The sequence below is a fragment of the Geomonas sp. Red32 genome (assembly GCF_023652955.1).
Classification (GTDB): domain Bacteria; phylum Desulfobacterota; class Desulfuromonadia; order Geobacterales; family Geobacteraceae; genus Geomonas.
Map to the genome: position 1 here is coordinate 1,546,504 of NZ_JAKLOY010000001.1, position 56,932 is coordinate 1,603,435.

A 56,932-nucleotide genomic window follows, 5' to 3' on the forward strand; every position below is an offset into this window, starting at 1 on the left:
TCTTCCCGGTGGTACATATCGACATCCATTACAAGGCGCCGGCGCGGCTGGACGATCTGCTCGAGGTGGAGACCAGGATCGTCAACGTCAGGAACAGCTCCTTTGTGGCGGGGCAGCGGATCTACAAGAAGGACGAGGGGAAGCTGCTGGTCGATGCGCGGGTGACGCTCGCGTGTGTGGGGGAGGGGATGAAGGCGAAGAGGATACCGGCAGAGCTTAGGGAATTCCTCACCTCGATCAAGGCGGAATAAAATCAAAGGCATTAGAACGCGGATGACGCGGATTGAGCGGATTGAGCGGATTGAGCGGATCTACGCGGATTAAACCTTAAAGGCAATTTTTATTTACTAAACCTGAAACAAAAAGCCGGATCAAAAAAAGAAAGGCGGATCTCCCGAGGGGGGGACCCGCCTTTTCTTTTTAAGGTGTAACTCTAAAGCTTTATCCGTGTAAATCCGTTCAATCAGATTTGATCCGTGTTCAACGGTTTTCGGTTTTGCAGTATCCGCGTTCTATTCGCTTTTCGCCTTGTTCCTCTTCTCCTCCAGCAGCATGTCCAACGCCAGCAGGAATACCCCCACGCAGATGGCGGAGTCGGCGACGTTGAAGGCGGGCCAGTGGTGGTGGTACCAGTGGGCATCGAGGAAGTCGATCACCTCGCCCAGCCGCACCCGGTCGATCAGGTTCCCAAGCGCTCCCGAGAAGATGAGCGACAGGGAGATGGCCGCGAATTTCTGTTCTTCCCTCAGCTTCCCGAGCGCCACCACGATGACGATGACTGCCACCACGGAGATCAGGATGAAGAAGGGGAGCCTGAACGCGGAGTTGGCAAGGATACCGAAGGCGGCGCCCTTGTTGCGAAGGTAGGTGATGCTGAAGAAGTTCTGTATCACCGGGATTGAGCTGTGCAGAGCCATGCTCTTATCGATGTACAGCTTGGTCACCTGGTCGATGATCAGTACCAGGGCAGACACCACCAGCAGGATGATGTATCTAGCTTTCATAGGTTCCCAATAAGTGAGTCAAAGGCATTGGAACGCGGATGACGCGGATGTAACGGATTTGCGCGGATAAAGCTTAAGTACATAAAATGCTTTTAGCTTGATCCGCGTAAATCCGCCTAATCCGCGTCATCCGCGTTCTATGGTTTGGGTTTAAGGCTTTACTTTACCGCCGCCAAGCACTTCGGGCAGACGGTCGGATGCCCGGCGTCCTTGCCGGTCTCCTCGCTGTAGCACCAGCAACGCTCGCACTTCTCGCCGGGTGCCGCGCTCACCGCGATCTCCATCTCGCCGCCTTCGGCCTGGTAGATCTCACCTTCCAGCGTATCGGCGAGGTAGGCCTTGGAGACGATGAAGATCTCGGCCAGGTCGGACTCGAAGCTCTTCAGGAATACGGCGGTCTCGCCGCTCGCCTTGATCGCCACCGCGGCGTCCAGCGAGTGGCCGATCACCTTCTTCACGCGGGCCAGCTCCAGCGCCTTGGAAACCTCGGAGCGGACCTTCATGACCTTTTCCCAGCGCTGGGCCAGGGCCTCGTCCTTGTTGCCGGGGTTCATCTCCGGGAACAGCGCCACGTGAACGCTCTCCTCGCGGCTGCCCGGCATCTCCGCCCAGACTTCCTCAGCGGTGAAGGAGAGAACCGGGGCCACCATGCGCAGCAGGGAGTCCAGCACGGTGTACATGACGGTCTGCGCGCTTCTCCTGGCGACCGAGTCGGTCTTGGAGGTGTAGACGCGGTCCTTCAGGATGTCGAGGTAGAAGGAGCTCATTTCCACGGTGCAGAAGCCGTTCACGGCGTGGTAGAGGATGTGGAATTCGCATTCGTTGTAGGCGTTGACGACCTTCTCTTTCAAAAGCTCGAGCTGGTGCATGGCCCAGCGGTCGATCTCGGGCATCTGTGCGTACGGTACGCTGTCGGTCTCGGGGTTGAAGTCGTGGATGTTCCCGAGGATGTAGCGGCAGGTGTTCCTGATGCGGCGGTAGGCCTCGGAAAGCCTGGTCAGGATCTCCTGGGAGATCCTCAGGTCGTCGCGGTAATCCTGGGCGGCAACCCACAGGCGGAGCACGTCGCCACCGAACTTCTTGATGACGTCTTCGGGCGCCACGACGTTGCCGACCGACTTGCTCATCTTGCGGCCGGAGCCGTCTACGACGAAGCCGTGGGTAAGCACGTTCTTGTACGGTGCGTGGCCGCGGGTGCCGACGCTCGCCAAAAGCGAGGAGTGGAACCAGCCGCGGTGCTGGTCGCTTCCTTCCAGGTACATGTCGGCCGGGGCGTGCAGGTTGTCGCGCAGTTCGCAGACGGCGGCGAAGGAGACGCCGGAGTCGAACCAGACGTCGAGGATGTCGGTTTCCTTGTCGAACTCGTGCTTGCCGCACGAGGGGCAGACGGTCCCTTCCGGGAGGAACTTGGATGCATCCCAGTCGTACCAGACGTCGGAAGAGTGCTCGGCGAAGATCTCGGCCACGTGGTACATGACCTTGGCGTCGGCCATCACCTCGCCGCAGCTCTTGCAGTAGAAGGCGGTGATGGGAACGCCCCAGGAACGCTGACGGGAGACGCACCAGTCGGGACGGTTCTCGATCATCCCGTAGATCCGCTCGCGGCCCCACTTCGGGATCCAGTTGACGTTGTTGATCTCGGCCAGCGACTTCTGGCGGAGATCGTTCCTCTCCATGGAGATAAACCACTGCTCGGTAGCGCGGAAGATGATCGGCTTTTTGCAGCGCCAGCAGTGCGGGTAGGAGTGGGTGATCTCCTTGGAGGCCAGGAGCGCCCCGACCTCGATCAGCTTCTCGATCACGTTCTTGTTGGCGTCGAAGACGAACTGGCCGCCGAAGAACTCGATGTTGTCGAAGAAACGGCCGCGGTTATCGACCGGGTTGTAGATGTCGAGCCCTTCCCTCAAGCCCACCTCGTAGTCTTCCTGACCGTGGCCGGGAGCGGTGTGGACGGCGCCGGTGCCGGCTTCGAGGGTGACGTGCTCGCCGAGCACGATGAGGGACTCGCGGCTGTAGAACGGATGCTGGGCCTTCTTGCCGGCCAGACCGGTCGCCTTAAAGGTTGCGACGACCTTGCCTTCGGCGCCGATCTCCTTCAAGAAGCTTTCTTTCAGGCCGTCGGCCACGATAAGCAGGTCACCGTTAACGTCGAGCGCCACGTAGTCGAGCTCGGGGTGGAGCGCCACCGCCAGGTTCGCGGGGAGCGTCCAGGGAGTGGTGGTCCATATCACGATGGACGATTTCTTCCCGGCCAGCTCGGGAACGACGGAGCCGAGATCGTCCTTGACGGCGAACTTCACGAAGACGGAGGGAGACTTGTGGTCGGCGTACTCGACCTCGGCCTCGGCCAGCGCGGTGCCGCAGGAGGAGCACCAGTGGACAGGCTTCTTCCCTTTGTACAGGCCGCCGTTCTCGGCGAAGCGGGCAAGCTCGCGGGCGATGGCCCCCTCGTAGCTGTTGTGCATGGTGAGGTAGGGATGCTCCCAGTCACCGATGACGCCGAGGCGCTCGAATTCGGCACGCTGGATGGAGACGAACTTCTGGGCGTACTCGCGGCAGAGTTTGCGCATCTCCAGCTTGGAGATCTCGTGCTTCTTCGAGCCGAGGTTCTTCTCCACCTGCAGCTCGATGGGCAGGCCGTGGCAGTCCCACCCCGGAATGTAGGGGGCGTCGAAACCGCTCATGCGCTTGCTCTTTAGTACGATGTCCTTGAGTATCTTGTTCAGCGCATGGCCGATGTGGATGTGACCGTTGGCGTAGGGGGGGCCGTCGTGCAGGATGTAGCGCGGTTTTCCTTTACCGGCCTCTTCAACTTTTTGGTCCAGTTTGGCCTGTTCCCACTGCTTGAGCATCTCGGGCTCGCGCTGGGGAAGATTCCCCTTCATCGGGAACGCGGTCTGGGGGAGGTTGAGGGTGTCCTTGTAGTCCATGGTAAAACGGCCTCCGCTATTAATTAAGCCATCAGAGAAACAAGTTAAGCTACAAGGAATACCGAGGTATGTCAAGCCTAAACGGGGATTTCTGTTGTAATGAAAACCTCCAAGTGCTATAAGAGCGCAGCCGATCCCATCCCCGTTTTCAATGGGGCAGACGGGGGAGGGGACCCGGCTCAAGCAGCGCCGCTGCGATACCAGAGCAAAGGACACAAAACCACAGATGCAGAAGCACGCGCAATCGTACTGGGGCGGGATTGTCAAATCCATGGGCCTCGTCTTTGGCGACATCGGTACCAGCCCCATATATACGCTGACCGTCATCTTCGCCATCACCAAACCGACCCTCGACAACATCCTCGGCATCCTTTCCCTCATCGTCTGGACCCTTATCCTGCTGGTCACCGTCGAATACGCCTGGCTCGCCATGAGCCTCGGCCGCAAAGGGGAGGGGGGGACCATCGTCCTGAAGGAGATCCTGGTCCGCCTGCTCAAGGGGGGGCGCTACCTCGGCCTGGTGAGTTTCCTTTCCTTCGTCGGCGTCTCGCTCCTATTGGGCGACGGCGTCATCACCCCGGCCATCAGTATCCTTTCCGCTGTGGAAGGTCTCGTGCTGATTCCCGCCTGTGCGAGCCTCACCCAGGGGACCCTGATCGGGATCGCCGCCGCCATCGCCGTCACCCTTTTCATCTTCCAGTTCAAGGGAACCGACAAGGTGGCCGGGCTCTTCGGGCCCCTGATGGTCATCTGGTTCCTGTCGCTCACCGTCTCCGGGCTGATCTCCATCACCGCCTATCCCTCCATCGTGAGGGCGGTCTCGCCGTGGTACGCGATCAAGTTCTTCATGCAGAACGGGCTCTCCGGGTTCTTCGTCCTCTCCGAGGTCATCCTCTGCGCGACCGGCGGCGAGGCGCTCTACGCCGACATGGGACACCTCGGGAGAAGGCCGATCGTCCGGGCCTGGTACTTCGTCTTCGTCGCGCTGGTCATCAACTACCTCGGCCAGGGGGCATACCTCCTCAACCACCCCGACACCAAGAACACCCTGTTCGGCATGGTGCAGGGGGAATCCCAGTTCCTTTACATCCCCTTCCTGATCCTGACCGTGATGGCCACCGTCATCGCCTCGCAGGCCTTGATCAGCGGCGTCTTCTCCATCGTCTACCAGGGGATCACCACCAGGATCATGCCGCTCATGAAGGTCGACTACACCTCGAGCCATCTCAAGTCGCAGATCTACATCGGGTCGGTTAACTGGTTCCTCATGGTGCTGGTCCTCTTCATCATGCTGGTCTTCCAGAAGTCCGAGAACCTGGCCGCGGCTTACGGCCTGGCGGTCACCGGGACCATGGCCATCACCGGGATCATGATGACCATCATCTTCGGTCACACCCAGAAGAAGTGGAAAGTTCCCGTCGCCATCCTGGTGACCATCATCGATTTCGTCTTCCTGATCGCCAACCTGAACAAGCTTCCCCATGGCGGTTACTGGTCGCTGATCCTGGCCGGGGTTCCCTTCACCACCATCCTCGTCTGGACCAAGGGGCAACGCGCACTCTACCGGGCCCTTAAGCCGCTCGACCTCGAGACCTTCATGCTCTCCTACGAGCAGATCTACAAGAAGGGGCGCACCATCCCCGGCACCGGTCTCTTCTTCACCCGCGAGTGGAACGTTGTCCCGCCCTACGTGGTCCATTGCATCATCCGCAGCAACATCATCTACGAGCGCAACGTCTTCATCTCCATCATGAGGACCGACGAGCCGTTCGGGGTCTCCTCCAAGCTGACCACCGACCGCGGCCCCGGGCTGGAATCTTTCGAGATCTTTGCGGGGTACATGGAAGTGATCGACATCGAGGGGCTTTTGAAGAAACACGGCATCATGGAGAAGGTCATCTTCTACGGCGTCGAGGATATCGCGACCGGCAACCCGGTCTGGAAGGTCTTCTCCATGATCAAGAAGCTCACCCCGAACTTCGTGCAGTTCAACAAGCTTCCCGCCAGCAAGCTGCAAGGCGTCCTGACCCGCGTCGAGATGTAGGGCGTAGCGAAGGGAACGAATATGCAAAAAGAAGAGGCCGCCTCCATCCCGGAAGCGGCCTCTTCTTTTGTCGTACTATTTTCAATTCCCTAGCGATTCCAACCAAGAACCTGGAACGCAGAACCTGGAACCTGTTTCACTCCGTATCCAACTGGCTCCCCCAGTCGTCTTTCATCCTTATGCGATAGAGGGCGTTGATACCGTTCACCTCGTACATGATTTTCTCCGCCTCTTCCTGGCTCAGCCCCACCTTGGGGCGTACCCCCATCCAGTGGGTGGCCTGCCCGGTGGGAGCCTCAAGCGGGCGCGGCATGGGGGGGCCGGGCTTGTACTTCTTGTCGAAGAAGAGGGCCGCCTCGTATTGGGCGCCGTGCTTCACCACGCAGACCTCAAGCAGTGCCCCGGTGCTTTGCAGCACCCGTTCAAAAATCACCTCATGAAATTCCATGTCCTTGGGCATATCCATATATTCGCTCATTATTCACTCCCTTGCCCGGCCGTGGGCGGAATTCTTATTTGATCCCTATCGGAAGGAACGAAACAAACTTTAGCAGGTTGTTCAGGCAGAGCAAGAGGGGATACCTGCCGGGTGAGGGTGTAAGGTGCCGATATCATTAGGTCCGTAGTTTTGCGACCAGGGGAAGATGGTCGGAGGCGACTTTGGTCAGCGTGGTCTGCGGGATCTGCACACTTTCCACCGTCAGGTTGGGGGAGGCGAAGAGGTGATCGAACCTGACGACCGGGTAGTGGCTGGGGAAGGTCCACTCGGTGTGCCCGAAGGTGAGGTTCTCCTGCTTGTCGTTGAGAACGTCCTTCAGCCGCCGGTGGAGAGGAGAGCTGGGGAGCAGGTTGAAGTCGCCGCAGAGGATGACCGGCGGGCGGCAGTCGGGGTGCCCCAGCCATTCGTGGCCGGTCAGCACCTTGGTCTGGGAGACCCGCTCCGGCGGCGTGAGGCCGAGGTGGGTGTTGACCACTTGCAACAGCGTGCAGCCGAGATCGATCTCCACCCAGAGGACCCCGCGCGGCACGATCGAGCGCCGCTTGGTCGCCGGATGCAATCCCCCCGCCCGGACGAGCCGCATCGGGTACCGGCTGAAGGTCACGTTGCCGTTCCGTTCCCGCTCGACGAACCGCAAGGTCTTGGAATGCTCCAAGAGGGAGAGCTCGTGGGCGAGATCCTGGGCGCTCCCGGCCTCTTCAGGGCGAAAGCGTGCCCCCGGCAACTCCTGGAGGGCGACGATGTCCGGGTGGTAGGTCTCGATCACCTCGGCGATGCGGGCGGCCGAGGTATGCCGGTCGTTGCCGATCAGCCGGTGGACGTTGTAGGTCATGATGGTGAAAAGGCAGCGCTCCCTGCTCGTCTTGCTCATGGTGCACCCGCTTCGATTTCGCATGTGGAATGGCTGGACACCCTCCATTATACACCACCCCTCCCCCCGCTCGCCGGACCTCCAACCGGCCTCCGCCGGAACCGGGTCCCCTGATCGACCTCCACCGGCCCTCCCCTCGACCTTCGCCGGAACCAGGTTCCCCCCTTTGCAAGAGGGGGGGGAGAGTGTGTGGGACTGATGCTCTGATATAGGGGGATGGAAAAAGAAGGGGGTGGGGCGGGGATTACTGCCGGTCGACGTGGAAGCGGTCGATCTCGTTTTGCAGCACGTCTATCTGGGCCGAAAGAGCGTCGATCGTTTCTCCCAGCACCTTGACCGCGCCGAGGTTGCTGGAGGTGGCCGCCTCGATGTTCCTGACGGCGGGGACGATCTGGTCGCTCCCCTTGGTCTGCTCGTCGCAGGCCATTTTGATCCTCCGGATCATGTCGGTGATGTTCTCGGTCGAGCGGGCGATGAAGCCGCCGGTATCGCTTTGCTCCCGGGTGGAGCTCTTGACCTGGTCGGTCAGGCTGCGGATTTTCTCCACCGAGGTGAGCACCATGCTACTCCCACCGGTCTGCTCGCGGGTCGAGGCGGCAATCTGCTTCACCATGTCGGAGACCTGCTCGGTCGCCTCCCGGATCATCTTGCTCCCGTTGGACTGCTCCGTGGTGGCGCGGGCAATGCTGTTGACCTGAGAGGTGGCGATCTCGGCGCTGTTAACGATCTTCTCCAGGGCTTCCCCGGATTTCCTTCCCAGTGCCTCCCCTTCGGCGATTTTGGCCTCGGCGTGGTTGATGGCCGCCACTGCCCGTTCAGTCTCCTCGAGAACCGCGTTGATGACCTTGGAGATCTCCTTGGTTGAACTGGTGGTGTTGTCGGCGAGTTGCTTGATTTCTCCGGCCACGACGGCGAAACCCTTACCGTGCTCGCCTGCCTGCGCGGCGATGATGGCGGCATTGAGCGCCAGCAGGTTGGTGCGGGCCGCCACCTCGTCGATCACGGAGAGGATGACCCGGATGTCGCCCGCGCGCTTGGAGAGGTTGGCGATGGCTTCCGAGGTGATGCGGGACGACTTCTTGATCGCCAGCATCCCTGCGATAGTCGATTCCACCGCCTGCTTGCCGATCTCGGCGTCGTGGCGCATGGCCTCGGAGATGGCCACCGTGTCGATGGCGTGCTTCTCGACTTCCTTGATGGAAGAGTCCATCTCGACGATGGAGGTGGTGTTGACGGTGGCGGATTCCATCAGGATGTCGGCATGCTCCCCGACCTGCCTGATGGAGGCCGCCATCTCGGTGATTGCCGATCCGACCTCGTTGAGGGAATTGGCTACCGTCGCGGTGCTCAAGGCGACCTCTTCTACGCTGGCGGCCATTTCCAGTACCGAGGAGGAGGTCTCCGAAGCGGAGGTGGCGAGACTCTCCACCCCTTGTGCGACCCCCTTGATGGAGCCGTTGATCTGGGTCATCGCCGAAGAGGCCTCGGCTACCGAGATCGACTGCTGCTCGGCGGCCAAGAGAACGGTGGTGGAGACGTCCTTGAGGTTGCCGGTGACGCGGGCCAATTCCTTGCTGGAGGTGTTGACCTGGCGCACCATCTCGGCCAGTTTGTCGGTCATGGCGTTGAACTCCGCCGCCATCTCCCCCATCTCGTCGTTGGTGTCCACCGTGAGCCTGCGGGTGAGGTCCCAGGTGGAGGTTACCGTCACGATGTGCTCTTTCAGCTTCTCGAACAGGAGCAGGCTCTTTCTGAGAGAGAGATAGAGCAGGGCCAGTGAGCCGGTCATGATGAGGATGAAGATGCCGACGATGACGGCCACGTCCTTCCAGAGACCGGCGAAGAGGCTGCTCACCTCCTTCTGCGAGAAAAGGATGCCGACGGTAGCGCCGGTGGCGTCGCGAGTGGGGCCCATGCCGACCACGTACCTGGCAGTCCCCAGCGAGACGATCTTCACCACGGGAGTTTTCAGCGCCTCGTTCATCTCCGGGACCAGTTTGGCGGCCAGCCGAAGGGTGACCTCCTTCTTGGTGGGGTACAGGATGCTGAAATCGCCCACCTTTTCACCCTTGACCTCGGCGTTCTGGCTCTTGAGGAACTGGCCGGACAAAAAGAGGCTTTCGTCGTTGCCGGTAATAGACTTCATCTGCTGGAAAACGTGGTCGATCTCCTCGGCGACCTCCATGTACCCGATGGCTTTCCCCTGGTAGAAGACCGGGCGCACGCAGCGAAGCGAGAAGAAGTTCTTTCCCATCTCGAGTCCGCTCGAGACCTGGCCGCTGGCCTGGGCCTGCAGGAAGGTGGTCCGCTTCAGGACGTCCCCCGCCTGTTCGGGCTTGTGGACCCGGAGCAGCACCTTGCCGTCGGGCTGGATGAAGTACATGTGGGTGATGTTGTTGTGTTTCTTGATGTCCTCGAAGATCGGCGTGGCGTTGGCCAATATCTGGTCGCGGTTGCCCGCTGCGAACGGGGCGAGGAGGGAGTCGAGCCGGTCCAGGCCGGTATGGGCGCGGGCCAGCCCTTCCGAGTCCGCCACCAGAATCGACTGGAACAAGCGCCCCTCGTTCTTGGCGAGGTCCTGCAGGCTTTCCCGTAACTGGTGCATCTGGTTCTGGTAGGCAAGGAGCGCGATGGCAGCAATGCTGGCAAGACAGAGCAAAAGGATGGTGGTGTTGACTCTTTTCTTGATGGACCAAGATGCGAACATGCCGGCTCCTGAAGCGGTGACAGACACCGCGAGTGTTTAAAATGGTTTTATAGTACATTTTTATGAAATACAAAAGGCCCAATTGTTAAAGAGGTGGCGGCAGATAAGTATCATCTTGTAAACAAAATCGTTAATGACAGATGAGGGCGTTGCTCATTGTATTGTGATTACTGCCAGTTTCCCATCTGGACAAGTTTCATCCAGTCGCGCGAAAGGGAGGAATCAGCAGATTCTTCTTGCTGAGATTGTGGAAACCTCGCGGAAGGTGACCGCGGCTCCGGGCCGGTTGCGGAAGCGGCGGTTGTTGGCCGATGCCCTGCGCCCAGCAGCAACGGAACCTCTCCGGATCTGACTCGATGACCCCGTCGTCCCAAAAGTTTGCACTCATGTTTACTATCTGCTAACATTGTGGCATGTACTCCATCCAATACTCGAAGGAAGCGAGGAAGGCACTAAAAGCGATGCCGCGGAACACGGCACAGCTGATCCTGGATAAAATAGCCATCTTGGCGGCTGACCCGTTTGCGTCGAATAACAACGTGAAGAAGCTGACCAGCCATCCGGGCTTCCGGTTAAGGGTGGGGGAATGGCGGGTGGCTTACACAGTCGCAAATTACGTCCTTGTGATCACGGTCATTCGCATCGCAGCAAGAGGTGAGGTGTACAGATGAAGGCGCAAATAATTGAAAAAGATGGCCGTCCCGAATACGCGGTGATTCCTTTCGAGGATTACCAGCACTATCTTGAATTGCTCGACGACGAGGCCGATGCCAAGGCTATCGCGGCTTTTTCGCAAGAGTATGCTGCCGGCAAGGCCTTCGTTGTTCCCGATGAAATAATGCGGCGGGAGCTAGCAGGCGAATCCCCGATTAAGCTGTGGCGGGAATACCGCGGGATGACCCAGCAGGAACTTGCCGATCGCACGGGAATCAGCAAGCCGTACGTGTCCCAGATCGAAAATGGGAAACGCCAGGGGACCATCGAAAAGCTTTCGGCCATTTCCCGTTCGCTTGGGGTTCCTCTCGACGCGTTGACGGACTAGAAAAAAGGGTCCCACCGCCTTGACACCCCACCGGGGGGTCCCTATCTTTTCCGGTAGGAGGAACACCCATGATCAGACCGGAGAGAATGACCGTCAAGACGCAGGAGGCGCTGGCATCGGCCCAGGAGAAGGCATCCGCCATGTCGGCGGCGACCATCGAGCCCGAACACTTGATGCTCGCCCTCGTCGACCAGGAGGGGGGCTTCGTTCCCGACCTGCTCAAGAAGATCGGAACTTCGCTGCCGCAGCTTCGTTCCGGCATCGAGAGCGCCCTCAACCGGCTTCCCAAGGTGACCGGCGGCCAGTTGAGCCTTTCCTCGGCGCTCAACCGCATCGTCGATCAGGCTCAGAAGGAAGCGGACCAGATGAAGGATGCCTTCGTCTCCACCGAGCATCTCCTTTTGGCCCTGGCCGGTGCCCGCGACACCAATTCCGGAAGGCTCCTCTACCAGAGCGGCGTCACCCGCGAGAATGTGCTGGCGGCCCTCAAGGAGCTCCGCGGCGGCGAGGCGGTGACGGATCAGGATCCGGAACAGAAATACCAGGCGCTTGCCAAGTACTGCCGTGACCTTACCCAGCTCGCCCGCCAGAACAAGCTCGACCCGGTCATCGGGCGCGACGACGAGATCCGGCGCGTCCTCCAGGTGCTCTCCCGCCGGACCAAGAACAATCCGGTGCTGATCGGCGAGCCGGGGGTCGGCAAAACCGCCATCGTCGAAGGGCTCGCGCAGCGGATCGTTTCGGGTGACATCCCGGAAACCCTGAAAGACAAGATGGTGCTCGCTCTCGACATGGGGGCGCTCATCGCCGGTGCCAAGTACCGCGGCGAATTCGAAGACCGCCTCAAGGCCGTCATCAAGGAGGTCGCCCGTTCGGAAGGGAAGGTTATCCTCTTCATCGACGAGATGCACACCCTGGTGGGCGCCGGTGCCGCCGAGGGGGCCTTGGACGCCTCCAACATGCTCAAACCAGCGCTGGCCCGCGGCGAGCTCCACTGCATCGGCGCCACCACCTTGAACGAGTACCGCAAGTACATCGAGAAGGATGCGGCGCTGGAGCGGCGCTTCCAGCAGGTGTACGCGGGCGAGCCGAGCGTCGAGGAGACCATCTCCATCCTGCGCGGCCTCAAGGAGCGCTACGAGGTCTACCACGGGACCCGGATCAAGGACAGCGCCATCATCGCGGCGGCCACCCTTTCCGACCGCTACATCACCGACCGTTTCTTGCCGGACAAGGCCATCGACCTGATCGACGAGGCCGCCTCCCGCCTGAGGATCGAGATCGACTCCATGCCGACCGAGATCGACGAGGTCGAGCGGCGCATCATCCAGCTGGAGATCGAGAAGCAGGCGCTCCTCAGGGAACAGCACGACCCGCAGGGGGAGGCGAGGCTCAGGAAGCTTGGCGACGAGCTCACCACCCTGAAGGCCCAGTCGGCCGAGCTCAAGGAGCACTGGCAGCGCGAGCGCTCGATCATCGCCAATATCCGCACGGTGAAGGAGCGGCTGGAGGCGAAGAAGGAGGAGGCCAAGCGCTTCGAGCGCGAGGGGAACTTAAGCCGCACCGCGGAGATCCGCTACGGCGAGATCCCGGCGCTGGAAAAGGAGATGGAGGAGAAGCGGCAGACCCTCGAGGCGATCCAGAAGGAAGGAAAGATGCTCCCCGAGGAAGTCGACGCCGAGATGATCGCCGAGGTGGTCGCCAAGTGGACCGGCATCCCGGTCAACCGGATGCTGGAAAGCGAATCCGAGAAGCTCCTCAGCATGGAGGAGCGGTTAAGAAGCCGGGTGGTGGGGCAGGACGACGCCCTCACCCTGGTCTCCAACGCCATCCGGCGGGCCAGGAGCGGGCTCTCCGATCCCAACCGCCCCATCGGCTCGTTCCTCTTCCTAGGCCCCACCGGGGTCGGCAAGACCGAAACCGCGCGGGCCCTGGCCTCCTTCCTCTTCGACGACGATCAGGCCATCGTCCGCATCGACATGAGCGAGTACCAGGAGCGGCACACCGTCGCCCGGCTCATCGGGGCGCCCCCCGGCTACGTCGGCTACGAGGAGGGGGGGCAGCTCACCGAGGCGGTCCGCCGGCGCCCTTACTGCATCGTCCTCTTCGACGAGATCGAGAAGGCGCACCCGGAGGTCTTCAACGTCTTCCTGCAGATCCTCGACGACGGCAGGCTCACCGACGGCCAGGGGCGCACGGTCGACTTCAAGAATGCGGTCATCATCATGACCAGCAACCTCGGCTCCCACTTCATCCAGCAGTACGGCGCCACCGATTACCAGAAGATGCAGGCCGAGGTGATGGAGACCCTGAGGGCGAGCTTCAAGCCCGAGTTCCTGAACCGCATCGACGAGATCGTGATCTACCACGCCCTGCCGCTCGAAAGGATCAAGGAGATCGTGCTCATTCAGCTCAAGTCGCTGGTGGCGCGGCTCGCCGAGCGCGGAATCGGCCTGGAGGTCACCGGGCGGGCCCAGGACGTGCTGGCCCGGGAAGGTTTCGACCCGGCCTACGGAGCCCGGCCGCTCAAGCGGGCGCTGCAGAGAAAGATCCAGGACCCGCTTGCCCTCTTGCTGCTGGAAGGGAAATTCGTCCCCGGGGACACCGTTCTCGTCGACAGCGCCGCAGGCTCCGATCAGCTGGAGATCGCTAAGAAGTAGATGATGTCCGCCTCCACATTAAGAAGTTTGCCTTTCCGCAGGGACGCTGGTATGCTGGGCGGCGCTTGGCCAACAGGGTCTCGCCGCCCAGCATAAAATCACTCCCGCGGAGGTCATTTAATGAAGATTTCGCCCGTAGTCGTTTCCAGTTTGCTGGCTCTTGCCATTCCCGTCGCCGCCCTTTGTGCCGACGCCCCTGCAGCATCTGCCCCCGCCCCCGCGGCCTCTGCTCCCACGGCCGCCTCTGCTCCCGCCGCCCCGGGTGTTCCTACCGCCGCCGACAAGAAAGAGAAAAAGAAGCACACCATGATGGACATGATGAAGAGCGGTGCCTCTTCGTCCAGTAGCGGGGCCAGCATCAGCCCGGTCGGCACGGTCACTCAGACCATGGATGCCGGCGGGTACACCTATGCCGAGCTCGACAACGAGGGGAAAAAGAGCTGGGTCGCTTTCCCGGCGGAAGAGACCAAGGTGGGGGACAAGCTCTCCTTCGCCGGTTGCGCCGAGATGAATTCTTTCGAGAGCAAGTCGCTGAACCGGACCTTCGAGACCATCATGTTCTGCGGCCCCCCTACCGTCGCCAAGGAGAAGAAGAAAGCGGCCAAGGTCGGCGGGGCCATCAAGGTCGAGAAGGTTGAAAAGGCCAAAGGGGCCAACGCCTACACCGTGGCGGAGATTTTCGGCAAGCGTGCCGCGCTGGCCGGCAAGACGGTCGTCGTCAGGGGAACTGCGGTCAAGGTCTCCGAAGGCATCATGGGCAAAAACTGGGTCCATTTGCAGGACGGCACCGGCAACGCCAAGGCCAAGACCAACGACCTCGTGGTGACCACCAAGGCGAAAGTCGAGGACGGCGAGATCGTTACCCTCTCCGGCAAACTGGCCAAGGACAAGGACTTCGGCGCCGGGTACAAGTTCAAGGCCATCGTCGAGGATGCCGTTCTCAAGTAGCCACTCCCTCATCTGCCTAACCGCCGAATCACTAGCGTGATCCCCATCCTCGGCGGCGGTCACGAAATCAGCAAAAGGGTCTCCCGCTCGCGGGGGACCCTTTTGCATGTAGACCGGCGGCGCGGTATCCTTTGGCCGTGGAGTTCCCATGAAAGAGATCCTTATCGCGTTATTCCTGGTGCGGTTCGCGGCGGTGACGCTGCTGCGGTTTGTCAACGTGCGTCATCTTCAGCAGCACGGTGCCGAGGTGCCGGAGGCGTTCGCCGGCGCTGTCGATGCCGCGACGCTGGCGAAGTCGGCCGACTACACGGTCGCCCAGAGCCGGGTTTCCCTCCTGCACTCGATATACGACGGGGTGCTGCTGCTCGGGTTCCTGTTCACCCCGCTTTTCCCGCGCTTCGACGCCTGGATCAACACCCTGAGCGGCTCTTTTTATGTCCGCAGCCTGCTGTTCATGCTGATTCTCACCCTGGTGGAAACCGTCCTCGATCTCCCCTTCTCCTATTACTCGACCTTCGATCTCGAAAAGCGCTACGGGTTCAACACCACCACCATGAAGCTGTGGCTCTCGGATCTCGCCAAGTCGGCCCTGATCTCGGTGATCCTGCTCCTGGTGGTCGGATGGTCGGCGCTGGCGCTGGTGACGCATTCCCCCGAGCACTGGTGGCTTTGGGTCTGGGCCTTCTTCGCCATCTTCTCCATCACCCTTATGTACCTCTCTCCGTACCTCATCGAGCCGCTCTTCTCGAAGTTCGAACCGGTCAGCGACCAGGAACTTGAAGAGGAGATCCGGCTATTGCTCGACAAATGCGGGCTGAAGATAAAGGCGGTCCAGCAGGTCGACGCTTCGCGTCGCAGCCTCCACTCAAACGCCTATTTCACCGGGATCGGGAAGGTCAAGAGGATCGTCCTGTACGACACCCTTTTGAAGCAGATGGACCGTAGTGAGGTGCTGGCCATCCTTGCTCACGAAGCGGGGCATTGGAAAAAGGGGCACATTCTGAAGATGCTGGTGGGGACCGAGCTGGTGGCGCTCGCGGTCTGCTACGTGGTTTTCAGGCTGATTGGGTGGGGGGCTGTCCCGGCCATGTTCGGGATCAACGGCGTTTCGTTCGCCGGACAGCTCGTGCTGATCAGTTTCATCCTTTCGCTGGTATCCTTCCTCTTCACCCCGCTCCGTTCCTGGCTCTCGCGGAGAAACGAGTGGCAGGCCGACCGCTTCGCCACCGAGTTGACCGGCGCCCCGCAGGCCTTGGCCCGTGCGCTCGTCAAGCTCTCCCGCGAGAACCTGGCCAACCTCCATCCGCACCCCTTGTACGCAGCCTTCTACTACAGCCATCCCCCCGTCGTCGAGCGCGTCGCCAAGCTGAATGCGCCGGAAGTAGCCAAGAAGTAGGTTGTCCGCGGGGCACGTCGGTTGCCTTGAACGGCTTCACCGTGAAACGCAACAATTCCGGCGGCTGCAATGCGTCGCGTTTCGTACCTCAACGCGACCTACTCGTGCCACTTTGGTGGAGGGAACGATTCCCGCGGCAGCAAGACGTTTGCGAGCGGCAGGGCGATCCGGGTGAATCGGTGGGAAACGGGAACCGAAGGGGCAGGGGTTAAAACTCGAAGAGAAGCCCACCGAGGCAGCTGGTGCCACCGAGGTTGACCGAGCCGCCGGAGGTGGTGTCGGCCATGGCGCGGGTGTATCTCGCCTCGGTGAAGAAATAGGTATGGGCAATCCCGAAGTCGCGGCAGAGGTTCCGGGCCGGCTCCGGCTCCACGCGGTCCATGAGAAACTGCAGCCCCCCGCGGGCATGGAAGCCGTTGACCGATCCCTCGGTCCGCCCCTGTCCCTCGACATTGGCGCGATAGAACATCCTGGTGTAGCCACCCCCCAGGTACGGGACCAGCCACTGCTGTTCGTCGAACACCCCGCGCGCCAGCACGAAGACGTTTACCGGCACCTGCTGCCAGGTGAGGTTCCCTCCCGGCAGGGCGTGCTGGACCATCTGCCCCCTCCCCTTGGCCCGCCCGTAAGTCGACTCCACCCCCATCTCGATGTTCCTGGTCACCTTGTAGGCCACCGCGCCGCCGTATTCCCCGAAGTAGCTGCTGCCGTAGAAGCGGGACCAGTCCCCCGCGTCGGGAAAGAGGACTCCACCCTTCAGTTCGAGGGACCAGTGCGGGCGCTCGGGTCCCTGCTGGGCGGGCGCCAGCGCCGGGAGCAGGAGAAGGAGCAGGAGGGAGGCAAGGATCAGCTTTTTCATGCCGTCGTCCTCCTGGCAATCCGCTTTCTCCGCTCTTCCCGGTAGGCGTGGTCCGCGACGACCCCCGCCGTCATGATCATGGCAATCTTCATCAGGGGCGGGATGTAAACCATGAACAGGGCCAAGATGACGAACGGGAAGAGAATCGCCCGCACCGGCCCCTTCAACCAGGGATGGGCCCTCAGGTAAGCGGCTCCCTTCGGACCATGCTTGTAGTACCAGGCGACGAAGGCCCGGCCGGTGGCGTTGGTCATCAGGTACCGGTCCCTGAACTGGCGGAGCGCCTGGACCTGCGGCGCGGAGTAGAAGCCGTAAGCCGCGGTGGCGATGAAGCAGCCCTGGCTCTTCACGTCGGGGAAGGGGGATGACTGCTCGGGGAACTCGCGGGCGACGGATGATACCGCCCCCAGTACGGGGTCGCCGACGATCTGCCGTATCTCGGCCGAAAGGTCGCTCTCGTTGGCGCTTCCGGGATTCGATGCTACGGTCCGGTCGATGACGGCAGTCACACGGAAGTACAGGGCGGCCTGGGCTCTCGGCTGAACCGCGACGTAATACCTGGTCCCGTTGGTGAGCCCGGTGATCTGGTAGGAGGTCGCCGTGGTCAGCGGCAGGGTCGCTGCCGGGAGGGACGTGGAGTCGAAGCTCGTGGTGCTGTAGTAGATCTGGTAGTCCGTGGCCCCGGGGACCGCGGGCCAGGAGAGATTCAAGACGCGGTCGCCCGGAGTGATGGTCACCACTGGCGGGTTGGCAGGAGCCGAGGGCGCCGGCGGGTAGGTGTTGAAGGTGAGGCTTGCGTTGTTGGTGGTGAGTACCACGGCCCCGGAAGCCCCTTCGGCGGCCTGGATCCCTGCTCCGGCGGAGTCGCGGTAGTAGACCCGGTAACCGGTGACCTGGGAATCGGTGCTGGCGTTCCAGCCGAGGGAAACGGTACCCGGGGCAGTTTTCGATGTTATCGAAGAGGCGAGTCCGGTCACAACCGGTGGTCCATAAGTGACGATGTCGCTGAAGAGCCCCCCGTAGGCACCGATGTCCGAGGTCGTGGGATCGAAGGAGTTCGGGTACTGTGCCACGTTCCCGGTGCCCCGGCAGGGAGAGCCGCTTTGCAGGTGCAGGTTGTCGGGCGGGTTCGCGAAGAGGGGATCGAGCTGCGGGTGATCGGTGTTGGGGAGGTTATGGTCGCTCGTGGTGACGGTGATCCCGTTGCTCCCGTTACCGTAAAAGGCATTGTAGGTAGGCTGGGTGATACTGACCTGGGAGTCGATCGCCCTGCTGTTAAGGTCGAAGAGGTCGTTGATGATGGTGAGATCGGAGTTGGTGGCGATCCCGATGGAGTTGTTGTAGAAGGTGTTGTTGACCACGGCGGTTGAGCTGGAGCCGGTGTTCTGGATGGCGGTCCCCACCTGCTTGAAGATGCAGTTCTGGATGTTGGTCGCTTGGCTGCCGTTGAGGGAGATGGCTACCGAGCCGCCGGTGAAGGTGAACTTCCTGATGGAGACGTTTTTCATCCCGCCGCTGATGTTGAACACCGTGCCGCTGCCGTTAATGAACGTGTTGGCGGTGCCGGCCCCCACGATGGATATGCCGTTGAGATTGGTGTTGTTGAGGGTGACGGTGCCGGTGTAGGTCCCGGGCTGGACGGAGATGATGAAACTCAGGGAATTGTCGGCGGCGTAGGCACTGATGGCGTGCTGTATGGCGGTCTGGATGGTGGGGTAATCCCCCGTCGCCCCCACGGTAAGCGTCTGGGTGGTAGCGGCCACACCGGGTGAAACCATTGCTGCTACAAGCGAGCCTGCCCAAAGCAGGCGTTTCCACCAGGCGGCTTTCATGAACGAGTCCCTCTATAGGCAGGTGCGGGTGTCGAGACGTGAGGCAAAGTCGGTCCCCTTTCATTTAGCGGGCGATTATGACAAAGAAAGAAAAAAATTCAATCTTTTTAACGGCTGCTCCGGCTAAAAATGCGGCCAGGCCGGTTTCCGGTCTCTCCCTGGCCTCTCTCTGACTAAAATACCGGCCCTCGGTCTCACCCTGCCGCTGGTTAGTGAGCGGAGATCGGGCAAAAAAAGGGGCAGCCCGAAATGGGGCTGCCCGCTGGATCAAGAGAGCTATTCATCGCTGTGCTTCTTTTTCTTCTTGGACTTCTTGCTCTTTTTGCTCTTCTTCCCTTCGCCGGCGCTTGCCTGCTCCCGTCTCCCCTTCTTCCCTTTCTTTACTTTATGGGAGGACTTGGACTTCTTGGAGGCGTAGTGCTTGCGGTGGCTGCGCGGCTCGGGGGTGAGCTCGTCCTTGATGTTGCTCAGAAGGACCGTCGGCTCCTCGAGCTCGGGGTCTGCCTTGCGGGCCGCCTCCAGGGACGCCTTGGCCTCGGCGATGCGGCCGTTCTTCATCTGGACCCGTCCCATGGCGTTCAAGGCCTTGGCGTGGTCCGGCTTCAGCTTCACCGCCTCCTGGTACTCGGTGGTGGCGTTGTCGTAATCCTTCTTGAACTCGTAGACGAGCCCGAGCTTGTAGTGGGCGTTGGGATCGCTGGGAGCCAGCTCGACCCCCTCCTTCAAGAGGGCGGCCAGCTGGTCGTAGTTCTTGTTCTTGACGTAGATGGCGGTCAGGGCGGTGCGGGCCTCGTTGTCGTCCTTCTTGAGGCGGAGCACTTCCTGGTACTCCTTGGCGGCCTCCTCGGGGAGGTTCCGCTTCTTCTGGAGGTTGGCCAGCTCGCGATGGGCCTCGAGCGCGTCCTTGTCCAGCTTGATGGCCGCCTCGTATGCATCGGCCGCGGCCTGGAGGTCCTTGGCGTTGACGTAGGCGCGGGCCAATTTAATCTGCGTGATCGGGTCGGCGGGCTTGCGCTTGACGAGCTCCTTGTACTGATCGAGGGCCTGCGGGAAGCTCCCGCGCAGGGTATAGATGTCGGCCAGCCGCTGGCGGGCCTCCTCGTTGTCCGGGGTGGCGGTCAGCACTTGGCGGTACTCGACCACCGCCTCGTCCAGCAGGGCCTTCCGCTCATAGATGGTGGCGAGGTTGAAATGGAGCTGCGGGTTCTCCGCCTTGTTGCGAAGCGCCTCGCGGTAGTAGCGCATCGCCTCCTCGTCCTGGCCGCTCGCGAGCAGGCAGTCGCCCAGGCGCTGCATGGCCACCGGGTCGTTGGGCTCCTCGGCAAGCCTCAGGCGGTACTCCGAGATCGCCATCACGTAATCTTTATTCTTCTTGTACTCGTCGCCCAGCGCGGTGTGGTCGACCGCCGGGCGGGACTCCGGCCTGCTGGGAGCGATCCCGGCCAGCACCCGCTCGTAATCAGCGTTCTTCTGGTCGCCCTTCCTTGCGTACCCTTCGGCCAAAAGCCGGTGGATTTCCTTGTTGCCGGGATCGGCCAGCGCGGCCTGCTTCAGCTCCTTGACCGCCTTGTCGGTCTCCCCGTTGGTGAGCAGCAGCTGCCCGAGCCCGAGCCGAGCGGAGGCGTTCCCCGGCTGGATGGCCAGCGCCTTGCGGTACTCCTGCTCTGCCTTCTGGATCGAATCGCTCGCCTGGTAGGCGGCGGCCAGCTCCGCGTGGAGGGCGGGGTCGTCCGGGAAGGCGGCCACCGCCTCGTTGTAATGGAAGATGGCCAGCTGGTAGAGCTTCTTCTGGGCCAGGATGCGGGCCATGCCGGCGTTGTAGCGGGGATCACCCGCCTTGAGCCCGGCGGAGAGTTCCACCGCCGCCTCTTCGCTCGCCCCCTTCTTCAGGTGCAACAGCCCCATGTTCCCGCTGGCGGGATAGAAGTCGGGATCGATGGTCAGGGTTTCGCGGTACTCCTGGATGGCGGCGTCGGCGTTGCCGCTACGCTCCAGCTGGAGCCCCTTCAGGAAGTGGCCGGCGGCGCCGTTGGGGCAGAGCTCGATGACCCGCTTTTCGGTGTCGGCCCGCTTGGACTCGGACGCCGTGGGGGAGAGCTCCATGATCATCCTTTTGGCGTCGCGGCAGCTGTTGGAGCCCTGGAACGGCCAGGTGAAACCGGTCGCGAAGAGGGTCACCGCGATAAGCGATGTGCAGACTGCGTATCTTTTCATGTATGGCCCTTTGATGATGCTGGTGGTGTGGTCGGGGCGGACCTTCCGTCGCGCGTTTGCGATCGGGCCGCCTCCGGGGTTCGGGACGCGCCGCCAGGTTCGGGGAGCGGATCCGGCGTCCGGTGGTGCTGCTCGTGGTGAGGAAAAACAGCCCCCCGGCCGCCGGGAAGCGGGTGGTGTCGCCGGTTCGGGCGCTTCGGCCGGAACGTCAAATGGCTGACGGCCAACGGGGTTGCCGGATTATACACATCCCCTAGCGATAATTCAATCGCAATCGCGAAAAGATGAATGAAAACGGTTTCTTTTGATTCTCATGGTTGCGCTCGGGAGCGGCCGCTGATGAGGGCGGATTACCTTGACTTTCATGATAAAGATGGTTAAATCAACTGGACCGGCCGCCAAGAGGGCATTTGGCCGGTCTTTTTCGCTGACAAAACGCCGCAGGGAAGGCGGTACGAGCACCAAGGGGCAAGCATGCCGGTGATACCGAAGGAGCCGTTGGAGTGGCTGGATCTGTTCCGCCAGCAGATGGATGAGATCTTCCGCTACCTTTCCACCCTGGACGGGAGGGAGAACCTGGCCGAGCAGGAGGTCACCCCGCTGATCGACATGTTCCAGACCCCGGATTCCCTGGTTCTGGAGGTCGAGCTTCCGGGGTGCCGTCCCGAGGACGTCACCCTCAGCGTCTGCTGTTCCGCGCTGGTCATCGAGGCCGCCGCGCGCGACGAGGCGGGAGCCGGTGTCAACTATATCTGCCTGGAACGCTCGAACGGCCGCTACTCGAGGACCATCGAGATTCCCCCCGGCGTCAACCTGGACCGGGTGCGGGCCCGCTACCGGCGCGGCCTTTTGACCGTGGTTTTCCCCTGGTGCAGGGAGAGCAAGTCGCACATACGGGAGATCCCCATTGAGCAAGGAGATTAAGATGGAAAACAGGCAGGAAACCGAAGAGCTGAACATACCGGACGTTCTGCCGCTTTTACCTGTACGGGACGTGGTCGTGTACCCGTACATGATCCTCCCCCTCTTCGTCGGGAGGGAGATCTCGATAAATGCAGTAGATTACGCCCTTTCCAAGGACCGGATGATCTTTCTCGCCACCCAGCGGGACGTGGCCGACGAGGAGCCGGCACCCGACGGCATCTACCAGGTCGGCACCGTCGCCATGATCATGCGGATGCTGAAGCTTCCCGACGGCCGGGTCAAGATCCTGGTCCAGGGGCTCACCAAGGCGCGGGTCACCGAGTACCTGGCCGAAAAGCCCTTCTACTCCGTCCGCATCGACCGCATGCTCGAGCCGGCCTCCCAGGAGAACAGCCTGGAGGCCGAGGCGCTCATCCGCACCGTTAAGGAGGAACTCGGCAAGATCGTGGCGCTCGGGAAGGCGGTTTCTCCCGAGGTCATGGTGATCGTCGAGAACATGCAGGAGCCGGGGAGCCTGGCCGACCTGGTGGCGAGCAACATCGGCCTGAAGGTCGAAGAGGCCCAGGGGCTTCTCGAGGTGACCGATCCCCTCGAGCGGCTGAGAAAGGTCAACGACTATCTCAACAAGGAGAGCGAGCTCCTCAACATGCAGGCCCGCATCCAGTCGGCCGCCAAGGAGGAGATGGGCAAGAGCCAGCGCGAATACTACCTCCGCGAGCAGCTCAGGGCCATCCAGCAGGAGCTCGGCGAGACCGACGCCCGGAGCGAGGAGATCGCCGAGTTACGGAAATCGGTCGAGAGCGCCAAGATGCCGCAGACGGTGGAGAAGGAGGCCCTGAAGCAGCTGGGGCGCCTGGAACAGATGCATCCCGATGCCGCCGAGGCCGGCATGCTCCGTACCTACCTCGACTGGCTGGTCGACATCCCCTGGTCGAAGTCCACCAAGGACTCCCTGGAGATCAACCGCGCCTCGGAAATCCTCAACGAGGACCACTACTTCCTGGAGAAGGTCAAGGAGCGCATCCTCGAGTTCCTGGCGGTCCGTAAACTCAAGAAGAAGATGAAGGGCCCCATCCTCTGCTTCCTGGGCCCTCCGGGGGTCGGCAAGACCAGCCTCGGCAAGTCGATCGCCCGCGCCATGGGGAGAAAGTTCGTCCGCATTTCCCTGGGCGGCGTGCGGGACGAGGCCGAGGTCCGCGGCCACCGGCGCACCTACGTGGGAGCGCTTCCGGGCCGCATCATCCAGGGGCTGAAGCAGGCGGGCTCCAATAACCCCGTCTTCATGCTGGACGAGCTCGACAAGCTCGGCTCCGATTTCCGCGGCGACCCCTCCTCGGCGCTTCTCGAGGTGCTCGACCCGGAGCAGAACAACAGCTTCTCGGACCACTACATCAACCTCCCGTTCAACCTCTCGAACGTGATGTTCATCGCCACCGCCAACCAGATCGACACCGTGCCGGGGCCGCTTCGCGACCGCATGGAGGTGATCTCCCTCTCCGGCTACACCGAGGAGGAGAAGCTCGGGATCGCCAAGCGCTACCTGGTGCCGCGCCAGGTGAAGGAAAACGGCATCTCCGAGGAAATCGCCAACTTCTCGGAGGAGGCGCTCCGTACCATCATCTCCAAGTACACCCGCGAGGCGGGGCTTAGGAACCTGGAGCGCGAGATCGGGACCGTCTGCCGGAAGGTGGCCCGCAAGGTGGCCGAGAAGGGGGAGAAGCAGTTCCACATCACCGCCGCCACGGTACCCAAATACCTGGGTCCGCCCAAGTTTCTCCGCGAGGAGGAGATGGAGCGTAACGAGATCGGCGTCGTCACCGGTCTCGCCTGGACCCCGGTAGGTGGCGAGGTGCTCTTCGTCGAGGCGACCGTGATGAAAGGGAAGGGGGGGCTCACCTTGACCGGCCAGCTGGGCGACGTCATGAAGGAGTCGGTGCAGGCGGCGCTTTCCTACATCCGCACGCGCTCGGCCGAGTTCCAGCTTCCGGAAGACTTCCTCTCCAGCTTCGATATCCACGTGCACGTCCCGGCGGGCGCCATCCCGAAGGACGGACCCTCGGCAGGGGTCACCATGGCCACCGCGCTGGTATCGGCCCTCACCAAGACCCCGGTCCGCAAAGAGGTCGCCATGACCGGCGAAATCACCCTGCGTGGCAAGGTGCTCCCGATCGGCGGCCTCAAGGAGAAGATCCTGGCGGCGGCCCGGCTCGGCGTCACCACCGTGGTCATCCCGGTGCAGAACCACAAGGACCTCGAGGACGTCCCCAAGACCATCCTCAAGAAGCTGAAGATCGTCACCGCCTCCACCATCGACGACGTGTTGAAGGTGGCGCTCGAGAACTTCCCCCCCAAGGAGGCTTCGGCCGCCAAGTCGTCCAAGCCCCCGAAGGCCTCCCCCGCCAAGCCGAAAGCCGGACGGAGCCGGATGGTGGTTCCCACCGGCAAAGGGCCGGTCAGCGCCGGGGGTAAGGCTTGAAACTCGCAGAACTGGGCGAATTCGGCCTGATCGACAGAATCGCCAGCCGTGTCGCCGCTTCGCCCTCGGTCCCGCTCGGGATCGGGGACGACGCGGCGGCCCTGTTACCCACCCCCGGTACCCTCACCCTCATCACCTGCGACATGCTTTTGGAAGGGGTCCATTTCGACCTCTCCTTCGGAAATCCGCAGGCCCTTGGCCGCAAGTCGCTGGCCGTCAACCTCTCCGATCTCGCCGCCATGGGGGCCCACCCCCGTCAGTTCCTCCTGGGGATAGCTCTCCCTGCCGACGCCTCCATGGATGTGGTGGAAGGATTCATGGCCGGCATCCTGGAAACCGCCGGGCGGTACGGGGTGACTCTGGCCGGGGGGGATACCTGCGCGTCGAAGGGGGGGATGGCGATCTCCATCACGGCGCTCGGCGAACAGCGCCCGGAGCTGGTGGCCAAGCGAAGCGGCGCCTCGCCCGGTGACCTGGTCTTCGTGACGGGAACGGTGGGGGATGCGGCGGTGGGGTTGCGTCTTCTGCAGGAAGGGGCGCGGGACGGCTACCTCGTTTCCCGGCAGCTCGACCCGCAGCCGCGCGTGGCGGCCGGGGTGGCGCTTGCCGAGGCGGGTGTGCTGACGGCGATGATCGACGTGAGCGACGGCGTCTTGGCCGATCTCGGGCACATCTGCGAAGAGTCCGGGACCGGTGCCACCGTCGAGGCGGCGAAACTCCCCTTTTCGGACGAATACCGGGAGATCACCCAGCCCGACCCGTACGGGTTGGCCCTGTCCGGAGGCGAGGATTACGAGCTCCTCTTCTGCGCCCGCGGCGAAAACCGCCCCGAGATCGAGCGGATCTGCCGGGAGCTCGGGCTCAGGGTCTCGGTGATCGGCGAGATCGCCGCGGGAAGCGGGGTCCGCGTGACCGGTCCCGGCGGCGCCGAGTACCATCCCCCCAAGAAGGGGTTCGACCACTTCGCCCCTTCCGCTACTCCCCGGAAATCCTGACCGCCACCCGGCGCTCCCTCGGCCCGTCGAACTCGCAGAAGTACAGCGCCTGCCAGGTCCCCAGCAGCAGCTTACCCCGCTCCACCAAAAGTTTCTCGGAGGTGCCGATCAGGCTCGATTTGACGTGGGCGGCGGAGTTTCCCTCGGCGTGGGTGAAATAGTGGGCGTTGGGGACCAGGCGGTCGAGGCAGTGGGCGATGTCCCGCTTGACGGCCGGGTCCGCCCCTTCGTTGATGGTGACTGCCGCAGTGGTGTGGAGGACGAAAACGTCGCACCAGCCGGTGGTCACCCGCGAGCTCGAGATGAGATCTTCAACCTGCGCGGTGATGTCGATCAGCTCCGTCTGCTCCCTGCTCCTCAGTGTCAGGTACTGGATCATTTCCCCTCCTCCAATGCAATGAAGTCCCACGCCATCGGCCAGGCAACCATCAACGGTTCCCCCGCCCCTACCCCCTGCACGTATCTCACCATCTATCCTCGCCCGGCCTTCGGCACCCTCTCACTAAATGTCCGTTCGCCCACGATTAACGGTCCGGAGGGAGCTAACCGCGGGCGGAGATCCTGGATCTCAGCTTCCCGAGGTATTTGTTGAGCGGGTTCGCGCGGGAGAGGAAGGGAAGTACCGGCCGCTTCCTATGTCCGAGCTGGTTGAGGAGACGGGTAATCTGGGGATGCTTGCCGGTCCGCAGACCGAGCTGCAGCATCCTCATCGCCTCTTTTCTCCTCCGTGCGAGCAGGAATACCATCCCCAGCCGGAGGTAGTGCTCGGGATTCTTAGGCTCGTTTCTCAGGGCCTCCTGGCATAGTGCGGCGGCGTGATTGACGTTGCCGATGTGCAGCGCGATGGCCAGGGCGAGCTGGGAGAGGTACTCCGGGATACGGTCGCGGTCGACCGCCGCCTGCAGGAAACGATGGGCGTCTGCGTACCGTTTCCCGTCGAGCGCCTCGCTCCCGTACCGGTACAGCTCACCGGTCGACAGCGCAGAAATATCGTCATGAAGATGGGAGGTCATGGTGGCACCTTCTTGTTTCCATTATGATCAAGGGAGGGCTCTATTAATGTCTTATAGTGTTTACTATAGCATCGGCAAAGAATAAAGAAAGAATCGTACCCGGTGCGGGATCATTCCCCTTTCTCCCCCTTTGACAAAGGAAGGAAGTGAAAGCCTCGCGTGCTTGAAAAAAAAAACGATCTGTGCTCTAATTCGTCGCTGTGGAAGAGTGCGCGTACATAGGACTTGGCAGCAACCTCGGAGACCGTGAGCTGAACCTCCTGAGAGCGGTCGCCGAAATGGGAAAACTCCCCGCCAGCAAGATCACCGCCCTCTCCCCCTTCTATGAGACCGACCCGGTGGGGGGCGTTGCCCAGCCGAACTTCTACAACGCCGTCGCCCGCCTGGTAACCACCCTCGCACCCCTGGAGCTTTTGGAGGCCCTGAAGAAGATCGAGACCGCGGTCTTCAGGCGGGCCGACTCGGGGAAGTGGGGGCCGCGCAGCATGGACCTGGACATCCTCCTCTACGGGGACCGGGTTTTCGAGGAAGCAAGGCTCACCATCCCGCACCCCCGCCTCGCCGAACGCCGCTTCGTGCTGCAGCCGCTGGCCGATATCGCCCCCTCACTCCGCCATCCGATCCTGGGCAAGACTATGGCCGAACTGCTCGCCTCGCTCACCTCGACCGAAAAGGTGGTCAGGGTCTAGCCGGGGGGGATTTGCTCCCGGCCGCTGCCGGTCCCGGTTTACGGGACGGTCCGGGATAAGGAGCCGCAGATAACGGAAAAAGAAAACGCCGCGACGGAAACCTTCGAGGGTCCGGTCTGCGGCATTTATGTGTTCAACCACAAAGCACACTGGAGGAAGTAATGAAGTTTTTCATCGACACAGCTGACGTGCGGGAGATCCGCGAGGCACACGAACTCGGGCTGGTAGACGGCGTCACCACCAACCCCTCCCTGATCGCCAAGAGCGGCCGCCGCTTCGAAGACGTTATCAAGGAGATCACCGAGATCGTCGACGGCCCCATCTCGGCCGAGGTGGTTTCCCTCGAGCACGACGGCATGATCGCCGAGGCCACCGAGCTGGTCAAGATCCACCCCAACATCGTCATCAAGCTCCCGATGACCCCCGAGGGGCTCAAGGCCACCAAGACCCTCTCCTCCAGGGGAATCAAGACCAACGTGACCCTGATCTTCACCCCGATGCAGGCGCTCTTGGCGGCCAAGGCCGGCGCCACCTACGTCTCCCCCTTCGTCGGCCGCCTGGACGACATCTCCCAGGACGGCATGGGGATCATCGGCGAGATCAGGACCATCTTCGACAACTACAACTACCATGCCGAAATCATCGTGGCCTCGATCCGTAACCCGATCCACGTGCTGGACTCCGCCCTGATCGGCGCCGACATCTGCACCATCCCCTTCTCGGTCATGCTGCAGCTCTCCAAGCACCCGCTGACCGACGCCGGGATCAAGAAATTCCTGGAAGACTGGGAGAAGGTTCCCAAGTAGCACCTCGTCTCCCGGCCACGGAAGCGGCCAGGGGGAAACGCGCGGTGCCGGCAGCGAGGCCGGTCCCCGCGGTATCAACGGCGATACAAAAAAAGAAGGGCGGGTCGCGTGGACCCGCCCTTATCCTTTGGGGCGAACAACAAAAACAATAGAACGCGGATGACGCGGATTGAGCGGATCAACGCGGATCAAGCAAAGCGTTTAGTGTTAAGGCTTTTACCCTAAAACATTTATCCGCGTAATCCGCTAGATCCGCGTAATCCGCGTTCTATTAAGGTTTTAGTCTAAGCTCTTCTGTGACTCGCGCTTTTTCCGCTGCAGCTTCACATACACCGTGATGATGAGAGCGGAGACGATGAGCACAATCGCCAGTGCGTGGTGGGAATACCGCATGATCAGGTCCTGGTTGCTCCCGATGAAGTAGCCGATGTAGGTGAGCACGGTCACCCAGATGCCGGCACCGAGCACGGTGTACAGGGAGAACCGGACGTGGTTCATCCCGGAAAGCCCGGCGGGAAGCGAGATCAGGTGGCGCACCACCGGCAAGAGCCTCCCGATGAAGGTGGATATCTCCCCGTGACGCAGGAAGAAGCCTTCCACCTTGGCAAACTTCTCCTCGGTGATGAGGACGTATTTCCCGTATTTCAGCACGAGGGGACGGCCGAGGAAGCGGGCGGCGAAGTAGTTGGCGTAGGCCCCGATCAGGCTTCCCAGCGTGCCGCAGAGGATGGCGAGGGGAGCACTCATCTGCCCCTGCTGGGCCAGGTAGCCGGCCGGTGGCATCACCAGTTCGCTGGGGATCGGGATCACCGAGCTTTCCATCGCCATCAGCATGAAGATGCCGGGGTATCCCATGGCCCCGATGGTCTTTACCAGCCAGTCGATTGCTTCGTGCATCGCTAACTCCGTTCGTGGTTTGATCGACCAGGCATCTTATACGGCTCCGGCCAAAAAAACGACAAAAAATTTTCATCCCTTCCTGCCTGCTTCGTCACCTCCCCGTTTCCTCGCCCCTTTCCGGTGAGCGGGTGGCCGCAGGCGGGTGTGGGAAGACTTTAACGCCTTTAGGAGGATTATTTGAACAAGCAGACCTACGTGATCGGACACAGGAATCCCGATACCGACTCGGTGGCCTCGGCCATCGCGTACGCGGAATTGAAGCGGGAGCTGGGGAGAAAACGGGTGACCGCCGCCATGGCGGGCCCTTTGAACCCGCAGACCACCTGGCTCCTCAAACGGCTCGGTCTGGAGGCGCCGCTCTACCTGGCAGACGTCCATCCCAAGGTACGCGACGTCATCTGCCGCACCCCGGTGTCGGTCCCGGCCGACGCCCCGCTGCTGGCCGCGATGGAGCTGTTCCATCACAACAATATCCGCATGCTCCCGGTCCTGGACAACGCAGGGGTCCCGGTCGGGGTGATCCCCCTTTTACGGGTGGCCGAGTGCTCGCTTCCCACCGGGGTGGAGTCGCTTCGCAAGCTCACCGCTTCGCTCTCCACGGTATCCGCCTGCCTCAATGGGAATTTCTTCGCCGGTGAGCCGGGAGTCGAGGTGGAGAGCCTGAACCTCATCGTGGGGGCCATGCGCGAGGAATCGTTCACGGCGCGGATCTCCCCCTTCGAACCGGAGTCCCTGGTCGTTGTGACCGGCGACCGGCGCAGCATCCAGCTCGCCGCCATCGAGCGCGGCGTGCGGCTTCTCGTGGTGACCGGCGGGCTGCCGGTGGACGAGGACCTGGTCAAGCTCGCCGCCGAGCGCGGGGTCGCCATCCTCAGCACCCCCTTCGATACCGCAACCACCGTCGCCCGCATCCGGCTCTCCACCCCGGTGAGCGAATTGGCCGATGCCTCCTTCGAGACGATGGGAGTCGGGGAGCCGCTCACCCACCTGAGGGAGAAACTCATGCACGTCTCGGCGGTGCTGGCGCTGGAAGGGGACGGCACGCTGGCCGGGGTGGCCACCAAGTCCTCGCTCCTGGCCCCTCTTCCCTACGCGCTGATCCTGGTCGACCACAACGAGCTTTCCCAGGCGGTCCCCGGCGCCGAAGAGATCGAGATCGTCGAGGTCATCGACCATCACAAGCTCGGCAACGCGCCCAGTACCCATCCGATCACCTTCCTGGCCGCTCCGGTCGGAAGCACCTGTACCATGGTCGCCACCCTCTATCAGGACCAGGGGGTGACCCCGCAGCCGCACGTCGCCTCGCTGCTTTTGGCCGGGATACTCTCCGACACCGTGATCCTCAAGTCCCCCACCACCACCCAGCGCGACCGTGACGCCGCAGCGGAGTTGGCAGCCATCTCCGGGCTGGAGATCGAATCCTTCGGCGCCGAGATCTTCGCCGCCTCGGGCGCGCTTTCCGGCTACGGGAGCCCCGACCGGGTGGTCGGCTCGGACTTCAAACAGTTCTCCCAGGGGGAATTGAAGTTCGGGGTAGGGCAGGTGGAGGTCTTCGGCTTCAGCGAGTTCGAGTCGATGAAGAAGGATCTCAAGGCGGCGCTTGCCGCGCTTCGCAAGAAGGACGACCTGGAGATGGCGGGGCTCATGGTCACCGACATCGCCACCGAGAGCACCCTCTTCATGATGGAGGGGGGCGAGCGCTTCATCCGCTACATGGGATACCCGCAGCCCGAGCCGCAGCTCTTCGAGATGAAGGGGGTCATGTCCCGCAAGAAGCAGCTGGTTCCGCACCTTCTGAAGGTGTTGGGAGGAAACTGATATGGCCTCCTTGCTGGAGAGATTGGCCGCCCGGGTGATGGTCGGCGACGGCGCCATCGGCACCATGCTGTATGCCAAGGGCGTGGCGCTGGAAGCAAACTTCGAGCACCTGAACCTGGTCCGTCCCGAGCTGGTGCTGGAACTCCACCGCGAGTACCTCGATGCCGGCGCCGGCGTGATCGAAACCAACACCTTCGGTGCCAACGCGGTCAAGCTATCCGCCATCGGGCTCGGTCACAAGGTGGCGGAGATCAACCGGCAGGGGGCACGGCTGGCGCGCCAGGCCGCCGGCGGGCGCGATGTGCTGGTGGCCGGCTCGATGGGGCCCCTCGGGCGCGGCAAGGGGGAGCTCTCCGGCGAGGAAGTCCGGGAGGCCTTCCGGCTCCAGAGCGCGGCACTCGCCGAGGGGGGCGTCGATCTTCTGCTGCTGGAGACCTTTGCCGAGGTGGAGGAACTGGAGGTCGCCGTCTCCGCGGCCAAGGAGACCGGTCTTCCGGTGGTGGCCAATCTCGCCTTCGGCGAGGGGGGGCGGACCGCCGGGGGGGGCGAGGCCGAAACCGCGGTGGCGAGACTCGAGGCCGCGGGGGCCGACGTGGTGGGCGCGAACTGCGGCGCCGGTCCCCTGGCCCTGTTGGCAACCATCAAACGGATGGCCGCCGCGACCTCGCTTCCGCTGGCCGCCTACCCGAACAGCGGCTTCCCCGAGTACCTCGATGGGCGCTATATCTATCGGGCCACTCCCGAGTACTTTGCCTCCATGGCCAGGGAACTGGCCGCGGCCGGTGCCTCGCTGATCGGCGGCTGCTGCGGCACCACCCCCGAGCATATTGCCGCCATGGCCAAAAGCCTCGCGGGGATGGTTCCCGCCCCCCGCGCTTCGCGGGTCCCGGCCCCGGCGGCAGCTCCCGGGGAGGAGAGGGGGACCGAGCCGGCCGGCTTTCTGGCCGGGTGGGGCAAGCGAATGGTCATCACCGTCGAGCTCGATCCCCCCAAGGGGCTCGACTGCTCCAAGGTGGTAGAAGGGAGCCGGGCCCTCAAGGAGGCCGGCGCCGACGCCATCAACCTGGCCGAGAATCCCCTCGCGCGGGTGCGGATGGGGACCATCGCGCTCGCGTCGCTGGTGCGCAGGGAGGCGGGGATCGAGGTCATTGCCCACATCACCTGCCGCGACCGCAACCTGATCGGTATGCAGTCCGAGCTGATGGGGGCGAGCCTCCTGGGGGTCACCTCCATCCTCGCCGTCACCGGAGACCCGGTCAGCATGGGGGAAGAAGCGGGCGCTTCCTCGGTCTTCGACCTGAACTCCTTCACCCTCATCAAGCTCTTGAACGACCTCAACCGCGGGGTCAACGCCCAGGGAAACCCGATCGGCTCCGGGGGCGGTTTTACCGTCGGGGCGGCCTTCAACCCCAACGTGCAGAAGATGGAGGTCCAGGTCGGCAGGCTCGTGAAGAAGGTAGCCAACGGTGCTACCTTCGCCCAGACCCAGCCGATCTACGACCTCTCCGTGCTGGAGCGGATGGTCGAGCTGACCGCGGAGGTTGGGATCCCCGTCCTTCCCGGGGTGCTCCCCCTGGTGAGCGGGAGAAACGCAGAATTTCTCCATAACGAAGTCCCCGGCATCGTCATTCCCGATCACATCCGGGCACGCATGGCCGGTAAGAGCGGCGACGAAGGGGTGGCTGAAGGGTTGGCCATCGCCAAGGAGTTCATCGAGGCGGCGCTTTCCAAGGTAGGCGGCTTCTACCTGATCCCCCCCTTCGGCAAGTACCCCATCGCTGCCGAACTGGTCAGGTTCATCCGGGAGCGGGAGCGCTGACTCCCCACTTTTTCAAAGCCAACCAAAAGGTCCCCCCCTTGTCAAAGGGGGGACAGGGGGGATTTGAAGTTGGGTCGATGAGAGCCAAATCCTCTTTACTCCCCCTTTTTCGAAGGTGGCTTCATCGTTTTCTGATATTTGACCTGCATCAATTCAATTGCTCATCAAGGAGTAGATTATGAAAAAGGACATCCTGGAGAAGGGGGCGATCATCCAGCGGGACCGGGAAACATACGCCATCGCTCCCCATTTCCCGGGCGGCTTCACCGACAGCGCCACCCTCCGGAAGATCTGCGACGTGGCCGACAAGTACGGCCTCGCGCTGAAGCTCACCTCGGCGCAGCGGATCATGATGGTTGGCGCCAAGGAGGAGGATCTCGACGCCATCTGGGGCGAGCTGGCCCAGCCGCAGGGAGCTCCCATCGGCCTCTGCGTCAGGAGCGTCAAGATCTGCCCCGGCACCACCTGGTGCAAGCGCGGCGTCCAGGATTCCGTATCCCTCGGGTTGAAGATGGACGCCATCTACCACTCGATGGTGCTCCCCAACAAGATGAAGATGGGGATCTCCGGCTGCCTCCTCGCCTGTGCCGAATGCCACACCAAGGACATCGGCGTGATCGGGACCGCCAAGGGGTGGCGGATCGTGGTCGGCGGCAACGGCGGCGTGAGGCCCCGGCTGGCCGATCTCCTGGTCGACGATGTGCAAAGCGAGGAAAAGGTATTGGAGATCGTGGCGCGGGTCGTCGATTTCTACAAGAACGCCAGGAGCGAGCAGCGCCTCGGCAAGACCGTCGAGGCGATGGGGATCGAAGCCTTCCGGCAGGCCGTTCTCGGAGAGGCCGGCAGCCAGGCTGCTTCGGTTGATGGGGAGGCTTGAGTGGCGTTAGTTCAGGATCAGCTCTTTACCAGGATCAAGAACCGGGTCGGCAAGGCGATCGCCGACTTCGACCTCATCTCCGAGGGTGACCGGATCGCGGTGGCGGTCTCGGGCGGCAAGGATTCCTACGCGCTGCTCCACATCCTGGAGACGCTGCGCAGGCGCGCGCCGGTGCGCTACGAGCTGGTGGCGGTCAATATCGACTCCGGCTACCGCGGCTTCCGCGCCGACATCATCGAGGAGCATCTCAAGGAGCATGGCTTCACCTATCACATGGAGAAGACCACGCACTACGACATCATCTCGGAGAAGCGGCGCCCGAATTCGTCTTACTGCTCGATCTGCGCGAGGCTCAAGCGGGGAACCCTGTACGGGCTCGCCCAAGAGCTCGGTTGCAACAAGCTTGCGCTCGGGCACCACATGGATGACTTCATCGAGACCCTGCTCCTCAACCAGTTCTTCGTGGGGAGCCTCAAGGCGATGTCCCCGAGCATGTTGGCCGACAACGGGGTCACCACCGTGATCAGGCCCCTGGTCTACGTTCAGGAGCAGGAGATAATCCCGTTCTCGCGCAACAACCGGTTCCCGGTGGTCTGCTGCTGCTGCCCGGTCTGCGGGAAGGCCGACTTGCAGCGAAAGAGGATGAAGGAGTTGCTGGCCGGCTTGGAGCGGGAAAATCCCGTGGTGAAGAAGAGCCTCTTGAAGGCACTGTCGAACGTCCATCCGCGCCATTTGCTGGACCGTGGTTTGACCAGGAAATAACCCTCCTGACGAAGATCCTCCACGATGTCCTTAACGGTCAGATACCCGCAGTAGATGACTATCGGCACGGCTGCTACGACCATCGGTTCCATATGACTCTCCTCCCTTTCGGTGATGATACGAGGTTACAGGAGGAGTGCGACATAATAAGTCGCAATTGCTGGGTGTGCCGTTATTGATTGATCGGGAGGGACTAATTCAGATGGAAGGTGAAACTAATGTCGGATAAGCGGCTTCAGCGTGTCAGGTTAATCGTCCAGTGGTCTTTTCTCTTCTTCTCCCTCTACCTCGGGGTGGCTTTCTACCAGTTCGTCCTGCATTTCAGGAGCAACGCCCCTTTCGTTGAGCGTCCCGACGGAGTGGAGGCCTTTCTCCCCATATCCGGCCTCATGAGCCTTAAGGTCTGGATGGTGACCGGCAAGATCACCACCATCCACCCGGCGGCGCTGGTCATGTTCCTGGCTGCCATTTTGGTCTCCCTCTTTTTCAAGCGTTCCTTCTGCTCCTGGATCTGCCCGGTCTCGACCTTCACCGAGGTACTCTGGAAGTCCGGGCAGGCGGTCATGACCAGGAACTTCCAAGTCTGGCGCCCGCTCGACTGGCTCCTGCGCCCCATCAAGTACATCCTGATGGCGCTCTTTCTGATCGCCATTCTCGTGGTGATGTCGCCGGACAACGTCAACTCCTTCCTGGCCGACGACTTCAACAAGATCGCCGACGTCAAGATGCTCGATTTCTTCCTGAATCTCGGCGGCATCGGGCTCTTCGTGATCACCTCGCTCTTCTTCCTCTCCTTCTTCTTCAGAAACCCCTTCTGCCGGTTCCTCTGCCCCTACGGCGCGCTGCTCGGCCTGGTATCCCGGCTCTCCCCGGTCAAGGTGGAGCGTAACGCCAGCGCCTGCATTTCCTGCGGTGGGTGCAACAAGGCGTGCCCGTCGCACATCGAGGTGATGAAGAAGGAGCGGGTCTGCTCCGAGGAGTGCATCGGCTGCCTGCGCTGCGTGAGCGCCTGCCCGAAGCCGGAGGCTTTGAAGCTGAAGGCGAAGAACGGGAAGGTCGTTCCCGGCGTGGTCTTCGGCGCCCTCGTGGTAGTCGTCTTCGTCGGAAGCAGCCTGGTGGCGCGGGCGACCGGTCACTGGCACACCTCGGTCACCAGGGGTGAATACCAGGACCTGATCTACAAGCTCGACAAGTCGAAGCAGCCGGAGAAGATCGAGAGCTTCCACTGACAGCATAGGTCCCATAAGACCCCGATGACCTATAAAAAAAGGGGGCGGCTTGTGGCCGTCCCCTTTTTTGTCGTTTACTGGTTTTGCTACCCTTCTTCTTCTTCTCCCAGCGCGATGTCGCGGTAGGCGCGGTCCTCTTCGAAGCGCTTGGTCTGGGCCTGCTGCTTCTCGAGATCCGCCTTGCACTTGACGCAGTGGCGGGCGAAGGGGACGATCTTCAGCCTCCCGATGGGAATCTCCTCTTCACACTCTTCGCAGATGCCGTACTCACCTTCTTCAAGACGGAGCAGGGCCTCGTCGATATTTTTAAGCTTTTCGCGCTCGCGGTCACCCAGCAGGAGGCCGAGCTCGCGGTCGCGTTCGCTGGAAGCCTGGTCGTAGATGTCGCCGCTCGGCTCGTTGACCGGAACGTCGGAGCCGGACTTCACCGTCTTATTGATTTCTTTAAGCGTCTCCTCTTTCATCTTGAGGAGCATCGCTTTCATTTCTTCCGGTTTTTCGGTCATATTTGAATTCACTCTCCGTTTTGTAGGGTGGTCGGTCAAAGCGACGCAATAATACAGCAAAGTGGAAAGGTGTCAAGCAAAAGGCGGCTCGATTATCTCTCCGATTAAGTCGTAGTCCGACGAGTCCGTGATCTTAAGTCTAACGATATCGCCTACATTTGCGTTGCCGGCCGTGATGTATACGAGACCGTCCACATCCGGCGCCTGCCTGGACGAGCGCCCCTTCAGAAGGAGCTCGGTCTCCTCGCTGTATCCCTCCACCAGTACATCTTCTTCACTGTCCACCAGGGTGCGGTTGTGCTTGAAGGAAACCCTGGCCTGGGTGCGCATGAGCTTCTTGTGACGCTCGCGCTTGACCCGTTCGGAGACCTGCTCCGGCATGTCGGCGGCCGGGGTCCCCTCCTCGCGGGAATAGCAGAAGACCCCGAGACGGTCGAAGCGGGTCTCCTCCACGTACTGCAGCAGTTTCTTGAAGTCGTCGTTGGTCTCGCCCGGGAAGCCGACGATCAGCGAGGTGCGGATAGCGATGTCGGGGATCTCGCTCCTGAGCTTCGCGATCAGGGTGCGGATCTGCTCTTCGCTGGAGCGGCGCCCCATCCCCTTCAGGACCGGGTCGGCGATGTGCTGGATCGGGAGGTCGAGGTACTTGCAGACCTTGGGCTCCGTCTTGATGAGCTCGATCAGCGAGTCGGTCACCCCGTCCGGATAGGCGTAGAGAAGCCGGATCCACTTGAGCCCTTCCATCTTGGCCAGCTCGCGGACCAGTTGCTCGAGGTTCGGTTTGTCGGCCAGGTCGCGCCCGTAGGCGGTGATGTCCTGGGCGATCAGGTTGAGCTCCTTCACGCCCCCCTCGACCAGTTGCCTCGCCTCGGCGAGGAGCACCGGCAGCGGCCGGGAACGCATCGCGCCGCGCAGGGCCGGGATCACGCAGTAGGCGCAGTTGTTGGAGCATCCCTCGGCGATCTTGAGGTAGGCGGTGTAGTGCGGCGAGGACTGCAGGCGCGGAAGCTCGTCGTTGTAGACGAAGTTCGGATCGCCCGTGTAGCAGAGCTGCCCTTCGGTGTTGCGCTTCTCCGCCACGATCTCGGCGATGCGGGGGTAGTCCCCGGTGCCGATGAAGATGTCGACCTCGGGGAGCTCCTTGACCAGCTCCTCCTGGTAGCGCTGCGGAAGACAGCCGGTCACGATCAGCATGTGGCAGCGGGCGTCGTGCTTGCGGTCGGCCAGGTCGAGGATGGTGTCGATACTCTCCTGCTTGGCCTCCTTGATGAAGGAGCAGGTGTTGACGATGATGATGTCGGCCTGGGTTTCGTCGGTGGTGATCTCGTACTCGTCCTTCGAGAGGTAGCCGAGCATTACCTCGGCATCCACCAGGTTCTTGGGGCAGCCCAGGCTCACCAGGCTTACTTTTTCTTTGGTCTTGGTGCTCAAACTCTAGCTCCTGAAGTTTACGAACTGCATGTCGATGTCGAGATCCTTCGCCTTGAGGGTCTTGATGACCTCCTGCAGATCGTCGATGTTCTTACCGGTCACCCGGACCTGGTCGTCCTGAATCTGGCTCTGGACCTTCAGCTTGGTATCCTTGATGACCTGGCCGATCTCCTTGGCCTTCTCCTTGGAAATCCCCATCTGGAGGGTGATCATCTGGCGCACCATTCCGCCGGAGGCCGCCTCGGCCTTACCGTACTGGAGCGCCTTGGGGGAGATGTCCCTTTTGACGAACTTGGACTGGAGGATGTCGATGATGGCCTTGAGCTTGTAGTCGTCGTCGGCCAGCACCTTGATGGCATCCTTCTCGAGGGTCACCTCGCTCTTGGTTCCCTTGAAGTCGTAACGCTGGGCGATCTCCTTGACCGCCTGGTTCACGGCGTTGTCGACCTCCTGCAGATCTACCTTGGATACGATGTCGAATGACGGCATACGGCACCTCCTTGCAAATAGTAAGTATGAATCGGTCAACCCCATCCTCGCCTATGCCCTTCCCTTGAAGGGGAGGGGGGCGATCGGAAGGGGAGATTAAGTTACGGGAGCCGTGCGCTACCCTGCTACCGCCTGGCTAGCGGCTCTTGACCACCTCGACCCCGGCGGGGACCTTGAAGTTGAACCGGCCGGCGTCGATCCCCCGGTTGGTTCTGACCCCGCTGTACTCCATCCTGGTCACGTTGCCTGCGTGGTCGATGACCGTCGAGGCGAGGACCGGGAAGGGGGTGCTCGCCTCCCCACGGGAGACCATGGACTCCACCGCGGAGCCGTCGATCACCAGCTGGAGCTTGGCCATGGCCGGGTTCTTGCTCTTCGGGGTGAGCTCGAGGACGTAGTTCCCTTTCCGGTCGCGCGACTCCTTGGCGAAGGCGATGTCGAAATCCTTCGATACGTGGCCGAGCCCGGTCAGGTAGTTCATGGCGACCCCGTTACCCTCCCTGAAGAGCTGGGCCAGGTCCATCACCATCACCTGCTTCTGGTCGGGAAGGTAGTACCAGACCTTCTTCCCGTTGGAGACGATCTGCTGCTTGGGCTTGGTGTAATCGAAGCGGAACATGGCGTCCTTGCCGGATCCCTTCTTGATGTAGAGCTCGCCTCCCCCTTTCTCCTCGCGCTTCATGGCCTTGATGGTGGTCCTCTGGCTGAAGTCGGCTTTCAGGTCGTGGAGGGTTGCGTATCCCTGTTCCAGGGTGCGGACCACCTGGGGGAGGTCGGCAGCCAGCGAGAGGGTGCTCCCCATCAACAGGACGAGCAGGGAAAGGGTAACGGTCTTGGCGATTTTCATAGTCCACCTCTCAAAAGATGTAAAGGCGACCTGTGCGCTGTCGCCTTCGTGATGGAACTCCTGTTTCGTATAAACGGCGGCGGGGATTTCCCGTTGCCGCTTCCGCAAGCTTGACCGGAAATTCTGCCACACAACCGGAAACCGTGCAAGGCATTTGTGGCGTCGGGAGGGGTGCGCCGGGGCGGTGAGTCACCGGGCTCCAAGACCGGCGACGATGGCGGCGAGCGACTCCTTGGCGGGCATGAGGAACAGGCTTCCCCCGCAGAGCGCTTCGGAGATGGAGAAGACGGTATCGACCATGACTACCGGCTCCTGGCGGCTCCCCTGGCCGGCCATCTCCCCGACGATGGACCCGGCCTGGCCGGAGACCAGGGTGGGAATGGACGGGAGCAGGGTCATCTTCAGCATGTTGCCGAGCGCATTGAGGCAGGCGGAGGCGAGGATGTTGCCGATCTCCTTCAAGGTGGAGACCTCGAGCTCCGATAGGAGATTCTTCCCCTGGAAATCCTTGCCGAGCAGCAGTTCCAGCATCCGGCGGGCGTCCCGTTCCTTGAGCAGCACCAGGATGGACCCCCGCACGTTGCCCAGGATCTGCAGGGAGAGTCCCAGCACCGGTTCGGTTTCCATGACGCCGGAGGCCGCGGCGCTCTCCACGAGCCGCAGCCGGGGGGCCTCGATGTCGACCCCCTTCCCCATCAGCTGGCTCAGGGCGGTGGCGGCATGACCCATGCCGATGTTGCATGCCTCGGTCAACGCGTCCAGTTCGGCAGGCTTGAGGATAGACATCGTCTCTCTCCGGGACCGGGTGTCAGAGCAGGTCCGCCAGGTCTAGAATGGTTACCAGTTCCCCGTCCCCGAGGATGGCCCCGCCGGCCAGGCCGACCAGCTTGGAAAGCGGCCTCCCCAGCGGTTTCACGTAGAGCTCGTGCTGGCCATGCATCCGGTCCACCACGATCCCCACCCGGCGCCCCTTGGCCTCGGTAACGAAGAGCGGCACGATGCCAGTCGGGAAGCGCCCCAGCGGAAGCCCGAGCACCCGGTTGAGGCTCAGGAGCTGGACCGGCTCCTCGTCGAGGTAGAAGATCTGGCGCTTGCCGATGGTCTCGACCTGGTCGCGCCGCAGCTCGACCGTACGGTGCACGGAGGTCACCGGCACCCCCACCTTCAGCGGGCCGCACTGGACGATGAGGGCGTGGATGATGGCGATGGTCATCGGCAGCCTCAAGGTGAAGCTGCTCCCCTTGCCCGGCTCCGATTCGATGATGAGGGTCCCCCCCATCTTCTGAACCGAGGCGTTGACGGCGTCCATGCCGACCCCGCGGCCGGAGACCTCGGTCACCTCGCGGGCGGTCGAGAAGCCGGGGATGCAGGAGAGCATCAGCGCCTGGCGGGGGGAGAGGCGCTCCGCCTCGTCCTGGGTGATGACCCCCTTGGCGAGCGCCGCCTCGATCATCCGCTGCGGGTCCATCCCGCGTCCGTCGTCGCTTACCGTGATGAGCACCCGGTCGCGGTCCCGGGAGACCGCCAGTTTCACGAGCCCTTTGGCCGTCTTGCCTGCCGCCAGCCGCTCCTGCGATCCCTCGAGACCGTGGTCGACGGCGTTTCTCAGTATGTGGTTCAGCGGGTCGATCAGCTGCTCGAGAATGCCGCGGTCCAGGCCGATCTCGCGCCCCTCCAGCTCGAAGTGGAGTTCCTTGCCGACCCCCTTGGCGAGCGAGCGGACCGAGCGCTGGAAGCGGTCGCAGATGATCTCGAAGGGCATCAGGCGCACCTTCATGACCTCGTCGTGCAGCGAGCGCAAGAGCTTCCCGTTTTCGGAGATGGCGTCGTCGAGCTCGGGGGAGCCCAACTCGCGGCCGATGTTCAGCAACCGGTGCTTGTTGGTGATCAGCTCGCCGGTCAGGTTGATCAGGTGGTCGAGGAGCTCGGTCCTCACCCGCACGGTGATCAGCTCCCCCGCCTGCTCCCGTTCCGCCAGCGGGGCGGCCGGTGGGGCGGCCAGCGGAGCGGCCGACGGGGTGGCCAGAGGGCCCGGCGGCTCAGGCGCCGCTGCTGTTTCCGCCGCGGCGGGCTGCCCCGCCGGGGAGGGGGGGGCGCCCGGGGCTTCTCCTTCCGGGGCTTGGGGCGGCGCTGCGCCCCCCGGCTGATAGCTCCGCACCCTGGCCGGGAAATCTCCCACCATCCTGCGCGGCACGAGGTCGGCGGCCACGTCGTTCAGGAGCCCGTCGATAAGGTCGGTTCCCTCCAGGAGGAGATCGGCGATCCCCGCGTCGAAAGGAAGCCCTCCGTCGCGGACCTTGATCATCAGGTCCTCCATCCCGTGGGCCACCTCCACCACATCCTGGTACTCCATGGAGGCGGCCATCCCCTTGAGGGAATGGGCGGCCCTGAAGAGCCCGTCGATGGAGGCACGGTCGGAGGGGGATTCCTCCAACGCCACCACCTGGTTGCCGATGTTCTTCAGGTACTCCCTCGCCTCGGAGAGGAAGAGATTTCGGTACTGCGACATATCCATGGAATCAGCCTTCGACCACTTCCCTGACTACCCGGGCCACCAGCTCGGGGTTGAACGGCTTGACAATGAAGGCCTTGGCGCCGGCCTCGGTGGCCGAGGCGGTGAGGGTCTCCTGTCCCATGGCGGAGCACATGACGACCCTGGCGGCCGGGTCGATCGTCATGATCTCCCTCAGGGCGTCGATGCCGGTCTTGTTGGGCATCACGATGTCGAGCGTGGTGACGTCCGGACGGCAGTCGCGGAATTTCGTCACCGCCTCGTCGCCGTCGGCAGCCTCCGCCGCGACCTCGAATCCCTCACCTTCCAGGATGTCGCGGAGCATCTTCCGCATGAAGAGCGAGTCGTCCACTATCATGACCGTCTTGGCCATCTACCTACCTCCCTCCGTTGCTACGAATTCTTTTTGAGCCCCTGTTCCAGGCTTTCCACCAGGCGATCCACCGCCAGCAGGCGGAAGGTCCCGTGCTCGGTCTCCAGCGTTCCGGTGGCGATCGGGTCCCCCTCCAGCGGGGCGGCCCCCAGGATGGCGCCGGCCGGCAGGATGGAGCGCACGCCGTCAACCAGCAGGGCCAGGTGGGCTATCTTGGTGTCCAGTACCAGCACCTTCCCGTGCTTTCCGCCCCCTTCCCGTCCGATGAAACGTTCGAGGTCGACCAGGGCGGTGAGGTTCCCGTGGAAGTTGATCAGTCCCACGAAGTGGCGCGGGGCCCGGGGGAACGGGTAGCTCGGCTGGAGCTCCATCACCTCGCAGACCTCGTGCAGCGGGAAGGCAAGCTGCTCGCCTCCGGCGCTGAAAAGGAGCAGGCGCTCCTCCATCACGGCGCGACCTCTTCGCCGGCCTGAAGCGGCTCATCGAGATCGAGGAGGGGGTCGGGCTCCCCGGCCAGCTGGAATTTCTCCACCGACCGCAACAGCGATTCGGCCAGCTTGGAGAGCTCCTGGGTCTGGTAGACCATCTCCTGCATGGCGGCCGACTGCTCCTCGGTGGCAGCGGAGACCTCCTGGGTGGAGGCTGCATTGTCCTCGGCAACCTTGGCGATCTCGTCGATCATGGAGACCATCTTGCCGGCGCCGTCGGTCTGCATCTGGGAGAGGTCGGCGATGGAGTTGGCCTTACGCTCGGTCTCGATGACGGTGCCGAGGATCTGCTTGAAGGCGTCGCCGGTGGTGTCGATGTTTTTCTTCCCCGCCACCACGTTGCGTGAGCTCTCGGTGATGGTCTCCTGCAGCTTGTGGCTCTCCACCTTGACGAGGCCGATCATGTCGAGGATCTCGGTGGCGCTCTTGGCGCTGCCGTCGGCGAGCTTTCTCACCTCCTCGGCGACCACCCCGAACCCCTTGCCGTACTCGCCGGCGCGGGCCGCCTCGATGGAGGCGTTCAGGGCGAGGAGGTTGGTCTGGCGGGCCATCTCCACGATGAAGTCGGCGATCTTGCCGACCTGCTGGAGCTTGCCGTTTAAGTCCATGAACTGGAGGCTGATCAGCTCGACCGAGTCGAAGAAGCTCTTCATCCGCTCCAGGGAGTCGTTGGCGAGCTCCTCGCCGCGCTGGGCGGTGAAGCTCGTGTCGCGGGCGGCCTTGGCGGTCTCTTTGGCGCGGCGGGCAACCAGGTCGACCGAGATGGCCATCTCGTGGATCACCTTGGAGCTCTTGGTGACCATCTCCGCCTGGTTCTCGGCGCCGCGCGAGATCTGCTCGATGGCCTGGGCCACCTCCTCGGTGGAGGCGTTGATCTGCAGCGCGGTGGAGGAGAGGGTGCGGGAGGATTCCGAAACCCGCTCCGAGGTCCCCCTGATCTGGCGGACCAGGATCCTCAGGCTCTCCACCATGGTGTTGATGGAGACCGCCATGTCGTGGGTCTCGTCGGGGAAGCGGGGCTGGCCGACCGGGACGTCCTTGGAGAGATCCCCCTTGCTGATGGCGTCGGTGGCCCCCCGCAAGAGCGAGATGTTCTTGGTGAAGCTTTTCGAGAAAAAAGAGCCGAGGATCAGGCCGATGGTGAGCGCCACCGTGTAGGTGAGGAGGGTGGTGACCGGTGGTGAGTAGCCGAGACCGCCGACCCAGGAGGGGACGAAGGCGGTGCTTCCGACCACGGCCAGGAATCCGAGGATGAATTTGTAGCCGATCTGGATGTACATATTGCCATGCTCCTTTTTCTGTGAAGCTTTTACGAACTAGAGAACCCGGTAGATCCTCTCCACCGGACAGACGGTCCGGAAGCGACGGCGGACCGAGCCGAAGATGGTCTCGGACTTGCCGAGCACCAGCATCCCGCCGGGCCCCAGGGCGTCGGCGAAACGGTTGAGGATGGCCTCCTGCCTTCCCCGTTCGAAGTAGATGAGCACGTTGCGGCAGAGGATGAGGTCGCTCTCCGGGCAGGCCACCTCGTCGTTGAGGTCGGCCTGGTAGAAGGTGACCAGCGAGCGGATCTCCCCGCAAAGCTCGTACTGCGCCCCCTGCCCGGTGAACCAGCGGGTGAGCCGCTCGGCAGAGACCTGGTTCAGCCGGTCCGGGTGGAAAAGCCCGGCGCGGGCTGCGGCCAGCACGTTCTGGTCCACGTCGCATCCCCTCAGCTGGAAGAGCCCCCGGCCGAGCTGGTCGGCGAAACGCTCGGCCAAGAGGATGGCCATCCCGTACGGCTCTTCCCCCGCCGCGCATCCCACCGACAGTATCCGCACCGGCTCCGGGGAGCGGCGGGCGAGGAGCTCGGGGAGGGTCTCGGCGGCAAGCTTGTCGAAGGTGCTGGGATTCCTGAAAAAATGGGAGACGTGGATGGTGAGGGTACGGAGCAGCCTTTCCTGCTCGGCGGGGTCTTCGGTCAATAGGGCGCTGTAGGCCTCGACCGAAGGGGATTCGGTGGCCCTGACCCGGATGTTGATGCGCCTTTTGACGCACTGATCCTTGTACCCGTCCAGGCTGAATCCTGTACGGGCCTTGAGGATACGGCCGATGATCTCGAAGGTTTCCGGCGGTATCTCGGGTTCGCGGGAGGCCAAGAGCTCACTCAGCATGGGGTGCCGGTGGCCAGGGCCGCCTGCCCGGCACCTCGGGACGTGGGGGACATCTGAAACCTCTGCCGTTCGATGATGAGGAATACAGCTTAAATGAAGTTCCCATAACACAGGTTCCCGGGAAAAGTCAATGAACTCCCGCGCCTTGGGCCCTCATGAGCCGATCGCCTCCCCGCTCTTACGCCAATAAAAAAGCCCCGCCGGGTGGCGGGGCCTTGAGCATCAGGAGGCGAGGTACTGGGCGATCTTGTCGGTCAGGGTGCCGTAGATCCTCCGGCACTCCGCCTCGTCGCGCTCCAGCAGGGTGACGCGGAACCCCTGCAGCCCCGTGTTGAAGGAGGAGAGCGGCACCACGCAGATGCCGGTGTGGGCCAGCACGTAGTAGACGAAACGCTTGTCGGGAGCGACCCCGGGGGCGTTCACGATGTTCTCCACCAGCTCCCGCACCTCGGCGTTCTCGATGGGGAGCGTCTGGGTGTTGTTCAGGACCCCCTCCTTGAAGGGGACCGCCATGTAGAAGGCGCCGTTGGTCCGGTTCACCGACAGGGACGGGATCTTCTTCAGGGCGTCGTAGGTGATGTTGCTCATCTTCTGGTAACGCGCGATCCGCTCGTTCAGGTAGAGCTGGTAGTTTTCGTGCTTCATGATGGTCGGCAGGCAGCGCTGGGGGAGCGTGGTCGAGCAGACCTCGTTCATCTTGGTGGAGAGGATGGAGTTGACGAACTTCTTGAAGCGGGCGTCGCGGTCGCCGTTGTAGACCTCGATCCAGCCGCAGCGGGAGCCGGGCCACGGGAGCTCCTTGGAGATCCCCTTCATGGCGATGGCGGGGACGTCGCCGATCACGTCGGAGATGGGGACCGTGGTCTCGCCGTTGTAGACGATGTTGCCGTAGACCTCGTCGGCGATGATGAAGAGGTCGTAGGTGCGGGCGATCTCGACGATCTTTTTGAGCACCTCCGGCGGGTAGACCATCCCGGTCGGGTTGTCCGGGTTGATGATCATGATGCCGGCGATCTGGGGGTTGTACTTGACGTGGCACTCCAGGTCATCCATGTCCGGGTACCAGTTATCTTCCGGCTTCAGCCGGTAGCAGACCGGGCTCGCGTTGGCGTGGGCGGCCTCGCCGATGGAGTGGGTGGTGTAGGTCGGCGACGGCATCAGCACGCGGCTCTCCGGGCGGAGGTTGCCGTAGACCTTGGCGATGGCGTCCCCCAGGCCGTTGAAGAAGATGATATCGTCCGGGGTGATCTGCGCCCCGCCCCGCTTGTTGGTGAGCTCGCAGAGGAACTCGCGGGTCTCCAGCACCCCGCGGGTCGGGCAGTAGGCGTAGGTCTCGTCTTCCATGGCCGCGCCCGCCACGATCTCCTTCATCCAGGCCGGGATCTGCTCCCCCTTGACGATCGGGTCGCCGATGTTCTCCCAGTTGATCTTCACGCCGAAGCGCTGCACCTTCTCGGCCACGGTGACGATGTTCCTGATCTCGTAGGTCAGTTCTCCCGCGCCGGGAGTGACAATCTCGTTGCGCATCTCTTTCCCCCTAAAGGCACCCTTGCGTTTATTTGGTTTAGATATACAAAAAGGCCGCAGGTGTCCCCCACGGCCTTCAGTAAACGATCTGGTTTTTCTGAATCAGCAGTGGCGGCTCTGTCAGTTGATGGCCGCTGCTGCTGCGCGGTGGACAGGGCCACCGGATGTAACGCTGTTAGTTTGCATGGACCTTCGAATAACACGGAGGGGGTATCTTGTCAACGCTTTTCTAATTCGTCCCCCTCCGGGGTTCCGATAATGAGGCGGCCATCGCGGTCGCGCCATTTTATCCATCCCGAGGGGGAGTCGAGAAGCGCCCACGGCCCCTCGGCCTTGAGCACCCTGACCGGCTGCAGCGGCGGCACGCTTCCCAGCACGAGCGCCTCGCCGGAGGGGGCACCCTTCACCGCCTGGTCGGCCTTCCTGACTCCGGAGAGCATCTGCAGCTCGCGGCCGGCCAGGTACTCCGGCCACTCGAGGAACTTCCAGGAGCGGCGCTTTTCGACCCAGCCGGTCCTCCCGGCGTCGTCGTAGGCGAGCTGCACCCAGCCGCCGCGGCGGGCCATCACCGCCAGCACCGGCTCGCTCTCGCTTCCCGCGAGCCGCGGGAGCCGGTCCGAGCGGGTCTCCACCATCCTCCCCACTCCCGGCTCCACGTACATGACGATGTCGGCCGCACCCCCCTCGGGGGCCTCGGCGACCACCAGCACGCCGCAACCGGCGAAGGGGCGCTGGGGCCAGAGGGCACCCAGGGCAGGGGCGGCGAGCAGGACGGCCAAAAGGATGGCAACGGGGAGGGGGCGTCTCATCGGGAGAAGAGGGCGCGGAGCGCTTCCAGGTAGGCGGCCGCCTCGGGGGTCCCTTCGGCGGGGGCGAAGGTGCCCACCTCCTCGGGGGAGAGCGGGAGGTACGGGCCCGCCTTGGCCTCGAAGAAGATGGTGCCCGGCGCGAGCGACACCGCCCCGTGGAACTCGCCGTGCGGGATGTCGGCCGCGACGGCCCCCGCCGGTTCGAGGAGCGCGGTGCCGGTCACCTTCCCCTCCCGGTCGAAGCTCACCACGCCGAGTTTACCCCGGATGAGCACGAAGGTCTCGTCCTTGTCGGGGTTGAGGTGCCGGTGGGGGCGGATGTAGGAGTCCGGTTCGATGGCGTTGAAGAGCCGGTGGCAGGCGCTCTGGTCGCTTCCATGGAGGTTGTGGTTCTTGCGGAGCCGCGGCGAGCGGCGGGCCTCCTCGGCGACCGCGTCGAGGACGGAAGCTTCGATCGCTTTCATCGGGCTACATCTCCACCAGGGCCAACTCGTTGCCGTCGGGGTCGGCCACCACCGCCATCTTCCCCCACGGGGTCTTCTCGAGGGGCTCGGTGAAGCGGACCCCCTGGGCGGTGAGCCGCTGGCAGAGCTCTTCGAGCTCCTTGACGCTGAGGGTAACCCCGGTGTGGCGGCCGACCAGCTTCTGGGCCGCCTCGTGCATGGCGAGCGAGATCCCGAGCGTGGTGCCCTGGCCGGGGAGGAATTCCATCATGTATTCGGTCTCCCCGCCCGGCTCCAGACCGAGTTGTTCGCGGTAAAAGGTGCGGGCGTTGGGGATATTCCTGACGAATACGACTACGTTCTTAATTTTTTCTACCATAGGGACCGCCTGAGATGGTATGTTGTGACAGCGTTCTAATAGATAGCAGAGTGGACCCCCGCTGGCAAGCCTTATGATGGTGCAGCTTGGGCGGGCGGTCCCTTTATCCAGGGGGGCAGTGTGGAACAAGCATTTACGCCGCGGGAGGTGTATGTTGCCTCCTCCTTCATGGCGCCGGTAGGGCGTTATAACGGCCGGGAACGCGAGGCCGCCACCTTTCTCGAACTGGCCGAAAAGGCCGGACAACTCTTCTCCCACGGGCGCGTCAGGCGCTCCGACATAGGTGCGGTCGTGGTCGGCTGCCAGAACCCGGTCGCCTTCTCCGGCGTCGACAACACCGCGGCCAAGATCGCCGGGGTGCTCGGCATCTCGGGCGCCAAGTCGGTCCTCATCGACACCGCCTCCTCCTCCGGGGCCTCCGCCCTCGAATACGCCTACCTGCAGGTTGCCTCGGGCCGCTGCGACCACGTGCTGGCCCTGGGGATCCAGAAGATGAGCGACGTCGCCACCCCCCAGGCGACCCGCATCGTCGCCGGGGTGATCGACCGCGACGAGGGGGAGTTCGGCCTCAGCATGCCCGCCTGCGGTGCGCTGGTGGCCCGCTCGCTCATGGAACGGCTGAAGCTCTCCGACGAGGAGTGGACCGCCTTCTCCGCGCTCCTCACCCAAAGGGCCCACCGCTTCGCCGCCAGAAACCCCGAGGCGCACCTGAACTTCGAGATCCCGCTCGAGGAGTACTACCGGCAGATCCAGAACGGAAAGAACTACCGCTACTGGTGGCCGCTTCGCTACCACGACTTCTGCCCGATGTCGGACGGCGTCGCCGGGGTCATCCTGAGCGCCACCCCCCACGAGGTGATAGTCTCCGGGGTGGGGAGCGCCACCGACATCCCGACCATCGCCGACCGCCCCTACTTCCACAGCTTCCCCGCCACCGTCAGGGCGGCCGCCGAGGCCTACTCCATGGCGGGGATCAAGGACATCAAGGCCTTCGCCGGGAAGATCCACGTCAACATGCACGATCCCTTCAACGGCTTCGGCCCCATCAACATGGTGGACCTCGGCTTCGTGCACCGGCGGCGGATCGTCGAGGTGCTCCTGAACGACGAGCTGACCGGGGAAAACGGGGCCTTCCCGACCAACATCACCGGCGGGCTCAAGGGGCGCGGCCATCCGCTCGGGGCGACCGGCATGATCCAGATCGTGGAGAACCACCGCCTGATCAGCCAGGGGCGCTTCGAGATGGGGATCGCCCACTCCATCGGGGGACCGATCAACAACAACGTGGTGACCCTCCTGGAGCGGACCTCCCATTACCGGAACCGCCCCCGGCCGAAGCTCTCCCCCTGGGGGCTCCCGGCCCTGGGGCACCTGAAGCCGAAGCAGCTCAACGTGGCCGAGCTTTTGGCGGGGGCCGGCGTCGTCGAGGGGCGCTTCGTGACCGCGACCACCCGCTTCGATTTCAAGACCGGCAATCCCGAGGCGGCGGTGGTGATCGTCTCCTGCATGGTGAACGGCACCCGCTATCCCTTCCTGTTCGGGATCGGCGGCGAGCACGCCCAGGAGGTGGCCAACCTGAAGCCGGGCGACCCGGTGAGCCTCGAGCGCTCCGGCGAAGAGATCCTGGTCAACCGGATCCCGGTCAAACGTTTCTACCGCAGGACGGTGGACGGTGTGCTGGAGTTGGCCGGCAACGGGTGGAAGAAACTGACCGGCAACGGCTGAGGCCGCCGTTGGATCGGGAAGCGGAGAGAAGTCCCCAGTGTCGTACGCTTTTATGAAAAGATTGACGGGCATCGTCCTGCCGGCCGCGCTCCTGGTGGCGGCCTTCGCCGCCCTGCACCGGGTGCCATCCATGACCCCCTCGCAGCGGGAGCTGGCCCTGTTCGCCCCCTATCTCGCCCTCTCGGGGGGGCTCGCCCTGAGTGTCGCCTTCAACCGCGGCCGGGTCCTGCTCCCCCTGCTGCTGGCGGCCGCCTTCTACCTCCTGACCCGCGCCTACCCGCCCCCCTATCTCCCCGGCACGCCCCCCCGTACCGTCTACCTGGCCGCCTCGGTGCTCCTGCCGTTTAACCTGCTCCTCTTCTGCTTCATGCGGGAGCGGGGGATCTTCACCCATTCCGGGCGGCTGCGGCTGGCCTTTTTGGGGCTCCAGGCGGGAGCCGTCTTTTGGGCGGTCCGCTCCCCCGCCGCCTCGGCCAAGGTGGCGGAGCTGGCCGGCCGCCAGCTGGTGGCGCTCCCGCTGCCGGAAGGTTCCTCCCTGACCCAGCCGGCGGTGGCGGCCTTCGTGCTCTGCGCCCTGCCGATCCTGGTGCGGGTGGCCAGGCGCCGCTCGCCGATCGACGTGGCGCTCCTGGGCGCGGTGGTGGCGCTGGGGATCGCCATGAACCGGGTCGGCGACCAGTTCGTCCCGACCCTGTTCGTCACCGCCGCCATCCTGCTCCTCACCATCGCGGTGCTGCAGGACTCCCACTCGATGGCCTTTTCCGACGACCTCACCGGGCTCCCCTCCCGCCGGGCCCTCAACGAGCAGGTGATGGGGCTCGGGAGGCGCTACGTGGTGGCCATGCTCGACGTCGACCACTTCAAGCGGTTCAACGACACCTACGGGCACGACGTGGGGGACCAGGTCTTAAGGATGGTCGGCTCCCGGATCGCCAAGGTGAAGGGGGGAGGGAGGCCGTTTCGCTACGGCGGGGAGGAGTTCACCATCATCTTCCTCCGCCGCGATCTCAAGGAGGTCACCTCCCACCTCGAGGAGCTCCGCAAGGAGATCGGGAGCTACCAGCTCTGGATCCGCGGCACCGACCGCCCCAAGGAGGCCGCGGCCGGCAAGGCCAAGAGGACCGGCGGGGCCGGGAACGGGAAAGCGGTCACCGTCACCATCAGCATCGGCGTGGCCGCCTCCGGGGACAACATGCGCACCCCGGGCGAGGTGATCAAGGCCGCCGACAAGGCGCTCTACCGGGCCAAGCAGCGCGGGCGCAACCAGGTCGCCACCTGATCCAACAAAGCTCACAAGGAAGGCTCACATCATGTTTCTCTTCAAGGTACTCGGAATCCTCTTCGCCCTCTTCATCATCCTCTTCGTCGCCATCGTGGTGGAGGAGAGTTTCCTCGGCGGGCGCCGCAGACGGCAGCTCGAACAGAAGGCGCGCGAAGCCGCTAAAGGCCCGGGAATGACGCCGGAGGAGCGGCCCCGGTAGCCTCCGCCCCTCCCTCCGGCGCTACCCTTACGCTCATTATGAGCTTGACACTTTGTAATTAATTGGCGTAACTTAGCCCGCACTAATGGCTTTCGTCGCGACTGCGTTTTGACCGCTCCAGGATCCGCTCCGGGCCGGCCAGCGTTGCGGCCCGCCATGATGGGGAGGTTGCCATGCTGCTCCATGGTTCCTTGATGCACGTCACCGATTCGCTCTCCTCCGGCCGTTTCGTCCGCTTCCTCGCCGAAGAGGCCCCGGCCGCCCACTACTTCCTTGCCCAGCCCCCCGACGGGATCATCATGACCGCCGCGGTGGGGTGGAAGGTGATCGTTCCCGATCTCTCCACCATCGCCCCCCTGGCCGGAGCACTCTGGGACGGCTACCACTCGCTCGTGAAGCCTCTGCACGGCGGCTCCATCGGGCGCTTCCCCCAGGTCCACGTCAAGATCAGGAACATGAAGGGGCTCTACGACCAGTTCGTGCTGGGGCAGGATTTCAAGGACCGGGAAGGTTTCTGCCACCGGATGAAGGAGACCGCCGCCATCCTCCACTCCAAAGACCACCAGGCCGAGATACACGAGGAGCTGGAACGGACCGCGGCGTCGGAGTACTGGACCAGGGTGGGGTGAGGGAACGCGGGAGGAGAGGGACTTAAGGGACCTAGGGACCTAAGGGGAGGGACGTTAGGGTCTTGAGGGACCACAGGGACATAAGTGGTCCCTCCCGGAAGGGAGGGACCGTTAAAAAAAGGGGCGCCCGCGGGGCACCCCTTTTTTTGTTCGCCGGCGCCGTTGCCGGCAGGGTCGAGGGCCGGCATCGGCCTCTACCCGAAACCGGCTCTAGATCCGAACCTTGCGCCAGACTTCCACCACGGTCCCGAAGGTCCGGGTCCCCTTGTCGGGACGGAAGGGCGCGTAGGCAGGATTGTCGGGCGCCAAGTAAACTTCCTCGTTCCTCAGACGGTACCTCCGCAGGATCGGCTCCCCCCAGAGATTGTTGACCAGGATGATGTCACCGCTCTTGGTCTCGGCGTCCGGCTTGAAAATGACGATGTCTCCGTCACGGATGGTCGGCGCCATGAAGTCGCCGTAGCAGACGATGGCGTAACACCCCTCGGGAAGGTCGGGAACCGACACGTACCCCTTGACGTTCCCCTTCGCCTGCGGGAACTGCTCGGGTATCACCTCCAAAAGCGGTGCATGGGTGGTGGACGATGCCTTCGGGGGGACCGGGCTCTTGAACGGCTCCCCAAGCCCCTCCATCAGCCAGTCCGAATTGATCCCGTGGGTGTGCGAAAGGGCGATCAGCAGCGTGTCGGAGGGACGCTTCCTCCCGGTCTCGATACCGCTTAAAAAACCCTGCACGATCCCAAGCGACGCTGCGAACTGCTTCTGGGTAAGCCCCAAGGCCTGTCTGGCCTTCCTGATCCGTTCTCCGGTCTCGGCTTTATATTCCACCATCTCCGTATCTCCAGGAAATTTCCCCGCCAGGAACCATGCGACACGATCCCCAAACGAGACAAGGTATTAGCTATACGGAGCCTATTTATCACCTTTCTATCACGACTGCAATAAAATAATCGCTTAGTGATATTTCTGAGATAATGGATGAGGTGGATCCTAGGGGTGGTGAACTTCGCAGTTTCAGGGGAGTGCGGCGCCTTCGCCGAGGACACCGGTGGACCAGGCGAGGTTCACGAGGGAGACCTGGTAGTCGCGCCGGGCCTGGGCCAGGTTCCCCTTGGCCTGCACGAGGTTGGTCTCGGCATCCTCCACCTCCAGCCGGGTCTTCACACCGAGCTGGTATCCCTGCTCGGCCATCGAGAGGAGCCGCTCCGCCTGCTTCACGGTCCCCGCCAGCGCCTTCAGTATCTCCGCCGCCTCGGTGACGTTGAACCCCGCGTCCCGCACCTCGAGCGAGACCGAGTCGAGCTGCTGGGCCTCCTCCAGCTCGCGGGTCCTCAGGTCGCTCTTGGCCTGCTCGACCTTTCCCTTGGTGCGGAATCCGTCGAAGAAGGGAAAGGTGAGGTAGAGCCCCACGTCATAGGCGCCCCCCTGCCAGCTGCGCCCCGCCGCCTCGAGCTGGTGATATCCGGCTCCCCCCTTGAGATCGAGCTGCGGTTTGTTTTCGGCGGCCGCAATCTCCACCAGCTCACGGTTGATGCCGACCCGGTGTTTGAGGTCGGAGAGCTCGGGGCGCATCTTGCGCGCGGTGGCGAGCGAATCCTCGAAGCTCGGGATGGGAACCGGGCTGGCGGTAAGCTCGCCCTTCACCTCCAGCTCCCCGGGCTCCAGGGCCAGCACGAGCCTCAGCCGCTCCTTGGCGGTCTTGATGGCGTTCTCGCGGCGGATCAGCTCCGGGCGGGCGTTGTCGGCCCCGACCCGGGCGGCCAGCACGTCGTAGTCGGTCGCCACCCCGGCGGCGAGCCTCTTTTCGGCCTCGGCCAGGTGGCGCTCCTTCTGCTGCAGGTTGGAGAGGGCGAGCGCCCTGAGCTCCTTGGCGAGGAGGACGTCGTAGAAGGCGACCGTCACGTCGCGGCGGGCGGCCTGCTGGTAGAGACGGAGCTGGTCCTCGGCGGTCTTCATCCCTTCGGATGCGCCGCGGATGGCGGCCCCCACCTTTCCCCAGCTGAAGAGGGTCTGGGTGACCCTCAAGTCGGCGACCCGCTGCTGGGTCGTGGAGATCCCCCCCATGAGGGCGCTCTGGCTGTCGTCACGGTTGTAGTTGGCCGAGGCGTTCAGGGAGAGGGAGGGGAGGGCGGCGGCCCGCTCCTCGAGATATTTCCCCTCCACGAGCTGCGCGTAGGCGCGCGCCTTCTGGATGTCGCGGTTTTGCTCCATGGCGATGGAGAGGGCGTCGTCGAGGGTGAGGGTTCTCGGCTGGGCGGCCCGGCAGATCCCCGGGGAGAGCGCCAGGGCGAGGGACAGGCCGAGGACGACGAGGGCGGCCTGAGCGGCGGCGTGCCCCTTCCTCCCGCGCCACTTCCGCTTGAGCCACGCCTCGAGATCGTCGAGCACCGTGTACATGACCGGCACCACCAGTAGGGTCAGCATGGTCGAGGTGAGAAGCCCCCCGACCACGGCGCGCGCCATGGGAGCCCGCATCTCGGCGCCGCTGCCGAGCGCGAAGAAGAGCGGCATCATCCCGAAGATCATCGCCAGCGTGGTCATCACGATCGGCCTGAGCCTCGTCCTCCCCGCCTCGACCACCGCGTCGAAACGGGGCATCCCCCGCCCCTGGAGGACCTTCGCGTAGTCGACCAGCAGGATGGCGTTTTTGGTCACAAGCCCCATCAGCATGATGAGGCCGATGAGCGACATGATGTTGACCGTGTCGCCGGTCAGTTTCAGCATCCCCGCCATCCCCACGATGGAGAGGGGGAGCGACAGCATGATGGCCAAGGGCTCCAGGAACGATTCGAACTGGGCGGCCAGGATCAGGTAGACGAAGACGATGGCGATGATGAGCGACTCGGCCATGTAGCCGAAGGTCTCCGCCATGTCCTCCGCCTCGCCGGAGAAGCCGACCGAGTAGCCGGGCTGCATCGGGATCCTGGCGGCCGCCTCCTTGACCTTCTGGACCGCCGTCCCGAGCGGGAGGCCGTCCAGGTTGGCGCTGATGGTGACGAGCCGTGAGAGGTCGCGGCGCTCGATCTGGGAGGGGGTGTTGCTCACCTCGTAGCGGGTGAGGTTCGCGAGCGGCACCAGGGCGGTCTCCCCCCCCTTGGCCACCGCGAGCTTCAGGTCGCGCACCTGGGAGGGGTTTCGGCGCAGCGCTTCCGGGAGGCGGACCCGGACATCCACCGCGTCGCCGTCCTCGTCCTCGTAGGTGGAGACCGCCTCGCCCCCCACCAGCCGCGAGACGGTGGAGGCGATGTCGTTGGTGTTGACCCCGGCGTCCTGGGCGCGGGCGCGGTCGACGGTCATCCGGTATTCCGGGATGTCGTGCTCGAGGGTCACCTCCAGGTCGACGATTCCCGGGATCTTGTAGATCTCCTGCTTGAGCTGGGCCGCGTAGCGCTTGAGGGTGGGGATGTCCTCCCCCTTGAGGTTCACCTGCAACGGTTTCTGGGCGCCGCCGACGTCTCCCACCCGCTCGATGGAGGTGGTGATGCCGGGGATCAGTTTCAGCTTTTCGCGGAACTCCTGCTGCACGAGCTCCTGGCTTCTCTTCCGCTCCGACTTCTCCTTGAGCTTCACGTAGAGGGAGCCCTCGCGGACCGTGCCGCTGTCGCCCGCCCCGATGGAGGCGTAGGTGTGGTCGACCTCCGGGATCCCCTTGATGGCCGCCAGCATGGCGTTCAGCCGATCGGTGCTCTCGGCGATGCTCGCGTCAGGGGCGGTCTTGAAGACGACCTGGAATTCCCCCTTGTCGTCGTTGGCCATGAAGGCGCTCTCCAGGGTGCCGAAGATGACGATGCCGGCCACGAAGGAGGCGAAGGCGAGGGCGAGCACGCTCTTTCGGTGGTTGAGGGCCCAGGTGATGGCCATCCGGTAGCGGTCGGCCCAGGCGTCGAAGCGGTCGTTGAAGCGGTCCAGCACCCTGGCGATCCCGATCCTTCTCCCCTTGAGCTCGATGGCCGGATCGTGCCAGCGCGAGGAGAGCATCGGGTCCAGCGTGAAGGAGACGAAGAGGGAGACCAGCACGGCGAAGGCGACCGTCATCCCGAACTGGAAGAAGAAGCGCCCGACGATGCCGCGCATGAAGGCGACCGGGACGAAGACCGCGACGATGGACATGGAGGTGGCGAAGACGGCGAGCCCGATCTCGGAGGTGCCGATCCGGGAGGCGGTGATGTGGTCCTCGCCATGTTCGAGGTGCCGGACGATGTTCTCCCGGACCACGATGGCGTCGTCGATCAGCAGGCCGATCGCCAGGGAGAGCGCCATCAGGGTCATCACGTTGAGGGTCATTCCCATGGCGGTCATGATGATGAAGGAGGAGATGACCGAGATGGGGAGGGTGAGGCCGGTGATGACCGTGGAGCGCCAGGAGTTGATGAAGCAGAAGACGATGACGATGGTAAGGAGGCCGCCGATCAGCATGGTCTCCTTGACGTCGGCGAGCGATTCGCGGGTGGGGATGGAGGCGTCGCGCACGACGGTGAGCTCAACCCCCGCGGGGAGCTCCTTCTTGAGCTTCTCGACGCTCTTCTGCACCCCGTCGACCACCTCGACCATGTTGGCGCCGGACTGCTTCAGGACGTCCAGGGCGACCGCCGGTTCTCCGTTGATGAGCGCGAGCGAACGCTGCTCCTTGGCCCCGTCGGTGACGTCGGCCACCTCGGAGAGGGTGATCCCCCGCCCGCCCCGCTGGGCGATGACCATGTTGCGGAAGCCGTCCACCCGGTCGGGCTTGCCGGAGATGCGGATCGGGTACTCGTTCCCCCCTTGGGTCAGGCGCCCGAGCGGGGTGTTGACGTTCTCGCTCTTGAGCCCGGCCACCACGGCGTCGACGCCGAGACCGAGCGCCTCCAGTCGTGCCGGGTCGATGGTGACGGTCACCTCGCGCTTGGCGTCGCCGACCATGTCGACCTTGCCGACCCCCGCCACGTTCTCCAGCCGCCGCTTGATCTGCTTATCGGCCAGGGTGGTGAGATCCTTGGTGGAGAGCCCTTTACCCTTGACGGCCAGGGAAACGACCGGAAGCGCGTTGAAGTCGAGCTTCTGGATGATCGGGTCCTCGATGCCGGTAGGGAGGTTGCCGCGGATGCCGTTGATCTTGGCGCGGGCCTCCTGGGAGACCTCGTTGATCTTTTCCTCCAGGCGGAACTGCACCATGACGGTGGAGACCCCTTCGCGGGAGTAGGACATCACGTGCTTCACGCCGGCGATCTGGTTGACCGCTTCCTCGATCTTCTTGGAGACCTCGCGCTCCATGCTCTCCGGGGAGGCGCCGGGGAACTTGGTGACGATGGAGATGACGGGGATCTCGACGCTCGGGAACATCTCGACGGAGAGCCGGCGGTAGGAGAAGATCCCCAGCGTCACCAGGGCGAGCATGAGGACGGCGGCGAAGACGGGGCGTTTTATGGAAAGGTCGGAAAGAATCATGTGGCGAATCCTTTACTGGAAATCCCCCGCTGGCAGAAGGGGCATTGCGGACGTCCCTCCCCCCTTGAGGGGGAGGGTTAGGGTGGGGGGGAGGCCGGCGTCGCACTCCGTGGAAGTCTCCCCCGCCCCCTGCCCCTCCCTCAAGGGGAGGGGGGAGTTAGCGAGCGGCGGGAGCGGCGGCGTTGGCGACCACCACGCGGTCGCCGTCCTTGACGTTGAAGCCGCCGCGGCTGATGACCTGCTCGCCCGCCTTGACGCCGGAGACGATCTCCACCAGTTCGCCGGCTACCGCGCCGGTCACCACTTCGCGCTTGTGGGCGATACCGTTCTCCACCACGTAGAGGTAGCCGGAGTGCTTGTCGAGGTCGAGGCCGGCCAGGGTCGCGCGCGGGACCTGCAGGA

At 63.2% G+C, this 56,932-nt stretch carries 49 protein-coding genes (2 of these 49 running past the window's edge); 21 read left to right on the forward strand and 28 right to left on the reverse strand.

Annotation, left to right across the window (positions count from 1 at the left end; translation table 11 throughout):
* Positions 1–251: the 3' portion of a YbgC/FadM family acyl-CoA thioesterase gene (locus tag L4X63_RS06695; protein WP_250677803.1), read on the forward strand. Its footprint begins 145 nt before the window's first position; the window shows 251 of its 396 coding nt (coding positions 146–396); its start codon lies beyond the left edge, outside the window; its stop codon occupies positions 249–251.
* 261 nt (positions 252–512) lie between these two features.
* Here L4X63_RS06695 and lspA read toward each other — a convergent pair whose 3' ends face one another.
* Both lspA and ileS read right to left on the reverse strand, forming a co-directional pair.
* The gene (lspA, locus tag L4X63_RS06700) at positions 513–1,004 is read right to left on the reverse strand and encodes a signal peptidase II (protein ID WP_250677804.1); all 492 of its coding nucleotides are present in this window, start codon (positions 1,002–1,004) and stop codon (positions 513–515) included.
* A 158-nt stretch (positions 1,005–1,162) separates the two neighbouring features.
* On the reverse strand, positions 1,163–3,934 hold the full coding sequence (ileS, locus tag L4X63_RS06705) for an isoleucine--tRNA ligase (protein WP_250677805.1): 2,772 nt from the start codon (positions 3,932–3,934) through the stop codon (positions 1,163–1,165).
* A 226-nt stretch (positions 3,935–4,160) separates the two neighbouring features.
* Here ileS and L4X63_RS06710 point away from each other — a divergent pair, with 226 nt between their 5' ends.
* Positions 4,161–5,978, forward strand: a complete 1,818-nt coding sequence (locus L4X63_RS06710) for a KUP/HAK/KT family potassium transporter (protein ID WP_250677806.1) — start codon at positions 4,161–4,163, stop codon at positions 5,976–5,978.
* A 136-nt stretch (positions 5,979–6,114) separates the two neighbouring features.
* On the opposite strand, the gene L4X63_RS06715 is transcribed toward L4X63_RS06710, so the two are convergent.
* From L4X63_RS06715 to L4X63_RS06725, 3 genes are all read right to left on the reverse strand, one after another.
* Positions 6,115–6,456 carry a hypothetical protein gene (locus L4X63_RS06715; protein WP_250677807.1) on the reverse strand — a complete coding sequence of 114 codons (342 nt, stop codon included), beginning with the start codon at positions 6,454–6,456 and terminating at the stop codon, positions 6,115–6,117.
* A gap of 136 nt (positions 6,457–6,592) precedes the next feature.
* Positions 6,593–7,348, reverse strand: coding sequence for an endonuclease/exonuclease/phosphatase family protein (locus L4X63_RS06720; protein ID WP_250677808.1), 756 nt, complete (start codon positions 7,346–7,348; stop codon positions 6,593–6,595).
* Positions 7,349–7,592: 244 nt separating this feature from the next.
* Positions 7,593–10,055: a methyl-accepting chemotaxis protein gene (locus tag L4X63_RS06725; RefSeq protein ID WP_250677809.1), complete on the reverse strand. Its 2,463-nt coding sequence runs from the start codon at positions 10,053–10,055 to the stop codon at positions 7,593–7,595.
* Between the two features lie 413 nt (positions 10,056–10,468).
* On the opposite strand from L4X63_RS06725, the gene L4X63_RS06730 reads away from it, so the two are divergent.
* The 5 genes from L4X63_RS06730 to L4X63_RS06750 all read left to right on the forward strand — a co-directional run bounded on the left by L4X63_RS06730 (position 10,469) and on the right by L4X63_RS06750 (position 16,101).
* Positions 10,469–10,726, forward strand: coding sequence for a type II toxin-antitoxin system RelE family toxin (locus L4X63_RS06730; RefSeq protein WP_250677810.1), 258 nt, complete (start codon positions 10,469–10,471; stop codon positions 10,724–10,726).
* Entirely contained in the window at positions 10,723–11,097 is a 375-nt protein-coding gene (locus L4X63_RS06735; protein ID WP_250677811.1) for a helix-turn-helix domain-containing protein, read from the forward strand. The genes L4X63_RS06730 and L4X63_RS06735 overlap by 4 nt, the downstream gene beginning before the upstream one ends.
* Positions 11,098–11,165: 68 nt before the next feature.
* The gene (gene clpB / locus L4X63_RS06740) at positions 11,166–13,757 is read left to right on the forward strand and encodes an ATP-dependent chaperone ClpB (RefSeq protein ID WP_250677812.1); all 2,592 of its coding nucleotides are present in this window, start codon (positions 11,166–11,168) and stop codon (positions 13,755–13,757) included.
* A 120-nt stretch (positions 13,758–13,877) separates the two neighbouring features.
* Entirely contained in the window at positions 13,878–14,705 is an 828-nt protein-coding gene (locus L4X63_RS06745; RefSeq protein ID WP_250677813.1) for a DNA-binding protein, read from the forward strand.
* A gap of 148 nt (positions 14,706–14,853) precedes the next feature.
* Positions 14,854–16,101 carry a M48 family metallopeptidase gene (locus L4X63_RS06750; protein ID WP_250677814.1) on the forward strand — a complete coding sequence of 416 codons (1,248 nt, stop codon included), beginning with the start codon at positions 14,854–14,856 and terminating at the stop codon, positions 16,099–16,101.
* A 208-nt stretch (positions 16,102–16,309) separates the two neighbouring features.
* Here L4X63_RS06750 and L4X63_RS06755 read toward each other — a convergent pair whose 3' ends face one another.
* From L4X63_RS06755 to L4X63_RS06765, 3 genes are all read right to left on the reverse strand, one after another.
* Positions 16,310–16,960: an MXAN_2562 family outer membrane beta-barrel protein gene (locus L4X63_RS06755; RefSeq protein ID WP_250677815.1), complete on the reverse strand. Its 651-nt coding sequence runs from the start codon at positions 16,958–16,960 to the stop codon at positions 16,310–16,312.
* On the reverse strand, positions 16,957–18,738 hold the full coding sequence (locus L4X63_RS06760) for a CFI-box-CTERM domain-containing protein (protein ID WP_250677816.1): 1,782 nt from the start codon (positions 18,736–18,738) through the stop codon (positions 16,957–16,959). The genes L4X63_RS06755 and L4X63_RS06760 overlap by 4 nt, the downstream gene beginning before the upstream one ends.
* A 330-nt stretch (positions 18,739–19,068) precedes the next feature.
* Positions 19,069–21,006, reverse strand: coding sequence for a tetratricopeptide repeat protein (locus L4X63_RS06765; RefSeq protein ID WP_250677817.1), 1,938 nt, complete (start codon positions 21,004–21,006; stop codon positions 19,069–19,071).
* A gap of 474 nt (positions 21,007–21,480) precedes the next feature.
* On the opposite strand from L4X63_RS06765, the gene L4X63_RS06770 reads away from it, so the two are divergent.
* Genes L4X63_RS06770 through thiL form a run of 3 tightly spaced genes read left to right on the forward strand, consistent with a single transcriptional unit; the run spans position 21,481 to position 25,401 of the window.
* The gene (locus L4X63_RS06770) at positions 21,481–21,930 is read left to right on the forward strand and encodes an Hsp20/alpha crystallin family protein (RefSeq protein ID WP_250677818.1); all 450 of its coding nucleotides are present in this window, start codon (positions 21,481–21,483) and stop codon (positions 21,928–21,930) included.
* A 1-nt stretch (position 21,931) separates the two neighbouring features.
* Positions 21,932–24,406: an endopeptidase La gene (gene lon / locus L4X63_RS06775; RefSeq protein WP_250677819.1), complete on the forward strand. Its 2,475-nt coding sequence runs from the start codon at positions 21,932–21,934 to the stop codon at positions 24,404–24,406.
* Positions 24,403–25,401, forward strand: coding sequence for a thiamine-phosphate kinase (gene thiL / locus L4X63_RS06780; protein WP_250677820.1), 999 nt, complete (start codon positions 24,403–24,405; stop codon positions 25,399–25,401). Before lon ends, thiL begins: the two co-directional genes overlap by 4 nt.
* On the opposite strand, the gene L4X63_RS06785 is transcribed toward thiL, so the two are convergent.
* Both L4X63_RS06785 and L4X63_RS06790 read right to left on the reverse strand, forming a co-directional pair.
* Positions 25,382–25,780, reverse strand: a complete 399-nt coding sequence (locus L4X63_RS06785) for a secondary thiamine-phosphate synthase enzyme YjbQ (RefSeq protein ID WP_250677821.1) — start codon at positions 25,778–25,780, stop codon at positions 25,382–25,384. The genes thiL and L4X63_RS06785 overlap by 20 nt on opposite strands.
* Before the next feature lie 163 nt (positions 25,781–25,943).
* Positions 25,944–26,414, reverse strand: coding sequence for a tetratricopeptide repeat protein (locus L4X63_RS06790; protein WP_250677822.1), 471 nt, complete (start codon positions 26,412–26,414; stop codon positions 25,944–25,946).
* Positions 26,415–26,614: 200 nt separating this feature from the next.
* On the opposite strand from L4X63_RS06790, the gene folK reads away from it, so the two are divergent.
* Positions 26,615–27,103 (forward strand): 2-amino-4-hydroxy-6-hydroxymethyldihydropteridine diphosphokinase, encoded by a 489-nt coding sequence (gene folK / locus L4X63_RS06795; RefSeq protein WP_250677823.1) that lies wholly within the window; start codon positions 26,615–26,617, stop codon positions 27,101–27,103.
* 161 nt (positions 27,104–27,264) lie between these two features.
* Entirely contained in the window at positions 27,265–27,909 is a 645-nt protein-coding gene (fsa, locus tag L4X63_RS06800; RefSeq protein WP_250677824.1) for a fructose-6-phosphate aldolase, read from the forward strand.
* A gap of 279 nt (positions 27,910–28,188) precedes the next feature.
* Here fsa and L4X63_RS06805 read toward each other — a convergent pair whose 3' ends face one another.
* Entirely contained in the window at positions 28,189–28,806 is a 618-nt protein-coding gene (locus tag L4X63_RS06805; protein WP_250677825.1) for a DedA family protein, read from the reverse strand.
* 180 nt (positions 28,807–28,986) lie between these two features.
* On the opposite strand from L4X63_RS06805, the gene L4X63_RS06810 reads away from it, so the two are divergent.
* The 5 genes from L4X63_RS06810 (at position 28,987) to L4X63_RS06830 (ending at position 35,314) form a co-directional block, all read left to right on the forward strand.
* Positions 28,987–30,627 (forward strand): putative manganese-dependent inorganic diphosphatase, encoded by a 1,641-nt coding sequence (locus L4X63_RS06810; RefSeq protein WP_250677826.1) that lies wholly within the window; start codon positions 28,987–28,989, stop codon positions 30,625–30,627.
* Position 30,628: 1 nt separating this feature from the next.
* Entirely contained in the window at positions 30,629–32,446 is a 1,818-nt protein-coding gene (locus tag L4X63_RS06815) for a bifunctional homocysteine S-methyltransferase/methylenetetrahydrofolate reductase (RefSeq protein WP_250677827.1), read from the forward strand.
* Positions 32,447–32,624: 178 nt separating this feature from the next.
* Positions 32,625–33,323, forward strand: coding sequence for a ferredoxin-like domain-containing protein (locus L4X63_RS06820; protein ID WP_250677828.1), 699 nt, complete (start codon positions 32,625–32,627; stop codon positions 33,321–33,323).
* Positions 33,324–34,085 carry a tRNA 2-thiocytidine(32) synthetase TtcA gene (gene ttcA / locus L4X63_RS06825; RefSeq protein ID WP_250677829.1) on the forward strand — a complete coding sequence of 254 codons (762 nt, stop codon included), beginning with the start codon at positions 33,324–33,326 and terminating at the stop codon, positions 34,083–34,085. It abuts the gene before it with no gap.
* Between the two features lie 218 nt (positions 34,086–34,303).
* Positions 34,304–35,314, forward strand: a complete 1,011-nt coding sequence (locus L4X63_RS06830; protein WP_250677830.1) for a 4Fe-4S binding protein — start codon at positions 34,304–34,306, stop codon at positions 35,312–35,314.
* 86 nt (positions 35,315–35,400) lie between these two features.
* On the opposite strand, the gene L4X63_RS06835 is transcribed toward L4X63_RS06830, so the two are convergent.
* From L4X63_RS06835 to L4X63_RS06900, 14 genes are all read right to left on the reverse strand, one after another.
* A complete protein-coding gene (locus L4X63_RS06835) occupies positions 35,401–35,820 on the reverse strand; it encodes a TraR/DksA family transcriptional regulator (protein ID WP_250677831.1) in 420 nt (139 codons plus the stop codon).
* Between the two features lie 72 nt (positions 35,821–35,892).
* A complete protein-coding gene (gene rimO / locus L4X63_RS06840; RefSeq protein WP_250677832.1) occupies positions 35,893–37,251 on the reverse strand; it encodes a 30S ribosomal protein S12 methylthiotransferase RimO in 1,359 nt (452 codons plus the stop codon).
* 3 nt (positions 37,252–37,254) lie between these two features.
* Positions 37,255–37,740, reverse strand: coding sequence for a YajQ family cyclic di-GMP-binding protein (locus L4X63_RS06845; RefSeq protein WP_250677833.1), 486 nt, complete (start codon positions 37,738–37,740; stop codon positions 37,255–37,257).
* Positions 37,741–37,876: 136 nt separating this feature from the next.
* Positions 37,877–38,587, reverse strand: coding sequence for a LolA family protein (locus L4X63_RS06850; RefSeq protein ID WP_250677834.1), 711 nt, complete (start codon positions 38,585–38,587; stop codon positions 37,877–37,879).
* Positions 38,588–38,776: 189 nt separating this feature from the next.
* On the reverse strand, positions 38,777–39,373 hold the full coding sequence (locus L4X63_RS06855) for a chemotaxis protein CheC (RefSeq protein ID WP_250677835.1): 597 nt from the start codon (positions 39,371–39,373) through the stop codon (positions 38,777–38,779).
* 22 nt (positions 39,374–39,395) lie between these two features.
* Positions 39,396–41,096: a chemotaxis protein CheA gene (locus tag L4X63_RS06860; protein ID WP_250677836.1), complete on the reverse strand. Its 1,701-nt coding sequence runs from the start codon at positions 41,094–41,096 to the stop codon at positions 39,396–39,398.
* Between the two features lie 10 nt (positions 41,097–41,106).
* Positions 41,107–41,472: a response regulator gene (locus L4X63_RS06865; protein ID WP_250677837.1), complete on the reverse strand. Its 366-nt coding sequence runs from the start codon at positions 41,470–41,472 to the stop codon at positions 41,107–41,109.
* Between the two features lie 20 nt (positions 41,473–41,492).
* Positions 41,493–41,918 carry a chemotaxis protein CheW gene (locus tag L4X63_RS06870; protein WP_250677893.1) on the reverse strand — a complete coding sequence of 142 codons (426 nt, stop codon included), beginning with the start codon at positions 41,916–41,918 and terminating at the stop codon, positions 41,493–41,495.
* Entirely contained in the window at positions 41,918–43,240 is a 1,323-nt protein-coding gene (locus tag L4X63_RS06875; protein WP_250677838.1) for a methyl-accepting chemotaxis protein, read from the reverse strand. The genes L4X63_RS06870 and L4X63_RS06875 overlap by 1 nt, the downstream gene beginning before the upstream one ends.
* Before the next feature lie 36 nt (positions 43,241–43,276).
* Positions 43,277–44,113, reverse strand: a complete 837-nt coding sequence (locus L4X63_RS06880) for a CheR family methyltransferase (protein ID WP_250677839.1) — start codon at positions 44,111–44,113, stop codon at positions 43,277–43,279.
* A gap of 222 nt (positions 44,114–44,335) precedes the next feature.
* The gene (locus tag L4X63_RS06885; protein ID WP_250677840.1) at positions 44,336–45,640 is read right to left on the reverse strand and encodes a pyridoxal phosphate-dependent aminotransferase; all 1,305 of its coding nucleotides are present in this window, start codon (positions 45,638–45,640) and stop codon (positions 44,336–44,338) included.
* A gap of 218 nt (positions 45,641–45,858) precedes the next feature.
* The gene (locus L4X63_RS06890) at positions 45,859–46,449 is read right to left on the reverse strand and encodes an SH3 domain-containing protein (RefSeq protein ID WP_250677841.1); all 591 of its coding nucleotides are present in this window, start codon (positions 46,447–46,449) and stop codon (positions 45,859–45,861) included.
* Positions 46,446–46,913, reverse strand: a complete 468-nt coding sequence (locus L4X63_RS06895; protein ID WP_250677842.1) for a WbuC family cupin fold metalloprotein — start codon at positions 46,911–46,913, stop codon at positions 46,446–46,448. The genes L4X63_RS06890 and L4X63_RS06895 overlap by 4 nt, the downstream gene beginning before the upstream one ends.
* A 4-nt stretch (positions 46,914–46,917) precedes the next feature.
* Positions 46,918–47,271, reverse strand: a complete 354-nt coding sequence (locus L4X63_RS06900; RefSeq protein ID WP_250677843.1) for a VOC family protein — start codon at positions 47,269–47,271, stop codon at positions 46,918–46,920.
* A gap of 120 nt (positions 47,272–47,391) precedes the next feature.
* On the opposite strand from L4X63_RS06900, the gene L4X63_RS06905 reads away from it, so the two are divergent.
* The 4 genes from L4X63_RS06905 (at position 47,392) to L4X63_RS06920 (ending at position 51,106) form a co-directional block, all read left to right on the forward strand.
* On the forward strand, positions 47,392–48,996 hold the full coding sequence (locus L4X63_RS06905) for a thiolase family protein (RefSeq protein ID WP_250677844.1): 1,605 nt from the start codon (positions 47,392–47,394) through the stop codon (positions 48,994–48,996).
* Positions 48,997–49,048: 52 nt separating this feature from the next.
* A complete protein-coding gene (locus L4X63_RS06910; protein WP_250677845.1) occupies positions 49,049–50,275 on the forward strand; it encodes a GGDEF domain-containing protein in 1,227 nt (408 codons plus the stop codon).
* 31 nt (positions 50,276–50,306) lie between these two features.
* Positions 50,307–50,477 (forward strand): hypothetical protein, encoded by a 171-nt coding sequence (locus L4X63_RS06915; RefSeq protein WP_250677846.1) that lies wholly within the window; start codon positions 50,307–50,309, stop codon positions 50,475–50,477.
* A gap of 173 nt (positions 50,478–50,650) precedes the next feature.
* The gene (locus L4X63_RS06920) at positions 50,651–51,106 is read left to right on the forward strand and encodes a hypothetical protein (protein ID WP_250677847.1); all 456 of its coding nucleotides are present in this window, start codon (positions 50,651–50,653) and stop codon (positions 51,104–51,106) included.
* A gap of 210 nt (positions 51,107–51,316) precedes the next feature.
* Here L4X63_RS06920 and L4X63_RS06925 read toward each other — a convergent pair whose 3' ends face one another.
* The 3 genes from L4X63_RS06925 to L4X63_RS06935 form a co-directional block, all read right to left on the reverse strand.
* Complete coding sequence (locus tag L4X63_RS06925; protein ID WP_250677848.1) at positions 51,317–51,937, reverse strand: LexA family protein; 621 nt, start codon at positions 51,935–51,937, stop codon at positions 51,317–51,319.
* Positions 51,938–52,120: 183 nt separating this feature from the next.
* A complete protein-coding gene (locus tag L4X63_RS06930) occupies positions 52,121–56,530 on the reverse strand; it encodes an efflux RND transporter permease subunit (protein WP_250677849.1) in 4,410 nt (1,469 codons plus the stop codon).
* Positions 56,531–56,687: 157 nt separating this feature from the next.
* Positions 56,688–56,932 carry the end of an efflux RND transporter periplasmic adaptor subunit gene (locus L4X63_RS06935; protein WP_250677850.1) on the reverse strand. The gene runs 922 nt beyond the window's last position, so the window shows 245 of its 1,167 coding nt (coding positions 923–1,167); its start codon lies off the right edge, out of view; it ends in the stop codon at positions 56,688–56,690.

What these genes read in the sequence shown, in the direction of transcription:
- lspA (WP_250677804.1), bottom strand. Translation starts at nt 1,004, where the DNA reads ATGAAAGCTAGATACATCATCCTGCTGGTGGTGTCTGCCCTGGTACTG.
- ileS (WP_250677805.1), bottom strand. Translation starts at nt 3,934, where the DNA reads ATGGACTACAAGGACACCCTCAACCTCCCCCAGACCGCGTTCCCGATG.
- L4X63_RS06710 (WP_250677806.1), top strand. Translation starts at nt 4,161, where the DNA reads ATGCAGAAGCACGCGCAATCGTACTGGGGCGGGATTGTCAAATCCATG.
- L4X63_RS06715 (WP_250677807.1), bottom strand. Translation starts at nt 6,456, where the DNA reads ATGAGCGAATATATGGATATGCCCAAGGACATGGAATTTCATGAGGTG.
- L4X63_RS06720 (WP_250677808.1), bottom strand. Translation starts at nt 7,348, where the DNA reads ATGAGCAAGACGAGCAGGGAGCGCTGCCTTTTCACCATCATGACCTAC.
- L4X63_RS06725 (WP_250677809.1), bottom strand. Translation starts at nt 10,055, where the DNA reads ATGTTCGCATCTTGGTCCATCAAGAAAAGAGTCAACACCACCATCCTT.
- L4X63_RS06730 (WP_250677810.1), top strand. Translation starts at nt 10,469, where the DNA reads ATGTACTCCATCCAATACTCGAAGGAAGCGAGGAAGGCACTAAAAGCG.
- L4X63_RS06735 (WP_250677811.1), top strand. Translation starts at nt 10,723, where the DNA reads ATGAAGGCGCAAATAATTGAAAAAGATGGCCGTCCCGAATACGCGGTG.
- clpB (WP_250677812.1), top strand. Translation starts at nt 11,166, where the DNA reads ATGATCAGACCGGAGAGAATGACCGTCAAGACGCAGGAGGCGCTGGCA.
- L4X63_RS06745 (WP_250677813.1), top strand. Translation starts at nt 13,878, where the DNA reads ATGAAGATTTCGCCCGTAGTCGTTTCCAGTTTGCTGGCTCTTGCCATT.
- L4X63_RS06750 (WP_250677814.1), top strand. Translation starts at nt 14,854, where the DNA reads ATGAAAGAGATCCTTATCGCGTTATTCCTGGTGCGGTTCGCGGCGGTG.
- L4X63_RS06755 (WP_250677815.1), bottom strand. Translation starts at nt 16,960, where the DNA reads ATGAAAAAGCTGATCCTTGCCTCCCTCCTGCTCCTTCTCCTGCTCCCG.
- L4X63_RS06760 (WP_250677816.1), bottom strand. Translation starts at nt 18,738, where the DNA reads ATGGTTTCACCCGGTGTGGCCGCTACCACCCAGACGCTTACCGTGGGG.
- L4X63_RS06765 (WP_250677817.1), bottom strand. Translation starts at nt 21,006, where the DNA reads ATGAAAAGATACGCAGTCTGCACATCGCTTATCGCGGTGACCCTCTTC.
- L4X63_RS06770 (WP_250677818.1), top strand. Translation starts at nt 21,481, where the DNA reads ATGCCGGTGATACCGAAGGAGCCGTTGGAGTGGCTGGATCTGTTCCGC.
- lon (WP_250677819.1), top strand. Translation starts at nt 21,932, where the DNA reads ATGGAAAACAGGCAGGAAACCGAAGAGCTGAACATACCGGACGTTCTG.
- L4X63_RS06785 (WP_250677821.1), bottom strand. Translation starts at nt 25,780, where the DNA reads ATGATCCAGTACCTGACACTGAGGAGCAGGGAGCAGACGGAGCTGATC.
- L4X63_RS06790 (WP_250677822.1), bottom strand. Translation starts at nt 26,414, where the DNA reads ATGACCTCCCATCTTCATGACGATATTTCTGCGCTGTCGACCGGTGAG.
- fsa (WP_250677824.1), top strand. Translation starts at nt 27,265, where the DNA reads ATGAAGTTTTTCATCGACACAGCTGACGTGCGGGAGATCCGCGAGGCA.
- L4X63_RS06805 (WP_250677825.1), bottom strand. Translation starts at nt 28,806, where the DNA reads ATGCACGAAGCAATCGACTGGCTGGTAAAGACCATCGGGGCCATGGGA.
- L4X63_RS06815 (WP_250677827.1), top strand. Translation starts at nt 30,629, where the DNA reads ATGGCCTCCTTGCTGGAGAGATTGGCCGCCCGGGTGATGGTCGGCGAC.
- L4X63_RS06820 (WP_250677828.1), top strand. Translation starts at nt 32,625, where the DNA reads ATGAAAAAGGACATCCTGGAGAAGGGGGCGATCATCCAGCGGGACCGG.
- L4X63_RS06830 (WP_250677830.1), top strand. Translation starts at nt 34,304, where the DNA reads ATGTCGGATAAGCGGCTTCAGCGTGTCAGGTTAATCGTCCAGTGGTCT.
- L4X63_RS06835 (WP_250677831.1), bottom strand. Translation starts at nt 35,820, where the DNA reads ATGACCGAAAAACCGGAAGAAATGAAAGCGATGCTCCTCAAGATGAAA.
- L4X63_RS06845 (WP_250677833.1), bottom strand. Translation starts at nt 37,740, where the DNA reads ATGCCGTCATTCGACATCGTATCCAAGGTAGATCTGCAGGAGGTCGAC.
- L4X63_RS06850 (WP_250677834.1), bottom strand. Translation starts at nt 38,587, where the DNA reads ATGAAAATCGCCAAGACCGTTACCCTTTCCCTGCTCGTCCTGTTGATG.
- L4X63_RS06855 (WP_250677835.1), bottom strand. Translation starts at nt 39,373, where the DNA reads ATGTCTATCCTCAAGCCTGCCGAACTGGACGCGTTGACCGAGGCATGC.
- L4X63_RS06860 (WP_250677836.1), bottom strand. Translation starts at nt 41,096, where the DNA reads ATGTCGCAGTACCGAAATCTCTTCCTCTCCGAGGCGAGGGAGTACCTG.
- L4X63_RS06865 (WP_250677837.1), bottom strand. Translation starts at nt 41,472, where the DNA reads ATGGCCAAGACGGTCATGATAGTGGACGACTCGCTCTTCATGCGGAAG.
- L4X63_RS06870 (WP_250677893.1), bottom strand. Translation starts at nt 41,918, where the DNA reads ATGGAGGAGCGCCTGCTCCTTTTCAGCGCCGGAGGCGAGCAGCTTGCC.
- L4X63_RS06875 (WP_250677838.1), bottom strand. Translation starts at nt 43,240, where the DNA reads ATGTACATCCAGATCGGCTACAAATTCATCCTCGGATTCCTGGCCGTG.
- L4X63_RS06880 (WP_250677839.1), bottom strand. Translation starts at nt 44,113, where the DNA reads ATGCTGAGTGAGCTCTTGGCCTCCCGCGAACCCGAGATACCGCCGGAA.
- L4X63_RS06885 (WP_250677840.1), bottom strand. Translation starts at nt 45,640, where the DNA reads ATGCGCAACGAGATTGTCACTCCCGGCGCGGGAGAACTGACCTACGAG.
- L4X63_RS06890 (WP_250677841.1), bottom strand. Translation starts at nt 46,449, where the DNA reads ATGAGACGCCCCCTCCCCGTTGCCATCCTTTTGGCCGTCCTGCTCGCC.
- L4X63_RS06895 (WP_250677842.1), bottom strand. Translation starts at nt 46,913, where the DNA reads ATGAAAGCGATCGAAGCTTCCGTCCTCGACGCGGTCGCCGAGGAGGCC.
- L4X63_RS06900 (WP_250677843.1), bottom strand. Translation starts at nt 47,271, where the DNA reads ATGGTAGAAAAAATTAAGAACGTAGTCGTATTCGTCAGGAATATCCCC.
- L4X63_RS06910 (WP_250677845.1), top strand. Translation starts at nt 49,049, where the DNA reads ATGAAAAGATTGACGGGCATCGTCCTGCCGGCCGCGCTCCTGGTGGCG.
- L4X63_RS06915 (WP_250677846.1), top strand. Translation starts at nt 50,307, where the DNA reads ATGTTTCTCTTCAAGGTACTCGGAATCCTCTTCGCCCTCTTCATCATC.
- L4X63_RS06920 (WP_250677847.1), top strand. Translation starts at nt 50,651, where the DNA reads ATGCTGCTCCATGGTTCCTTGATGCACGTCACCGATTCGCTCTCCTCC.
- L4X63_RS06925 (WP_250677848.1), bottom strand. Translation starts at nt 51,937, where the DNA reads ATGGTGGAATATAAAGCCGAGACCGGAGAACGGATCAGGAAGGCCAGA.
- L4X63_RS06930 (WP_250677849.1), bottom strand. Translation starts at nt 56,530, where the DNA reads ATGATTCTTTCCGACCTTTCCATAAAACGCCCCGTCTTCGCCGCCGTC.